The 57,671-nt window shown below is 73.1% G+C and carries 42 protein-coding genes and 1 pseudogene (1 of these 43 running past the window's edge); 22 read left to right on the top strand and 21 right to left on the bottom strand.

What is annotated here, in order from left to right:
- Nucleotides 1-524, top strand: partial view of a hypothetical protein gene (locus tag ACIQGV_RS32975; RefSeq protein ID WP_402501234.1) — the 3' portion only. The gene continues 370 nt to the left of window position 1, outside the view; the window shows 524 of its 894 coding nt (coding positions 371-894); its start codon lies off the left edge, out of view; the stop codon is at nt 522-524.
- 101 nt (nt 525-625) lie between these two features.
- Here the strand turns inward: ACIQGV_RS32975 and ACIQGV_RS32970 are convergent, their stop codons facing one another.
- A complete protein-coding gene (locus tag ACIQGV_RS32970; protein WP_402501231.1) occupies nt 626-958 on the bottom strand; it encodes a WhiB family transcriptional regulator in 333 nt (110 codons plus the stop codon).
- A gap of 226 nt (nt 959-1,184) precedes the next feature.
- Between ACIQGV_RS32970 and dps the strand changes: the two genes are divergently transcribed.
- Complete coding sequence (dps, locus tag ACIQGV_RS32965) at nt 1,185-1,742, top strand: DNA starvation/stationary phase protection protein Dps (RefSeq protein ID WP_402501228.1); 558 nt, start codon at nt 1,185-1,187, stop codon at nt 1,740-1,742.
- A gap of 72 nt (nt 1,743-1,814) precedes the next feature.
- On the opposite strand, the gene ACIQGV_RS32960 is transcribed toward dps, so the two are convergent.
- Together ACIQGV_RS32960 and deoC are read right to left on the bottom strand one after the other, a co-directional pair.
- On the bottom strand, nt 1,815-2,681 hold the full coding sequence (locus ACIQGV_RS32960; protein WP_402501226.1) for an effector binding domain-containing protein: 867 nt from the start codon (nt 2,679-2,681) through the stop codon (nt 1,815-1,817).
- Between the two features lie 116 nt (nt 2,682-2,797).
- Nucleotides 2,798-3,553: a deoxyribose-phosphate aldolase gene (deoC, locus tag ACIQGV_RS32955; protein WP_402501223.1), complete on the bottom strand. Its 756-nt coding sequence runs from the start codon at nt 3,551-3,553 to the stop codon at nt 2,798-2,800.
- A gap of 122 nt (nt 3,554-3,675) precedes the next feature.
- Between deoC and ACIQGV_RS32950 the strand changes: the two genes are divergently transcribed.
- Nucleotides 3,676-4,404 (top strand): GntR family transcriptional regulator, encoded by a 729-nt coding sequence (locus tag ACIQGV_RS32950; protein WP_402501220.1) that lies wholly within the window; start codon nt 3,676-3,678, stop codon nt 4,402-4,404.
- 60 nt (nt 4,405-4,464) lie between these two features.
- Here the strand turns inward: ACIQGV_RS32950 and ACIQGV_RS32945 are convergent, their stop codons facing one another.
- Nucleotides 4,465-5,349, bottom strand: a complete 885-nt coding sequence (locus tag ACIQGV_RS32945; RefSeq protein WP_402501217.1) for a YhjD/YihY/BrkB family envelope integrity protein — start codon at nt 5,347-5,349, stop codon at nt 4,465-4,467.
- 194 nt (nt 5,350-5,543) lie between these two features.
- Between ACIQGV_RS32945 and ACIQGV_RS32940 the strand changes: the two genes are divergently transcribed.
- The 3 genes from ACIQGV_RS32940 (at nt 5,544) to ACIQGV_RS32930 (ending at nt 8,598) form a co-directional block, all read left to right on the top strand.
- Entirely contained in the window at nt 5,544-6,206 is a 663-nt protein-coding gene (locus ACIQGV_RS32940) for a GAP family protein (RefSeq protein WP_402501214.1), read from the top strand.
- Nucleotides 6,207-6,430: 224 nt separating this feature from the next.
- Complete coding sequence (locus ACIQGV_RS32935; RefSeq protein ID WP_402501382.1) at nt 6,431-7,735, top strand: chloride channel protein; 1,305 nt, start codon at nt 6,431-6,433, stop codon at nt 7,733-7,735.
- Between the two features lie 80 nt (nt 7,736-7,815).
- Nucleotides 7,816-8,598: a restriction endonuclease gene (locus ACIQGV_RS32930; protein WP_402501211.1), complete on the top strand. Its 783-nt coding sequence runs from the start codon at nt 7,816-7,818 to the stop codon at nt 8,596-8,598.
- 70 nt (nt 8,599-8,668) lie between these two features.
- On the opposite strand, the gene ACIQGV_RS32925 is transcribed toward ACIQGV_RS32930, so the two are convergent.
- Both ACIQGV_RS32925 and ACIQGV_RS32920 read right to left on the bottom strand, forming a co-directional pair.
- Nucleotides 8,669-9,163 carry a MarR family winged helix-turn-helix transcriptional regulator gene (locus tag ACIQGV_RS32925; protein WP_402501208.1) on the bottom strand — a complete coding sequence of 165 codons (495 nt, stop codon included), beginning with the start codon at nt 9,161-9,163 and terminating at the stop codon, nt 8,669-8,671.
- Nucleotides 9,164-9,387: 224 nt separating this feature from the next.
- A complete protein-coding gene (locus ACIQGV_RS32920; RefSeq protein ID WP_402501204.1) occupies nt 9,388-10,335 on the bottom strand; it encodes a methionyl-tRNA formyltransferase in 948 nt (315 codons plus the stop codon).
- 254 nt (nt 10,336-10,589) lie between these two features.
- Here ACIQGV_RS32920 and ACIQGV_RS32915 point away from each other — a divergent pair, with 254 nt between their 5' ends.
- From ACIQGV_RS32915 to ACIQGV_RS32900, 4 genes are all read left to right on the top strand, one after another.
- On the top strand, nt 10,590-11,942 hold the full coding sequence (locus ACIQGV_RS32915; RefSeq protein ID WP_402501201.1) for a lysine N(6)-hydroxylase/L-ornithine N(5)-oxygenase family protein: 1,353 nt from the start codon (nt 10,590-10,592) through the stop codon (nt 11,940-11,942).
- 123 nt (nt 11,943-12,065) lie between these two features.
- Nucleotides 12,066-13,115: an iron-siderophore ABC transporter substrate-binding protein gene (locus ACIQGV_RS32910; RefSeq protein WP_402501198.1), complete on the top strand. Its 1,050-nt coding sequence runs from the start codon at nt 12,066-12,068 to the stop codon at nt 13,113-13,115.
- 202 nt (nt 13,116-13,317) lie between these two features.
- Complete coding sequence (locus tag ACIQGV_RS32905; RefSeq protein ID WP_402501195.1) at nt 13,318-27,726, top strand: amino acid adenylation domain-containing protein; 14,409 nt, start codon at nt 13,318-13,320, stop codon at nt 27,724-27,726.
- Complete coding sequence (locus ACIQGV_RS32900) at nt 27,723-27,932, top strand: MbtH family protein (protein ID WP_402501192.1); 210 nt, start codon at nt 27,723-27,725, stop codon at nt 27,930-27,932. Before ACIQGV_RS32905 ends, ACIQGV_RS32900 begins: the two co-directional genes overlap by 4 nt.
- A gap of 87 nt (nt 27,933-28,019) precedes the next feature.
- On the opposite strand, the gene ACIQGV_RS32895 is transcribed toward ACIQGV_RS32900, so the two are convergent.
- Together ACIQGV_RS32895 and ACIQGV_RS32890 are read right to left on the bottom strand one after the other, a co-directional pair.
- Nucleotides 28,020-30,110: an ABC transporter ATP-binding protein gene (locus tag ACIQGV_RS32895; RefSeq protein ID WP_402501189.1), complete on the bottom strand. Its 2,091-nt coding sequence runs from the start codon at nt 30,108-30,110 to the stop codon at nt 28,020-28,022.
- Nucleotides 30,107-31,816, bottom strand: a complete 1,710-nt coding sequence (locus tag ACIQGV_RS32890) for an ABC transporter ATP-binding protein (RefSeq protein WP_402501186.1) — start codon at nt 31,814-31,816, stop codon at nt 30,107-30,109. Before ACIQGV_RS32890 ends, ACIQGV_RS32895 begins: the two co-directional genes overlap by 4 nt.
- 266 nt (nt 31,817-32,082) lie before the next feature.
- Between ACIQGV_RS32890 and ACIQGV_RS32885 the strand changes: the two genes are divergently transcribed.
- Genes ACIQGV_RS32885 through ACIQGV_RS32860 form a run of 6 tightly spaced genes read left to right on the top strand, consistent with a single transcriptional unit; the run spans nt 32,083 to nt 37,733 of the window.
- Nucleotides 32,083-33,126 (top strand): FecCD family ABC transporter permease, encoded by a 1,044-nt coding sequence (locus ACIQGV_RS32885; protein WP_402501183.1) that lies wholly within the window; start codon nt 32,083-32,085, stop codon nt 33,124-33,126.
- Complete coding sequence (locus ACIQGV_RS32880; RefSeq protein WP_402501180.1) at nt 33,123-34,325, top strand: FecCD family ABC transporter permease; 1,203 nt, start codon at nt 33,123-33,125, stop codon at nt 34,323-34,325. The genes ACIQGV_RS32885 and ACIQGV_RS32880 overlap by 4 nt, the downstream gene beginning before the upstream one ends.
- On the top strand, nt 34,322-35,194 hold the full coding sequence (locus ACIQGV_RS32875; RefSeq protein ID WP_402501177.1) for an ABC transporter ATP-binding protein: 873 nt from the start codon (nt 34,322-34,324) through the stop codon (nt 35,192-35,194). The genes ACIQGV_RS32880 and ACIQGV_RS32875 overlap by 4 nt, the downstream gene beginning before the upstream one ends.
- 15 nt (nt 35,195-35,209) lie before the next feature.
- Nucleotides 35,210-36,790, top strand: coding sequence for an amidohydrolase (locus tag ACIQGV_RS32870; RefSeq protein ID WP_402501379.1), 1,581 nt, complete (start codon nt 35,210-35,212; stop codon nt 36,788-36,790).
- Nucleotides 36,778-37,014, top strand: a complete 237-nt coding sequence (locus ACIQGV_RS32865) for a hypothetical protein (protein WP_402501174.1) — start codon at nt 36,778-36,780, stop codon at nt 37,012-37,014. Before ACIQGV_RS32870 ends, ACIQGV_RS32865 begins: the two co-directional genes overlap by 13 nt.
- Nucleotides 37,011-37,733: a 4'-phosphopantetheinyl transferase family protein gene (locus ACIQGV_RS32860; protein ID WP_402501171.1), complete on the top strand. Its 723-nt coding sequence runs from the start codon at nt 37,011-37,013 to the stop codon at nt 37,731-37,733. Before ACIQGV_RS32865 ends, ACIQGV_RS32860 begins: the two co-directional genes overlap by 4 nt.
- 85 nt (nt 37,734-37,818) lie before the next feature.
- On the opposite strand, the gene ACIQGV_RS32855 is transcribed toward ACIQGV_RS32860, so the two are convergent.
- Both ACIQGV_RS32855 and ACIQGV_RS32850 read right to left on the bottom strand, forming a co-directional pair.
- Complete coding sequence (locus tag ACIQGV_RS32855; RefSeq protein ID WP_402501168.1) at nt 37,819-38,538, bottom strand: siderophore-interacting protein; 720 nt, start codon at nt 38,536-38,538, stop codon at nt 37,819-37,821.
- Between the two features lie 99 nt (nt 38,539-38,637).
- Nucleotides 38,638-39,354, bottom strand: coding sequence for a DUF2470 domain-containing protein (locus ACIQGV_RS32850; RefSeq protein WP_402501165.1), 717 nt, complete (start codon nt 39,352-39,354; stop codon nt 38,638-38,640).
- A gap of 329 nt (nt 39,355-39,683) precedes the next feature.
- Here ACIQGV_RS32850 and ACIQGV_RS32845 point away from each other — a divergent pair, with 329 nt between their 5' ends.
- The 3 genes from ACIQGV_RS32845 to ACIQGV_RS32835 all read left to right on the top strand — a co-directional run bounded on the left by ACIQGV_RS32845 (nt 39,684) and on the right by ACIQGV_RS32835 (nt 42,326).
- Nucleotides 39,684-40,487 carry a hypothetical protein gene (locus ACIQGV_RS32845; RefSeq protein ID WP_402501162.1) on the top strand — a complete coding sequence of 268 codons (804 nt, stop codon included), beginning with the start codon at nt 39,684-39,686 and terminating at the stop codon, nt 40,485-40,487.
- Entirely contained in the window at nt 40,418-41,170 is a 753-nt protein-coding gene (locus ACIQGV_RS32840) for a DUF1775 domain-containing protein (RefSeq protein ID WP_402501159.1), read from the top strand. The genes ACIQGV_RS32845 and ACIQGV_RS32840 overlap by 70 nt, the downstream gene beginning before the upstream one ends.
- Before the next feature lie 298 nt (nt 41,171-41,468).
- Nucleotides 41,469-42,326, top strand: a complete 858-nt coding sequence (locus tag ACIQGV_RS32835; protein ID WP_402501156.1) for an SDR family oxidoreductase — start codon at nt 41,469-41,471, stop codon at nt 42,324-42,326.
- Nucleotides 42,327-42,514: 188 nt separating this feature from the next.
- Here the strand turns inward: ACIQGV_RS32835 and ACIQGV_RS32830 are convergent, their stop codons facing one another.
- The 8 genes from ACIQGV_RS32830 to urtA all read right to left on the bottom strand — a co-directional run bounded on the left by ACIQGV_RS32830 (nt 42,515) and on the right by urtA (nt 49,847).
- A complete protein-coding gene (locus ACIQGV_RS32830) occupies nt 42,515-43,975 on the bottom strand; it encodes a DUF2079 domain-containing protein (protein WP_402501153.1) in 1,461 nt (486 codons plus the stop codon).
- Nucleotides 43,972-44,304: a hypothetical protein gene (locus tag ACIQGV_RS32825; RefSeq protein WP_402501150.1), complete on the bottom strand. Its 333-nt coding sequence runs from the start codon at nt 44,302-44,304 to the stop codon at nt 43,972-43,974. Before ACIQGV_RS32825 ends, ACIQGV_RS32830 begins: the two co-directional genes overlap by 4 nt.
- Nucleotides 44,297-44,797, bottom strand: coding sequence for a SigE family RNA polymerase sigma factor (locus ACIQGV_RS32820; RefSeq protein ID WP_402501147.1), 501 nt, complete (start codon nt 44,795-44,797; stop codon nt 44,297-44,299). The genes ACIQGV_RS32825 and ACIQGV_RS32820 overlap by 8 nt, the downstream gene beginning before the upstream one ends.
- 206 nt (nt 44,798-45,003) lie before the next feature.
- Nucleotides 45,004-45,702 carry an urea ABC transporter ATP-binding subunit UrtE gene (gene urtE / locus ACIQGV_RS32815; protein ID WP_402501144.1) on the bottom strand — a complete coding sequence of 233 codons (699 nt, stop codon included), beginning with the start codon at nt 45,700-45,702 and terminating at the stop codon, nt 45,004-45,006.
- Nucleotides 45,699-46,499 carry an urea ABC transporter ATP-binding protein UrtD gene (gene urtD / locus ACIQGV_RS32810; protein WP_402501141.1) on the bottom strand — a complete coding sequence of 267 codons (801 nt, stop codon included), beginning with the start codon at nt 46,497-46,499 and terminating at the stop codon, nt 45,699-45,701. Before urtD ends, urtE begins: the two co-directional genes overlap by 4 nt.
- A complete protein-coding gene (gene urtC, locus ACIQGV_RS32805; protein ID WP_402501138.1) occupies nt 46,496-47,614 on the bottom strand; it encodes an urea ABC transporter permease subunit UrtC in 1,119 nt (372 codons plus the stop codon). Before urtC ends, urtD begins: the two co-directional genes overlap by 4 nt.
- Complete coding sequence (gene urtB / locus ACIQGV_RS32800) at nt 47,611-48,495, bottom strand: urea ABC transporter permease subunit UrtB (RefSeq protein WP_402501135.1); 885 nt, start codon at nt 48,493-48,495, stop codon at nt 47,611-47,613. The genes urtC and urtB overlap by 4 nt, the downstream gene beginning before the upstream one ends.
- A gap of 98 nt (nt 48,496-48,593) precedes the next feature.
- Entirely contained in the window at nt 48,594-49,847 is a 1,254-nt protein-coding gene (gene urtA, locus ACIQGV_RS32795; RefSeq protein ID WP_402501132.1) for an urea ABC transporter substrate-binding protein, read from the bottom strand.
- Between the two features lie 402 nt (nt 49,848-50,249).
- Here urtA and ACIQGV_RS32790 point away from each other — a divergent pair, with 402 nt between their 5' ends.
- Nucleotides 50,250-50,741, top strand: a complete 492-nt coding sequence (locus ACIQGV_RS32790; protein WP_402501129.1) for a MarR family winged helix-turn-helix transcriptional regulator — start codon at nt 50,250-50,252, stop codon at nt 50,739-50,741.
- Here the strand turns inward: ACIQGV_RS32790 and ACIQGV_RS32785 are convergent.
- Nucleotides 50,698-51,817: pseudogene (locus ACIQGV_RS32785) on the bottom strand (substrate-binding domain-containing protein). The gene ACIQGV_RS32790 and the pseudogene ACIQGV_RS32785 overlap by 44 nt on opposite strands.
- 279 nt (nt 51,818-52,096) lie before the next feature.
- Nucleotides 52,097-54,286: a M4 family metallopeptidase gene (locus tag ACIQGV_RS32780; protein WP_402501126.1), complete on the bottom strand. Its 2,190-nt coding sequence runs from the start codon at nt 54,284-54,286 to the stop codon at nt 52,097-52,099.
- A gap of 134 nt (nt 54,287-54,420) precedes the next feature.
- Here ACIQGV_RS32780 and ACIQGV_RS32775 point away from each other — a divergent pair, with 134 nt between their 5' ends.
- Together ACIQGV_RS32775 and ACIQGV_RS32770 are read left to right on the top strand one after the other, a co-directional pair.
- Nucleotides 54,421-55,392, top strand: coding sequence for a LysR family transcriptional regulator (locus ACIQGV_RS32775; RefSeq protein WP_402501123.1), 972 nt, complete (start codon nt 54,421-54,423; stop codon nt 55,390-55,392).
- 238 nt (nt 55,393-55,630) lie between these two features.
- Nucleotides 55,631-56,476 carry a helix-turn-helix transcriptional regulator gene (locus ACIQGV_RS32770; protein WP_402501120.1) on the top strand — a complete coding sequence of 282 codons (846 nt, stop codon included), beginning with the start codon at nt 55,631-55,633 and terminating at the stop codon, nt 56,474-56,476.
- Between the two features lie 28 nt (nt 56,477-56,504).
- Here ACIQGV_RS32770 and ACIQGV_RS32765 read toward each other — a convergent pair whose 3' ends face one another.
- Nucleotides 56,505-57,203 (bottom strand): TetR/AcrR family transcriptional regulator, encoded by a 699-nt coding sequence (locus ACIQGV_RS32765; RefSeq protein ID WP_402501117.1) that lies wholly within the window; start codon nt 57,201-57,203, stop codon nt 56,505-56,507.
- Between the last annotated feature and the right edge of the window lie 468 nt (nt 57,204-57,671).

The following is a 57,671-nucleotide window of genomic DNA, read 5'->3' as shown; positions in this document are numbered from 1 at the left end:
TCACCACCGGTGACACCGTGCTGAGCGGGGGCCGTCTCGCGGCCTACCGGATCTCGGCCGACTACTTCCACGCCGGGGAGCGGTTCGCCGCGTGCACCCTGCGGGTCGCTCCCGGCCCCTGCGGCGGGGCGGGCGACGGGTGCGCGGCGCCGCCGCCCGGCCTCGTGCACCCGCCCGCGGCCGCGGTCGGAGCGGCCGCCGAGCTCGACGTCATGGTGGCGCGGGAGTCCCAGGGGCGGCTCGTGGTCGCACCGCGCGACCCCGGCCACCCCGTGATCCTGCCGGGCGGTCCGTCCCGGCTGCCCGCCCTTGCGCTTCTGGAGGCCGGCCGTCAGGCGGCCCTGCTGAGCTGCGGTGTGACGTCTGCCGCCGTGACGGGCCTGAGCGTGGACGTACAGGCGCCCGTGCACAGCGGCGGCTCCCGCATCGAGGTCGTCCGCGACCCGCTCGGCCTGCGCTTCGCCGTCCTGACCGGGGGCCGCGTCGACGCGACGGGGACGGTCGGCCTGGCGAGGCCGGCATGACCGTACGGAGCAGGAAGGGCCCGGCGTACGGCGAGCCCCTGCGGGGTGCGGCGAGTCCGTACGGGGCGCGGCGGGCCCGGCGTACGGCGGCGGGCCCGGACTCAGCGTGGCTGCCCCGCCGCCTCGGAGGCGGCACCGCCGCGCTCACCCCTCCCGCGGCGTGCCGGGCGGGGCTCGGTCGTCGCCCGCCGGACGGCGCGGCGCTGGGCCGCGGTGGTCGCACCCCAGATGCCGTCGTCCTCGCCGTGGTCGATCGCCCAGGTGCGGCAGGGGAGGAGGACACGGCACCGGCGGCACACCGCGCGGGCCCGCGCGACCTGCGCGTCGTCCGCGGCATCGGTCAACGGGAAGAAGAGCTCCGGGTCTTCTCCCAGGCAGGCGGCGCGGCTGCGCCAGTCGAGTTCCCCCGGGGGAAGGAGAGGCAGGTCGGTCATGGTGCACCTCTGGCGAGCCCGACCGGAACGGCCGGGGGCGACGGCATCGGCACGCGGCAGCGCCGCGGACCCGGCAGAGGTTCGGCCATGCTAGGCACTTCATGCCGATATGCGCCAGAAAGGGGGTGAATCTTCGCGCAAGGTGAACACCTATGTCTGGTACAGGCGAAACGGGGCAGCCGGGGTGGTGTGCCGGACGTGATCCGCCGAGAGACAGAGGAGAGCCATGACACAGGACCTGACCCCGAAGTACACCGTGCCCGGCATCGAGCGCGAGGCGGCCGGACAGCTGATCGGACTGCTGCGGCTGCGGCTGCACGCCCTCAACGATCTGCACCTGACGCTCAAGCACGTGCACTGGAACGTGGTCGGACCGCACTTCATCGCCGTGCACGAGATGATCGACCCGCAGGTGGACCGCGTCCGGGACATGGCCGACGACGTGGCGGAGCGGATCGCCGCTCTCGGCGGCGTCGCCCAGGGAACCCCGGGCGTGCTGGTCGGTGAGCGCACCTGGGACGACTACTCCATCGGCCGTGCCGACGCCATCGCCCATCTCGGAGCGCTCGACCTCGTGTACACGGGCGTGATCGAGTCGGTGCGCGCGGCGGTCAAGGAGGCCGGTGACATCGACCCGGCCACGGAGGACCTGCTCATCGAGCAGCTCCGTGACCTCGAACAGTTCCAGTGGTTCGTCCGCGCCCACCTGGAGAGCGCGGGCGGCGCCCTGGCCACCGCCAGGGCGCACACCGAGGAGGAGGCCGCGCGGGCCGGAGCCTCCTGAACCTCCGGCCTCGCACGACCGCCTCCCCGGTCCGTCCGCGCCCGGCGGCCGTCCTCGCCGCCGGTGCCGTGCTCAGCTCGGGTCCGGCTCCACCGGGAGCCACAGCTCGGCCTCGGCCTCGGCCCCGTCCGGCGACAGACGGGTGCGCAGGATCTCGGGGCCGGGCCTGCCGCGGTACGGCGTGGACGGGAACCACTGGGTGAACACGTCCCGCCACAGCTCCTGGATGGCCTCGGGTGCCGGTCCGGACGTGCTGAAGACCGCCCAGGTGCCGGCCGGCACGGACAGCACCGTGGTGCCCTCCGGAGCGGCCTGCGAGGTCACGACCCCTTGGTAGTAGTCGAGTTCGGTGCCTTCCGCGCGGCTCGGATCCAGATCGTCACAGACCGCGACGATGCCCCGCGGCTCCTGGTCCGACAGCTTCTCCAGCTGCTCCAGCCACGGCCGGTCGATCCCGCGGACGAAGTCGATGATCGCCTGGTTCGGCCCCGAATGCACCAGTGGTACCCGGGCCTTGAGCCCGACGACGCCGAAACCGGGCCGGTCGACGATGCGGTAGCGCATGCTGCTGTTCCCTTCGACGGTGAGCCGGAAGGACAACCGGGGCTGGGAGACGAGCGCCGCGCCGGTGCGGCGGGCGTCACCCGGCCCCGTGCCGTGCAGGGCGCGGAAGGCCCGCGCGAAAGCCTCGCCCGAGCCGTAGCCGTACCGCGTCGCGATGTCCAGCAGTGACTCCCGCCCCGCCAGCACCGCCGCGCCCGCGACGGTGAGCCGCCGGCGGCGGACGTACTCCGACAGCGGCATGCCCGCCAGCGCCGAGAACATCCGGCGCAGGTGATACTCCGAGGTGGCCGCGATGCGCGCCAGCTCCGTCACGTCGACCTGCTGGTCGAGACGGTGCTCGATGTGGTCCAGGGCCTTGTTGAGGCGATCCAGCACTTCTGTCGTCCTTCCCTTTCCTGGACCACCACGCTAGGAGGCGGACACCGCCGCCGACCCGACAATCCGTGCCGCGTCCGGTCGGGTCCGGCCGGTCCCCGCGTCCCGGGACGCGCTCAGTATCCGCCGGCCGGTCCGCCGGCCGGCAGGGGAGCCGCGCCCGTGAGGCGGCCGCGCAGGTCGTCCAGGATCGTTGCGGTGGCCGTCGCGCCGAAGCGGGTGGCGCCCAGACGGTGCAGACGGAGCAGGGCGTCGAGGGTGCGGACACCGCCGGCGGCCTTGACCCGGACGTGCGGCGAGACGGTCCGCCGCATCAGGGCGATGTCGTCGGGGGTCGCTCCGCCGGGGGCGAAGCCCGTGCTGGTCTTCACGAAGGCCGCCCCCGCCGCTTCGGCCGCCCGGTACCCGGCGACCTTGCGGGCGTCGTCCAGATACGCGTTCTCGAAGATCACCTTGACCGTGCGGCCCTGCGCGGCCTCCACGACCGCGGCGATCTCGTCCCGCGTGTACGCGGCGTCGCCCCCGCGCAGCCGGCCGATGTCGATGACCATGTCGATCTCCTGCGCCCCCAGGGCGACCAGCTCACGGGTCTCGAAGACCTTGGCCGCGGTGGTCGTGCCGCCGTGGGGGAAACCGACCACGGTCCCGACCGCGACCCCGCTGCCCGCGAGGGCCGTCACGGCCGTCGCCACGTCGGCGGGGCGCACGCAGGCCGAGGCGGTGCGGTACGCCAGCGCGGTCGCCAGTCCCTCGGAGACCTCGGCCGGGGTCAGCTCCGGCCGCAGCAGGGAGTGGTCGATCATCTTCGCCGCTTCTTCGACCGAGGGCAGCGGGCCCTTCCAGGGGTCGGCGGAGATCGAGGCGACGGACATGGTGGTTCCCTCCGGTCGTCCGTAAGCTGTCTATACAGCCTATACAGGTGAAGATGGTGATGTCGACGGGCCCTTCGACCGGCCCGCGACGGATCCCGCCGAACCGGAGGACGACGCCTGCCATGGCCGCACCGCAGCCCCTGTACGCACGTATCGAGAAGCAGCTGCGCCGCCGCCTGGCCGACGCCGCCGACGGCGACCCGTTCCCCTCGGAGCCACGGCTGGCCGAGGAGTTCGGCGTCTCGCGCATGACCGTGCGGGCGGCCCTGGCCGGACTGGAACGCGACGGCCTGCTGGAACGCGTGCCCGGCCGCGGCAGCTTCGTGCGCAGGACCGCCGCCGCCCGCCCCGTCGGCACCCTGCTCAGCTTCCACGACCAGGCCCGCGCGACCGGCAGGACGCCCCGCTCCCGCGTCCTGCGCGCCGGTCTGCGCCCCGCCACCGGACCCGAGGCCGCCGCGCTGTACCCGGACGCCGCCGGCGAGGACGCCGCCGTGGTCGCGATCAGCCGCGTCCGTCTCTTCGACGACGTGCCCGTCGCCGTCGAGCACGCCGCCTTCCCCGCGGCCCTCGAAGCCCTGCTCACCGCGGACCTGGAGACCGGCTCCCTCCACAACGCGCTGCGCCGTCTCGGCCTGCATCCGACCCTCGGCTCCTCCGTCCTGACCGCCCGCAGCGCCGGCGACGACGCACCCGGACTCGGCGTGGACGCCGCCACCCCGATGCTCGTCGAGACGCGCTCCATCACCGACCAGCACGGAGCACCGCTGGAGTACACGGTCAGCTCCTACGTGGCCCACCGCTACGCGCTCCACGTCGACTTCTCCGTCGCCCGCCACGACAGCCCCTAGCGCCCCGCCGAGGCCCGGTCCGGGACCCGTCGCTGCCGTGCCTGGGCGGTGACCCTGGTGTCAGGGCGGGCCGGGACCCGGTGGTTCGGGTGTGCCCAGGCGGCGGACCGCCCAGGGCTCCCGGGCGACGACCGCCCCGGCGGTGATGCACAGGGTCACCACCACGCACAGCGTGATGAGCCAGGACAGCAGGGTGAAGACCGCGCCCAGCGAGCCGTACTTCTCCAGGCTGTGGTCGAGCGCCTGGGACATGTACAGCGGCGCGGTGCAGGTGAGCACGCACAGGGCGGCGCCGGTCAGCAGCGCGCCCGGCAGCAGCGGCAGCCACGGCACGCGCGCGGCCAGCAGCAGATGCGGGGTCCACCACCACATGCCGATCTGCAGGAGCAGCAGCAACGGCACGCCCAGCCACAGACCGGCGCCGAAACCGTTGCGCAGGCTCCCCTGCACGGAGAGCACGACCAGCCACACCACGAGCCAGACGATCCAGCGCCAGGCGGCCGTCCGGGCGCTCGCCTTGGGCATGTGCCAGGCGCGCTGGCACAGCCGTTGCATGGCGCGGCTGCACGCGGTGGCCGAGATCAGCACCATCAGCCCGCTGACGACACTCGTGGTCTGCCGCAGCTCGTCGGAGGTGCTGTCCGCGCCGTGGAAGGCTTTCCGCAGCTCGGCGTCGGCGCTCCCGGACAGACCGAAGAGATCGTGCAGGGAGTGGACGAACTGATCACGCACCTCCTGCGGAGCGAGGGAGGCCACCAGGAACAGCAGCGGGACCGCGGTGAGGAACGTCTGCGCGGCCAGCCGCGTCGCCGAGTCGAACACGTTCACCGAGATCAGCCGCGCCATGAAATGCGTGATCAGCGGAAACCGGGTCTCGGTCCGGACCCGCAGCGCCAGCAGCCGCGCCGCCGCCGAGGGCTTCGGCTGCCGGCTGCGCTTCTGCATGCTGTCAGCCTGCCGCCCGTGTCACCGTACGGCTCGCGACGACGGCCGAACGGATGAAGCCGCGCGGATGAGGGCGAGAAGAGAGAGAAGAGGGCATCTGCATGGATTTGTGACGTCCTGACAGGGCGGCGAAGATGGGGGCATGAGCGAGAGCGGCCCGCCGGCCGGGCCCGCGGAGCCGTGCGGGGGCCGCGATGGTGCTTGACCTTGTGGTCATCGGATTGGCCATCGCCGTGTTCCCGCTGTCCGTGACCGCGTTCGTCCTGGTGCTCTCGGCCCGGAACGGCGCCTGGAAGGGTCTGGCCTTCATCCTCGCCTGGCTCGCCTGCTTCGTGGTGGTCCTGGTCGCCGTGCTGATCACCACCGGCGGGAAGCCTCCGCCGCCCAGGTCCCCGCCGTCCACCGCCTCGTCCGCCGTCAAGCTCGCCATCGGCGTCCTGCTCGTCGGGTACGCCTGGTACCGGCACAGGACGGGGCCGCGTCACCGGCACAAGTCCTCCGGCGAGTCCTCGGGCGGCATGATGGCGCGGCTCGACCGTTCCTCCGCGTGGACCGCGGCGGGCATGGGCCCGCTGCTCCAGCCGTGGGGGCTCGTGGCGGCGGGCGGGGCCACGGTGGTGGGGGCCGACCTGTCCGAGTCCTCCTCCTACCTGGTGCTGATCGCGTACTGCGTCCTGGCCACGAGCAGCCTGCTGGCGATGGAGATCTACATGGCGCTGGCCCCCGACGCGGCCCGGGTGCGCCTCGGGAGCCTCCGCACCTGGCTCCAGACGCACCAGAACCGGGCACTGGTCGGCGTGTCGCTGGTGGCGGGGGTGTTCCTGGTCGGCAGGAGCATCTACCAGCTGGCCTCCTGAACCTCCCCGCCGGCACGCGCCCACGGCGTGCGACGCTCCCTGTCCGGTGATCCAATGACCCCCAGGGCGCCGACGGGCGCCGCAGGACCGTCCCGCACACGGCCGGCCCCGGCCCGCCCCGTACCGCGCCGAGCAAGGAGGACCCCATCGCCGGAACCTCGTCGGAGAACCGCGCCGGGGCCGCGCCGGGCGGTCAGCCCCAGGAGGCCGACGTGCTGCGGACCATGCTGCGCCGGCCGGAGTACCGCAGGGCCCTGGTCTTCTGCGGGCTGATCGGTGTGCCGGTGGCGCTGATCGCGTTCTGGTTCCTCGTGGCGATCCACCAGATCCAGCGGTTCATCTGGACGGACTGGCCGAAGGACCTGGGCTGGAAACAGGCGCCCTGGTGGTGGGGGCTGCCGCTGATGGCGGTGGCGGGACTCGTCGTCGCCCTGGTGGTCACCCGTCTTCCCGGCCGGGGCGGGCACATCCCGGTCGCCGGGCTCCATTCGGGCGGGGTGACGAAGGAGGCGCTGCCGGGTGTCGTGATCGCCGCGATCGTCGGTCTGCCGCTCGGCGTCGTGCTGGGCCCCGAGGCGCCGCTGATCGCCCTGGGCGGCGGACTCGCGCTGCTCTTCGCGAGCCTGGCCCGGGCACCGCAGAACGAGAAGAGCACGGCACTGTTCGGCGCGGCCGGGGCGGCGGCGTCCATCTCCGCGCTGTTCGGCAATCCCGTGGTGGGCGCGGTGCTGCTGATGGAGGTCGCCGGCGTGGGCGGGCCGCAGCTGTTCGCGGTGATGCTGCCGGCGCTGCTCGCCAGCGGTGTCGGCGACCTGATCTTCACCGGGTTCGTGCACTGGACCGGTCTGGAGACGGGCAGCCTGGACATCGGCCTGCCCAAGCCGCCGCCGCTCGACTGGCCGGACGTGCTGTGGGTGCTGGTGCTGGCGCCGGTCATCGCGTTCGTCGTCCACTGGATCTTCGTGGGCGGGCGGTTCGCGGCCCGCTTCGTCGCGAACCACACGCTGCGGAACACCTTTCTGTGTGCGCTGGGTGCGGCGGTCTGCATCACGCTCTACGCCGTCTCCACCGGACGCTCGCCCGCCGAGGCCGCGCTGTCCGGGGAGTCCGCGCTGACCGAGCTGGCGCACGACCCGCACGCCTGGCCGGTGGGCGCGCTCGTCGCGGTGCTGGTGTTCAAGGGCCTGGCCTACATGCTGTGTCTGGGCAGCCTGCGCGGTGGCCCCGTCTTCCCCTCCCTGTTCCTGGGCGGGGCGGCCGGTGTCCTGCTGGCACCGCTGCCCGGTCTGGGGCTGGTTCCGGCGATGGCGGCCGGGATGGCCGCGTCGGTGACCGCGGCCCTGCGGGTGCCGGTGAGCAGTGTGGTGCTGGTCGTGCTCCTGCTGGGCAACGTGGACACGGTGGCGCTCGTGGTCCTGGCCGCCGTCATCGCCTTCGTCGTCACGGAACTGCTGCCGCAGGGGCCGGACATCCCTCCGTTCGCCCGGCGGGCGTCGTCCGCAGGCGCCGCGGCGGACGTGAGGCGGTGAGGAGCGCGGGGTGAGCGGGCGAGTCCCGGGCACAAGGTCTCAGTGATCGGCGTACCGACCGGAAAGAGGCCCCCGACACCGTGACGACACCCGCACGCCGCGTACGACGCACCGGCCGCCGTCGCTTCGACCTGCGTGCCACCGCCGTGTACTTCGGTCTTCTCGCCCTCGTCGTGTGCGCCACGGGGCTCGCCGTGCGCACCGCGATCGCGGCCGTCGAGCGGCGGCCCGTGTGGCAGGCGGCCCTGTGCCTGGTCGCGGTCTCCTCCGCGCTGGTGCTGCGCCGCAGGCGCCGGAGTCTCTCCGCCGCCCGTGCCGCGCGGCGGGCCGCCGCGGCGCTGGAGGCGGCGACACGGACCACGCTGGAGGCGCTGGAGACACCGGCCGCGCAGCCGCCGCCCCCGTCCGTGCCCCGGCAGGCCGTGCCCCGGGACGACACCGTCGAGGCCGGGGAGGGGGCGGTCGGCTACGACGCCCTCGACGCCGACGAGTTCGAGCAGGCCGTGGCCGCCCTGTGCGCGCGGGACGGCTGCACCGGGGTCGACGTCGTCGGCGGCGCGGGTGATCTGGGAGCGGACGTCCTGGCCGTCACCCCCGACGGCCGCCGGCTGGTCGTCCAGTGCAAGCGCTACAGCGAGGACAACCGGGTCGGCTCCCAGGACCTGCAGCGCTTCGGCGGTACGTGCTGGACGGTGCACGAGGCCGATGTCGCCGTCCTCGTGACCACGAGCGACTTCACGGCACCGGCCGCCGAGTACGCCGAACAGTGCGGAATACGGTGCCTGGACCGGGCGGCGCTGGAGGCATGGAGCGACGGCACCGGCCCGGCCCCCTGGACACCGGCGGGCGACGGCACGCACTGAGCGCCGCCGGGAAGGGACCGGCGGCGACGCCGCCGGGCGGCCGCCCCGTGGACGCGAACGGGTGACACGGTCAGTGCTGCGGCCGGGCGGCCTCCGGGTGCCGGGGGGCCGTGTCGTGGGCCGGGCGGGTGCGGACCACGCCCGCCGGGGCCGGTTCGAGGTGCCGGTGGACCCGGCGGAGCAGGGAGGAGAGCACCTCGCGTTCGCGCTCGTCCAGCGGGGCCAGCACCTCGTCGTCCGCCGACGCGATGTCCGCGTCGAGGAGCTCCAGGAACGACCGGCCCTCGGGCGTGAGACGGACGAGGACCCGGCGCCGGTCGGCCTCGTCCCGGAGGCACTCGGCCCGGCCGGTCCTGACCAGATCGTCGACGATCTTCACCAGGTCGCTGGGGTTCATGTCGAGCCGGGTGGCGAGGGCGGTCTTCATCTGCGGGCCCAGATCGGCCACCAGAGCCATCACCATCAGATGCCATAACCGCAGGTTGTGCGCGGTCAGCCGCTCGGTGAGCCTGCGGCGTGCGGCCTTGCCGGTCGCGTACATCAGATAGGCGTTGAGGTGCAGCACGCTGGGGGGTGTCGTACGCGGACGCGGTCGACCCGGGGTGTTCCGGTGCGGTGCCGGGGGCGGGGCGGCGCGCGGGGGGCTGCCGATCGTCAGGTCGGTGTGCGTCATTCCGTCGATGTCCCTCGTTCTCCTCGCGGGCCGGGTGTGCCCGACGTACTCGTGTCGCAGCGGGGCCGGCGCCCCCGGGACCGTCCGGGGGCGCCGGGGTTCGGAGGGGGCGGCCCTCAGGGGTGGCGGGTGAGGTATCCGCCCATGGAGGTGAAGTACTCGGTCGCGGGCAGCTCCCGGCCGTCCTCCGTGCGCACGCGTGTGACGGCCAGACCGTGGTTGAGGCCGGTGCGGGCGTCGGCACCCGCGACGACGACGACACCGTCGCCCTCGCGGTAGAAGATGCGGCCTGGGGTGCCGCCGTAGCGGCCCTCGGAGACGGCGGCGGCCAGGATCTCCAGGCGCCTGCCCCGGTGGAAGGTGAACGCGCTCGGGTACGGCGCCGACTGGGCGCGGACCAGGCGCTCCAGGACGTCGGCCGGCCAGCCCCAGTCGATCCGGATGTCCTCCTCGGCCCGCTTGTGGAAGAACGTCGCCCTGGAGCGGTCCTGCGGGGTGAACTCGGTCTCCCCGGCGGCGATCCGGGCGAGGGCGCCGACGGTGACCGGGGCGATGAGGTCGACGGTCTTGTGGAACAGGTCGGTGGCCGTGTCGGTGGGCCCGACCGTGACCGCGCGCTGGTCCACGATGTCGCCGGCGTCGAGCACCTCGTCCATCATGTGGGCCGTGACGCCCACTTCGCTCTCGCCGTTGACGAGGGCCCAGATGAGGGGTGAGAAGCCGGCGTACTTCGGCAGGAGCGAGTCATGGACGTTCAGCGTGCCGTGGCGGGGCAGCGAGTAGATGCGCGGCGGGATCCACGTGCGCCAGTTGTTGGCCACGATGATGTCCGGGTCGGCCCCCTTGAGGAGGTCGAACAGTTCCTCGTCGTCGGGCCGGCTGCGGATGACGACGGGGACGCCGTGCTCCTCGGCGAGTTCGGCGACCGAGTCGTTCCAGATCTTCTCGTAGGCGTGCTCGCTCTTGGGGTGTGTCACGACCATCACGACATCGTGCTCGGACTCCAGGAGTGCTTTGAGGGTGCGGTGCCCCCAGGTCTGGTAACCGAACATGACCACCCGCATGGGCTTCCTCCTCGGACGAGCGAACAACACGGCGCCAAGTAAAGCAAGCCTTACCTAAGAGCACAACAAGCGCTTCTTTCAGGCCACTTGAGAGCTGATCGTTTGTCAGCTGTCCGGTTTGTCCTGTCGACAGCTTGACGCAGGTGAGGTTAGCTTTACCTAAGTTGTGCCTGACAGGCGGCGACACCGCGTCCGGTGTCGCGTTCTTTTCGTCCCACGCCTGACAGGCGGTGGTTCCGCACGATGGGAGTGACATGTCTCAGGGTCTTCCTGGCGACGCCCCTCTGGTCCACGACCTCATTGGCATCGGTTTCGGACCGTCCAATGTGGCCATGGCGATAGCGCTGAGCGAGCACAACACCCGCGTCGGAAGGCAGGAGGCCGTCACCGCTCACTTCTTCGAGCGGCAGCCGAGTTTCGGCTGGCACCGCGGCATGCTGATCGACGACGCGACCATGCAGGTGTCCTTCCTCAAGGACCTGGTGACGCTGCGGAATCCGTCCAGTGACTACAGCTTCCTGTGCTACCTGCAGAGCAGGGGCCGGCTGATCGACTTCGTCAACCACAAGAACCTCTTCCCGCTCCGCGTCGAGTTCCACGACTACTTCGAGTGGGCCGCGGCCAAGGTCGACGACATGGTCTCCTACGGCCACGAGGTCGTCGCCGTCGAACCCGTCCTGCGGGACGGCGTCGTCGAGTACCTGGACGTGACGGCCCGGTCCGGCACCGAGACGGTGGTCCACCGGGCCCGGAACCTGGTCATCGGCACGGGACTCCGCCCGATCATGCCCGACGGCGTCCAGCGGTCGGCGCGTGTGTGGCACAACTCCGAACTGCTCGCGAAGGTCGAGAGCCTGGACGGGATCGACCCCACCCGCTTCGTCGTCGTCGGCGCCGGACAGAGCGCGGCCGAGAACGTCGCCTATCTGCACCGCCGCTTCCCCGAGGCCGAGGTGTGCGCCGTCTTCTCCCGCTACGGCTACAGCCCCGCCGACGACAGCAGTTTCGCCAACCGCATCTTCGACCCCTCCGCCGTCGACGAGTACTTCACGGCTCCCACCGACGTGAAGCGCAAGCTGATGGCCTACCACGGCAACACCAACTACTCGGTGGTGGACATCGACCTGATCGACGACCTCTACCGGCAGGCGTACCAGGAGAAGGTCCTCGGCACGGAGCGTCTGCGCTTCCTCAACGTCTCCCGCCTCACCGGGGTCGAGGACCGGGGCGACCGGGTCAGCGCCTTCGTCACCTCCCTGGTCACGGGGGAGGAGACGACCCTCGACGCCGATGTCGTCGTCTACGCCACCGGCTACAGCCCCGCCGACCCCGCCGGGCTCCTCGGCCCGGTCGCCGAGCACTGCCACCGGGACGAGGAGGGACGCGTCCGCGTCGAGCGGGACTACCGTGTCACGACCGACCCCGAACTGCGCTGCGGCATCTACCTCCAGGGCGGCACCGAACACACCCACGGCATCACGTCGTCGCTCCTTTCCAACACCGCGATCCGGGTGGGCGAGATCCTGGACTCCATCCTCGGCAGGCGGCCGGCGCCCGAGCACGGCGCCCCCAGGCCGATCGCCGACGGCATCGGCTCCGTCCGCTAGGGAGCCCTCTGTCCCCAGGACTCCGTCCTGGCCGAGCCCCCCACACGCCTCGCCCGCCGGGTTGCGCCGTCGCACCCGGCGGGCGCGGCACGCACTGATGAGATCCCCGTGAAAGGAACACCCGTGTTCACTGGTACGCGCTCCGCTCCGACCCGCACCGCACGACATCTCCCACGCGTGGCCGCCGCCGTCGTCGCCGCGCTCGCCCTGGCCGCCTGTGGGGGCGGCTCCGACGAGACGGACTCCCCGTCCGACGCGTCGGACGGCGCCGGGAAGCCGTCCGGCGCCTTCCCCGTGACGGTGGAGCACAAGTACGGCAGCACGACGATCGACAAGGAGCCGAAGCGGGTCGTCACCCTGGGCCTGTCGGACCAGGACGCCGTGCTGGCGCTCGGGGTCGAGCCGGTCGGGGCGGTGGACTGGTTCAAGGAGCAGCCGTACGGCAAGTGGCCGTGGACGAAGGACAAGTGGGGGTCCACGAAGCCGCAGATCGTCGGTGAGCGCGACGAGTACAACATCGAGAAGATCGCGGCACTCAAGCCCGACCTGGTGATCGCGCAGTACTCCGGCATGAAGAAGGAGCAGTTCGACACGCTCTCGAAGTTCACCAAGGTGGTCGCCCAGCCCAAGGGGCTGCCCGACTACGGCGCGTCCTGGCAGGTGATGACCCGCCAGATCGGCAAGTCCCTCGGCAAGGAGACCGAGACCGAGAAGCTGATCTCCGACATCGACGACCGCTTCGAGGCGGTCCGCGGCGAGCACCCCGAGTTCGCCGAGAACACCCTCGCCGTCGCGGACAGCTTCGAGGCGGGCAAGTACTCGGCGTTCACGAAGACCGACCCCAAGTCGATCTTCTTCCAGGAGCTCGGATTCAAGCTGAAGCCGGAGATCGACTCGCTCGCCAAGCCGGGCTGGAACGTCGCCGAGCTGAGCGCCGAGAAGCTGAACGTGCTCGACGTCGACCGGCTCGTGTGGGTCACCTCCAGCACCGACGCCAACGACCGCATCAAGGCCGAGCCCCTCTACAAGAAGCTGAAGGTCAGCCAGGAGAAGCGGGACCTGTTCGTGCCGTACCAGGACCCGGACATCGGCGCCGCGTTCTCCTTCAACACGGTCCTGTCGATCCCGTACGCGATCGACGAGATCGAGCCCTTGCTGACGGCTGTCAAGTGATCCGCTGATCCGTCAGATGATCCGTCGAGCGGCGTCCCGCCGCTGACGCGGAGCGGGGGAGGGCGGCGCCGTCCGGTGGCGGGACGGCCGTCCCGGCGTGCCTGGCGCCTCTCGCCTCGCGCCTCTCGCCGAGGAGCCTCCCCCGCGCCCGGTCGTCCGTCACCCCCACCGCCGTACCTCCAGGGAAAGGCCATCGCGCACGATGTTTGACGTCGAGTCGGAACGGACATCCGCACCCGGAATTCCCTTGACCGGTGGGCAATCCGGAATCTGGCTGGCCCAGCAGATCGAGCCGGACAGCTCCGCCTACAACATCGTCTTCGCCCTCGACCTGCGCGGTGACATCGACCTCGACCGCCTCGGCGCCGCGGTACGGCAGACCGTCACAGAGGCCGAGTGCCTCCATGTGCGGGTGACGCAGGGGGAGCACGGCCCCCGCCAGACACCCGTCGCCGCCGTCGTCGACGTGCCGGTCGTCGACCTGCGCGGGTCGGCCGACGCGGAGGAGGCCGCCGGCGGCTGGATCGCCGCCGAGCGGGACCGTCCGGCCGACCCGGCCCGCGGACCGCTGTTCGCCCAGGCCCTGCTCCGGCTCGCCGACGACCGGGTCTGGTGGTACCAGCGGTACCACCACCTCGCCGTCGACGGCACGGGCGTGGCGCTGATCACCCGCCGGGCCGGCGACCTCTACACCCTGGGGGAGCAGGCTCCCGCGCGCCCCGGCTGGTCCCTGTCACGGCTGGTGGACGCCGACCTCGGCCACCGGGCCTCCCCGCGGTACGCGCAGGACCGCGCCTGGTGGCAGGAGCGCATGGCGGACCGCTCCGAGCCCGTACGCCTGGCCGGACGCGCGCCCTCGCTCACGGCCCGGCGCCTGAGGCGGTCCGTGGAACTCTCCGCCGACGTGACACGCCGGCTGCACACGGCCGCCGGCCGCGCGGGCACCCGGTCCTCCCGGGTGCTGCTCGCCGCCGTCGCCGCGTATCTGCACCGCGTCACCGGCGAGCAGGACCTGGTCCTCGGCCTGCCCGTCGCGGCCCGCCGGGACGCCGTGTCGGCCGTCGTGCCCGGCATGGTCTCCAACGTCGTCCCGCTGCGGCTGACCGTCCGTCCCGCCACCCTCGTGTCCGACCTGGTGACGCAGGTCCGCGACGCCGTCGCCGAGGCGGTCGAGCACAGCCGCCACCGCGCCGAGGACCTGGCGAAGGACCTCGGACTCGTCGGCGGTGTCGCGGAACTCGTCGGCCCCACCGTCAACATCCTGCCCCGCTCCGACGGCCTGCGCTTCACCGGCTGCACGGCCGAACTCCGCCCGGAATGGCTCGGCCCCGTCAGCGACCTCGCCTTCACGTTCGCCGGGACGGCGGACACGGGCGGCCTGCGCCTGCACCTCGACGCCGACGCGGCCGTCTGCGACGAGGCGACCCTGCGCGACCACGAGCGGCGCTTCCTCGCCCTCCTCCACGCCCTCACCACGGAGCCGGACCGCCCGATCGGCCGGCTCGGCCTTGTCACCGACGCCGAACGCGCCCTGCTGCTCGACGCGTTCGGCACCTCGCCGCGCGAGGTGACCGACCTGTCCTGGCCCGCCGCCTTCGAGGCACAGGTGCGCCGCTCGCCGGACGCCGTCGCGCTCGTGTGCGAGGAGCGCGAGCTGACGTACACGGAGCTGAACGCCGCCGCGAACCGGCTCGCCCGTCTCCTCGTCTCCCGCGGGACCCGCGCCGAGGACATCGTCGCCGTCGCCCTGCCGCGTTCCCCGGAACTCGTCGTGGCCCTGCTCGCCGTGATGAAGGCCGGAGCCGCCTACCTGCCCCTGGACGCCGACCACCCCCGGGACCGGCTCGCCCACATGCTGTCCGACGCCGGGGCCCGGACCGTGATCACCGTCCGGGAACTCGCGGGCACACTGCCCCCGGCACCGGGCCTCACCCCTCTCGTGCTCGACGATCCGGCCACCGCGGACGCCTCCGCCGCGTTCGACGGCACCGACCTCGGCGTGCCCGTCGCCCTGCACCAGGCGGCGTACGTCATCTACACCTCCGGCTCGACGGGCCGCCCCAAGGGCGTCGTCGTCCCGCACGACGGCGTCGGCAGCCTGATCGCCACCGCGACCGACCGCATCGGCGTCACCGCCGGCAGCCGTGTCGTCCAGTTCGCCTCCGTGGGCTTCGACGTGACCGTGTGGGACCTGATCATGTCGCTGTGCGTCGGCGGCCGGATCGTCGTCGTCCCCGCAGAACGGCGCGTCGCCGGACCGGCCCTGACCGAATACATCGCACGGCACCGGGCCACCCATATGATCCTGCCGCCGTCGCTGGTCTCGGCACTGCCGCAGGAGTGCGAACTGCCCGACGGCGCCGTCCTGGTCGTCGGCACCGAGGCGGTGCCCGGAGAACTCGTCGCCCGCTGGGCGGGACGGGTCCGGGTCGTCGTCGCCTACGGGCTCACCGAGGCCAGCGTCAACTCCACGCTGTGGCACGCCGACCCCGGGCGCCCGGGCCCGGCACCGATCGGCCGGCCCGACCCCAACACCCGTGCCTACGTCCTCGACGCCGCCCTGTGCCCCGTACCCGCCGGGGCCGAGGGCGAGCTGTACATCGCCGGACGCGGCCTCGCCCGGGGCTACCACGGCCGGGCGGCCCTGACGGCAGAACGGTTCGTCGCCGACCCGTACGGCGAGCCGGGCAGCCGCATGTACCGCACCGGGGACCGGGTCCGCTGGGGAGCCGACGGCAACCTGGAGTTCCTCGGCCGCGCCGACGGCCAGATCAAGATCCGCGGTCACCGGATCGAGCCCGGGGAGATCGAGAGCGCCTTCATGGCCTGCCCGGGCATCGCCCAGACCGCCGTCCTCGCCCGGGAGGACCACCGGGGCGTCAAGCGCCTCGTCGCCTACCTCGTCCCCGGGACAGGCACGGACGGGGACACCGCGGACCCCGGCGCCGCCGTCTCCGCCGCCCGCGCCCGTGCGGCGGACACCCTGCCGGACCACATGGTGCCGTCCGCCGTCGTCGTCCTCGACCGGCCGCTGCCGCTGACCCCCAACGGCAAGCTCGACAGCCGCGCCCTGCCCGAGCCCCGCTGGACCGCCATGAGCGGCGCCGACCTGCCCGCGACGCCGGCCGAGACCACGCTCGCCGGGCTGTTCGCGGACGTCCTCGGCCTGCCCTCGGTCGGCGTCCACGACAGTTTCTTCGAGCTGGGCGGAGACAGCATCGTCGCCGTCCAGCTGGTGAACCGCGCCCGTGAGGCCGGGCTGGCCGTCAGCCCGCGCGAGGTGTTCCGGCTCCGCACCGTGGCCGCGCTCGCCCGCGCCGCCGCCGAGACCCGTGACGTTCCCGCGCGGGAGCCCGCCGGGTTCGACGAGGACGCCGCTCCGGTCTCCCCGCTCCAGGAGGGCTTCTTCTTCCACGCCGCGTTCGACGCGCAGGCACCCGACCTGTACGTCGTCCAGGAACTGCTCACCCTCGACGGCGACATCGACCCCGGCCGGCTGCGCGGCGCCCTCCAGCTCCTGCTGGACCGGCACCCTCTGCTGCGGGCCTCCTTCCGCCAGCTGCCCGGCGGCGAGGTCGTCCAGCGGCTGGAGGGCCACGCCACGCTTCCCTGGCGGCAGGCCGACACCTCCGTCACCGGGCTCGACGAACTGCTCGCCGCCGACCGCGCCGAGGGCTTCGACCTGGCGCGGCCCCCGCTGCTGCGGGCCACCCTCGTCCGGGACGGCCGCCGTCACCGGCTCCTGCTCACCCTGCACCACATCGTCGCCGACGGCTGGTCCGTCGCCGTCCTGCTGCGCGAACTGACCGCCGCCTGCCGGGGCGACGCCCTGCCCGAACCGGCCGACCCCCGCCCGTATCTGTCGTGGCTGGCCGGACGGGACCAGGACGCCGCCCGCGAGGCGTGGCGCGAGGCCCTGGCGGGCCTGGAGGAGCCGACCCGGCTGGCCGCGCTCTTCCCGGCCGGGGACGGCGAGCGGGGCCCGGCCCGTCCGGAGCACGTCGACACCCGGCTGCCCGAGGACTTCACCGCCGGACTGACCGCCTTCGCACGGGCGCACGGCCTGACCCTCGGCACCGTCGTCCACGGTGCCTGGGCCCTGCTCCTCGGCGCGCTCACCGGAAGCCGGGACGTCGTGTTCGGCACCACCGTGTCCGGGCGGACGACCGAGGTCGCCGGACTGGACTCCGCCGTCGGCCTGTTCATCAACACCGTCCCCACACGGGTCACCCTGCGCCCCGACGAGCCGCTCGGCGACCTGCTGCGCCGCGTCCAGGACGAGCACGCGGCGCTCCTGGACCACCAGCACCTCGGCCTCGCCGACATCCAGCGGATCGCGGGCGGCGGCGAACTCTTCGACACACTCGTGGTGTTCGAGAACCACCCGGCGGCCGACGCCCCCGCGGCCGACGCCCGGACCGCCGCCGGGCAGGAAGCACTGCGCGTCACGGACACCGAGGTGCTCGACGCCGTGCACTACCCGCTCGCGCTGATCGTCGAACCCGGCGACCCCGGCGGACCGTACGGTGCGGGCCTGCGGCTGCGGTTCAAGCACGACGCGGCCCGCCTCGACCGGCTGACGGTGGCGGTCCTCGCCCACCGGTTCACCGGCCTGCTGCGCACCCTGGCCGCCGAGCCCGGACGCACGGTGGCCCGTACCGGGCTGCTCACCGACCGGGAGCACGGGCACCTGGCCGGACTGAACGCCACCGCGCACGACGTGCCCGAGGCCACGCTCGCCTCGCTGCTCGCCGCGCAGACGGCCCGGACCCCGGACGCCACCGCCGTCGTCTTCGAGGACACGACCCTCACCTACGCCGAACTGGACCGGCGTGCCGAGGCCCTGGCCGGGCGGCTGCGGGCGCGCGGGGCCGGACCCGAGCAGTACGTCGCCGTCGCGGTGCCCCGCTCGGCCGAGCTGATGGTCGCGCTCCTCGCGGTCCTCAAGTCGGGTGCCGCCTACCTGCCCGTCGACCTGGACTACCCGGCCGAGCGCGTGGCGTTCATGCTCGCGGACTCGGGCGCCCGCACCGTCGTGACGACGCAGGACGCGGCCGGCCGGCTGCCCGGGGCGGAGGACCTGGACCTGCTCGTGCTCGGCCGGCAGGACCAGGAGGCTCAGGAGGACCGGCAGGACCGGCAGGACCGGCAGGACCGGGAGGACCGGGAGGACCGGCAGGGCCGGCAGGGCCGGGAGGACCGGGAGGACCGGCAGGGCCGGGAGGCCGAGGTGGCCGAGGCGGCCGCCCCCGGCCGTTCCGCCGGTCCCGACCACCCGGCGTACCTGATCTACACCTCCGGCTCCACCGGCCGCCCCAAGGGCGTCGCTGTCACCCACCGGGCCGTCGTCAACCGGCTCGCCTGGATGCAGGGCGAGTACGGGCTCACCGCCGACGACCGCGTGCTCCAGAAGACACCCTCCAGCTTCGACGTGTCCGTGTGGGAGTTCTTCTGGGCGCTGGCCGAAGGCGCGACCGTGGTCCTCGCCCGCCCCGACGGCCACCGCGACCCGGCCTATCTGGCCGGTCTGATCCGCTCGCGGCGGATCACGACGCTGCACTTCGTCCCGTCGATGCTGGCCGCGTTCACCCAGGCCCTGGAGAGCCTCGGCGGCCCTCCCGGCTGGGCGGCGAGCCTGCGGCGCGTGTTCTGCAGCGGCGAGGCGCTGACCGGCGCACAGGCCCGGCGCTGGGAGGACCTGGCCTCCGGCTCCGTGCCGCTGCACAACCTCTACGGCCCCACCGAGGCGGCCGTCGACGTCACGTACTTCCCCTACGACGGGGGCACCGAGCTCGCCGTGCCCATCGGACGGCCCGTCTGGAACACCCGGCTGCACGTCCTCGACCCCTTCCTGCGCCAGGTGCCGGACGGCGTTCCCGGCGAGCTGTATCTCGCCGGGGTCCAGCTGGCCCGCGGCTACCACGGCCGGCCCGGTCTGACCGCCGAACGGTTCGTCGCCGACCCGTTCGGCGGGCCCGGCGAGCGGATGTACCGCACCGGTGACCTGGTGCGCCGCCGCCCCGACGGCACCGTCGAGTACCTGGGCCGCACCGACCGCCAGGTCAAGATCCGCGGCAACCGCGTCGAACTCGGCGAGATCGAGGCCGCGTCGGCCGCGCTGCCGGGCGTCGCCCGTGCGGCCGTGACCGTCCGCGACGGCGCCCTCGTCGCCTACGTCGTCCCGGCCGTCGGCACCCTGGACACCGGCGCCCTGCTCGCCGCGCTGGCGCGGGCGCTGCCCGCGGCCATGGTCCCCGGCGCCGTGGTGGCGCTGGAGGAACTGCCGCTGACCCCCAGCGGCAAGCTCGACCAGCGCGCCCTTCCGGCGCCCGGGACCGTCACCGGGTCCGGCGGACGCGCGCCCGCCGACGAGCGCGAGAGCGCCCTGTGCCGCATCTTCGCCGAGGTGCTCGGTGCCGAAGGGGTCGGCGTCGACGACGACTTCTTCATGCTCGGCGGCGACAGCCTGACCTCCATCGCCGTCGTCACCCGGGCCCGGGAGCGGGGGATGACCGTCAGCCCGCGTGACGTGTTCGCACACCGGACCCCCGCCGCACTCGCACGCAGCGCACTCGCACAGAGCGCGGCCGCACAGGACGCGGCCGCGAAGAACACGGCACCGGAGCCCGGGCCTTCCGCGCCCGCGGACGCCGTGACGGTCTCCGCGGCGGACGCCGGACCGGCGGCGGCCGCCCTCCAGGAGATGCTCGACCGGCAGGCGAGCTCCGGCACGGCCGTCGACCCCGCCCTGCGCGCCCTCCTGGACCGGTTGACCGCCGCGGCGGCCCCCCGGGAGGAGCCCGAGGCACCCCGCCCGCTGGGCGGCCTCGTGCTCACCCCGCAGGAGACCGCCCGCGTCGAGGCCGCCGCCGGACTCCCGGTCGCGGACGTCTGGCCGCTCTCCCCGCTCCAGGAGGGCATGTACTTCCACGCCACCTACGACGCGGGCGACGCCCTCGACGTCTATCTCTCCCAGGAGACGCTCGACCTCGACCACCGGGTCGACACCGGCCGGCTGCGCGCCGCCTGCCGCACCCTGCTGGAGCGCAACACCAGCCTGCGCGCGGGATTCCTCAGCGACGGACTGCCCGGCCCGGTGCAGTTCGTCGTGGACGGCGCCGAGATCCCGCTCGTCGAGGCGGACCTGTCCGGCCTGCCCGCCGACGAGCAGCGCGCGCGGACCGAGGAGCTGCTCGCGGCGGACCGGCGCCGCCGCTTCGACCTGTCCTCGGCCCCGCTGTGCCGGCTGCTGCTGATCCGCCTCGGCGACGGCCGGGACCGGCTCGTGGTCACCCACCACCTCATCGTCTGGGACGGCTGGTCCGCGTGGCTGTTCCTGGAGGAGCTGTTCACCCTGTACGACAGGTCCGGCGACGCCGGCGGACTGCCCGCCCCCGGCTCGTACCGCGACTATCTGGCCTGGCTGGACGAGCAGGACGGCGAGGCCGCCCTCGGCGCCTGGCGGCGGGCGCTGTCCGGCTTCGACGAGCCGACCCTCGTCGCCCCGTCCGGCCGGGACGGCGGCCCGGTGATCCCGGCCGACTTCGACGCCGTGCTCACCCGGGAGAGCAGCGACCGCCTGCGCGCCCTCGCGCGCCGCCACGGCCTCACCCTGAACACGGTGCTGAACGCGGCCTGGGGCCTGGTCCTCTCGGCGACGACGGGCCGCGCCGACGTGGCCTTCGGCACGGCCGTCGCCGGACGGCCCGCCGACGTGCCCGGGGTGTCCGCCATCATCGGCATGTTCCTCAACACCGTCCCCGCCCGGATCGCGTTCGCCCCGGACGAGCCCCTGCTCGACCTGCTGAGGCGCATCCAGGCCGAGCGCGCCGCCGTCATGCCGTACGAGCACGTCGGCCTCGGCACCCTCCAGCAGGAGACCGGACACCGCAGGCTGTTCGACACCCTTTTCGTGCTCCGCTCCGCCGACGGCGAGGACCGCGCCGCCGAGCTGCGGCGACGGCACGGCATCACCGGCATGTCCAACGTGGACGGCACGCACTTCCCGCTCACGCTGATCGTCACCCCGGGCACCCGGCTGCGCGTCACGCTCGCCGCCAGGCCGGACCTGTTCGACGCCGAGGAGGCGACCAGGGTCCTCGCCCGGTTCACGGCCGTCCTCGACCGCTTCGGCGAAGCCCTCACCGGCGCCGTCGGCCCGGCCCGGACCGCCGACGTCGACCTGCTGCTGCCGGGCGAGCGGATCGCGCTGCACACCGCGTGGACGGCCGGCCGTGAACCGGTGCCCGACGAGACCGTCGCCGACATGCTCGCCGCCCAGGTCGCCCGCACTCCTCACGCCGTGGCCCTGGTCTTCGGCGAACGCGCCCTCACCTACGCCGAACTCGACGCGCACATCAACCGGATCGCCCGGCTGCTGCTCGCCCGGGGCGCCGGGCCCGAGAAGGTCGTCGCGCTCGCGCTGCCCCGCTCCATCGACATGGTCGCCGCGCTGTTCGCGGTCCTGCGCACCGGCGCCGCCTATCTGCCGCTGGATCTCGACCACCCCGCCGACCGGCTGCGGCTGATGGTGGAGGACACCGGCCCCCTGTGCCTGGTGTCCACCGCCGCGGTCGCCCCTGCCCTGCGCGGCGGGAGGGGACCCGCGGCGCCCGAACTCCTCCTGGACGAACCGGCCGTCGCCGCCGCACTCGCCGGGCTGCCGGGCGGGGAGATCACCGACGCCGAGCGGCCCGCCTTCGCCCACGGCGTGCCCGGCCGCCTGGAGCACCCTGCGTACGTCATCTACACCTCCGGCTCCACCGGCCGGCCCAAGGGCGTCGTCACCCCCTACCGGGGCCTGACGAACATGCAGCTCAACCATCAGAAGGAGATCTTCGACCCGGCCATCGCCTCCGTGGGCGGACGGCGGCTGCGCATCGCGCACACCGTCTCCTTCGCGTTCGACATGTCCTGGGAGGAGCTGCTCTGGCTGGTCGAGGGCCACGAGGTCCACGTCTGCGACGAGGAACTGCGGCGCGACGCGGAGGCGCTGGTCGCCTACTGCGACACCCACCGTGTCGACGTCGTCAACGTGACACCCACCTACGCCCAGCTCCTCATCGAGCAGGGCCTGCTCGACCAGGACGACGCCACGGGCAGGCACCGGCCCGCGCTGGTCCTGCTGGGCGGCGAGGCCGTCCCCGACAGCGTGTGGGCGCGGCTGCGCCGCACCGAGGGCACCTACGGCTACAACCTGTACGGGCCGACCGAGTACACGATCAACACACTCGGCGGCTCCACCACCGACAGCGCCACCTCCACCGTGGGCGTGCCGATCCGCAACACCCGCGCCCACGTCCTGGACACCATGCTCCGGCCGGTCCCTCCGGGCTGCCCCGGCGAGCTGTACATCGCCGGCACCGGCCTGGCCCGCGGCTACCACGCCCGGCCCGGCCTGACCGCCGAACGTTTCGTCGCCGACCCGTTCGGTGAACCCGGCGAGCGGATGTACCGCACCGGCGACCTCGTGCGGCAGCGCCCCGACGGGCTGCTCGACTTCCTGGGCCGCACCGACGACCAGGTCAAGGTCCGCGGTTACCGCATCGAGCTGGGCGAGATCGCGGGCGTGCTGTCCGCGCACCCGGCGGTCGCGCACGCCGCCGTCGTCGTCGACGAGACCACCGGCACCAAGCGTCTCGCCGGCTACGTCGTCCCCGAGGACGGCGCCGCGCGCGGCGAGGAACTGACCCGGGAACTGCGCGACCACCTGAGGACCGGACTGCCCGACTACATGGTCCCGTCCGCGCTCGTCACCGTCGCCACTCTGCCCCTGACGGTCAACGGCAAGCTCGACGTCAAGGCGCTGCCCGCCCCCGACTTCACGGGCACGGGCATCAGCCGCGCGCCCCGCACCCCGCGCGAGGAGACCCTGTGCGCCCTGTTCGCCGAGGTGCTGGGTCTGCCCGAGGGCGGCGTCGGCATCGACGGCGACTTCTTCGAACTGGGCGGGCACTCCCTGCTCGCCACCCGGCTGATCAGCCGGGCCCGTACCGCGCTCGGCGCGGAGCTGGCGATCCGTGATCTGTTCGAGGCGCCCACCGTCGCCGAGCTGGTGGAGCGCGCCGACCGCGGCGGCGCCGCCGCCCGCCCCGCGCTGACCGCCGGCGAGCGCCCCGGCGAACTGCCGCTGTCCCACGCCCAGCAGCGGCTGTGGGTGATCCAGCAGATCGAGTGCACCTCGGCCGCGTACAACTTCCCGCTCGTCATGCGGATGCGCGGCACGCTCGACACCGAGGCGTGGAGCGCCGCCCTCATCGATGTGACGCACCGTCATGAAGCCCTGCGGACCGTCTTCCTCACGGAGCCCGACGGCCGGACGTTCCAGCGTGTCCTGCCCGCCGGGCAGGCGCGGCCCGTCGTGGAGCGGATCCGCGCCACGGAGGACGAACTGCCCGGCATCGTCGACGCGGCCGTCGGCCGGCCGTTCGACCTCGCCGCCGAACTCCCGCTGCGGGCCACGATCGTGGAGCTCGCCCCGGACGACCACGCGCTCGTGCTGCTGCTGCACCACATCACCACCGACGAGTGGTCGGACCGGCCCTTCCTGCGGGACCTCGCCACCGCCTACGAGGCCCGCCGCGGCGGCACCGCACCCGACTGGACCCCGCTGCCCGTGCAGTACGCCGACTACGCGCTCTGGCAGCGGCGTCTGCTCGGCGACCCCGCGGACCCGGACAGCCTCGCCGCACGCCAGCTGGACCACTGGCGCTCGGCGCTGGCCGGCGCTCCCGAGGAGCTCGAACTGCCCGCCGACCGGCCCCGGCCCGCCCGTCCGGCGTTCACCGGAGCCGAGCTGCACCTCCCCTTCGACACCGCGACGCACGAGGGCCTGAGGCGGCTCGCCCGGGAGACGGGCGCCAGCATGTTCATGGTGGTCCACGCCGCCGTCGCCGCCCTGCTGCACCGCATGGGCGCGGGCGACGACATCCCCCTCGGCTCGCCCATCGCCGGACGCGGCGACGAGGCCCTGGACGACCTGGTCGGCTTCTTCGTCAACACTCTGGTCCTGCGCACCGACGTCAGCGGCGACCCCGGCTTCACCGAGCTGCTCGCCCGGGTCCGCGAGACCGACCTGGCCGCCTTCTCCCACGCGGACGTGCCGTTCGAGTCGGTCGTCGAGACGCTCAACCCGACCCGTTCCCTCTCCCGCAACCCGCTCTTCCAGGTGATGGTCGGCTACCACGCCCGCACCACCGACGACCTGCGACTGCCGGGCCTCACCGCCGAGTACGTGCCGTTCCGGATCAGCTCGGCCAAGTTCGACCTCGTGTTCAGCTTCACCGAGCACACCCCGGCCGACGGCGGCACCGGCTCGCTGGACTGCCGCCTCGAATACGCCACCGAGCTGTTCGACCCGCAGACCGCCCAGGAACTCGGCGACCGTCTCCGCCGGCTCGTCGCGGCGCTCGTCGCGGCTCCCGGGCAGCCCCTGTCCCGCGCGCAGATCCTCACCGACGACGAACGGCGGCTCGTCCTGGAGGACTTCAACGGTCCGCCGCGCACCGTCGACGAGGAGTCCTTCCCGGACCTGTTCGCCCGCCGTCTCGCCGAGCGGCCCGACGCCGTCGCCGTCGTCGACCGGGCCCTCTCGGTCACCTACGCGCAGCTCGACGCCCGCGCCAACCGGGTGGCACGGCTGCTCGCCGCCCACGGCGTCGGCACCGAGAGCGTCGTCGGCGTGGCCGTGCCCCGCTCGGTGGACCTGATCGCCACGGTGCTCGCGGCGCTGAAGCTGGGCGCCGCCTTCCTGCCGCTCGACCTGGTCCACCCGGCCGACCGCCTCGCCTACATGATCGAGGACTCGGGGGCCGCCCTGGTGGTGGGCACCGAACCCGTCGCCGGGAAGGTCCCCGGGGTGCCCGGCGTGCCGGTGGTGCTGCTCGACGCCCCCGGCACGGCGAGCGAGCTGGACGCGCTGTCCGACGCCGCCGTGGAGAGCGGCCCGATCGCCCTGGACCGGGCCGCGTACGTGATCTACACCTCCGGCTCCACCGGCCGTCCCAAGGGCGTCGTCGTCCCGCACGAGGGCATCTCCAGCCTGGTCGCCACCGCCGTCGACCGGATGGGGCTGCTCCCCGGCAGCCGTGTGCTCCAGTTCGCCTCGATCGGCTTCGACGTCTTCGCGTTCGAACTGGCGATGGCGCTGTGCCACGGCGGAAGCCTCGTCCTGATCACCGACGAGGCGCGGGTCGCCGGCCCGGCGCTCACCGACTTCCTCGCGGACCGGCGGATCACGCACATGATCCTGCCGCCGTCCCTGATGTCGGCGCTGCCGCCCGGCTGCACCCTGCCCGAGGGGTCGACCGTGCTGGTCGGCACCGAGACCGTGCCGCCGGACCTCTTCGAACGGTTCGGCGCCGCCGCCCACCTGATCTGTGCCTACGGACTCACCGAGGCGACGGTCAACTCCACGCTGTGGCCCGCCCGCGAGCACGGCACCGCTCCGGCCGGCCGGGTCCCGATCGGCCGCCCCGACCCCAACACGCGCGCCTACGTCCTCGACGAGCATCTGCGGCCGGTGCCGCCCGGCGTGACCGGCGAGCTGTACATCGCGGGGCGCGGTCTGGCCCGCGGCTACCTGGGCCGGCCGGGGCTGACCTCCGAGCGGTTCGTCGCCGACCCCTACGGGGCGCCCGGCAGCCGCATGTACCGCACCGGCGACCGGGCCCGGTGGCGCCGTGACGGCAACCTCGACTTCCTCGGCCGGGTCGACACCCAGGTCAAGGTGCGGGGCTTCCGCATCGAACTGGGCGAGATCGAGGCGGCCCTCGCCGGGCACCCCTCGGTCGCCCAGGCCGCCGTCGTGCCCGACCGGGACGGCGACATCGTCCGTCTGATCGGCTACGCGGTGCCGGAGGCGGGGGAGCCGGACCCGCAGGAGCTGCGCGCCCATGTCGCCGCGCTGCTGCCCGAGTACATGGTCCCCGCGCTCGTGGTGCCCCTGGACGGCCCGCTCCCGCTGACCCCCAACGGAAAGCTGGACCGCAAGGCGCTGCCCGCGCCCGACTGGTCGGCGATGACCGGCGACGCCCGGCCCGCCACCGGGACGCAGGCCCGTCTCGCCGCGCTGTTCTGCGAGATCCTCAAGCTGGACAGTGTCGGTGTGCACGACAACTTCTTCGCGCTCGGCGGCCACTCGATGGCGTCGATGCGGCTGCTCGGCCGGATCCGCACGGAGTTCGGGGTCGACCTCGGCATCAGGGACGTCTTCGACGCGCTGACCGTCGCCGGCATCGCGGGCAAGCTCGACGGGGCCGCGGCCGCCCGGCCGGCGCTGCGGGCCGCCGGCCGGCACGAGGGGGCGCTGCCGCTCGCACCGGGCCAGCGCGCCCAGTGGGAGGCGTACCGGCGCGGTCCCGGCTTCGACCACGCGCTGGCCCTGCGCGCCGCCGACGGCTTCGACACGGAGGCGCTCGCCGCCGCGCTGGCCGACGTGGTGAGCCGTCACGAGCCGCTGCGCACCGCGTTCACCGACCGTGCGGGCACCGTGCACCAGCGGCCCGCCGACGCCCCGGTCCTCGTCGAGGAGCGCTGCGCCGGCCTGGACGCCCGCCTGCGCGAACTCGCCGCCCGGGCTCCCGACCCGGAGCGGGAGGCGCCGCTGCGGGCCCATCTGCTCACCGGCCCGGACGGCGGCCAGGCCCTGCTGCTCGCCCTGCACTATCTCGTGGTGGACGAGTGGTCGGTCGTCCCGCTGTTCCGCGACCTCACCACCGCCTACGCGGCACGCCGCGCGGGCCGGGCGCCCGGCTGGGAGCCGCTGCCGGTGACGTACACCGACTACACCCTCTGGGCCCACGAGGTCCTGGGCGACCTCGGCGACCCCGACAGCCGCGGCGGGCGGCAGCTCGCCCAGTGGCGCCGGATCCTCGGTGACGCGCCGGCCCGGCTGGCGCTGCCGGCCGAGGGGCCCCGCCCCGCCGTCGCGGACGCCTCCCGGCGGCCCGCGGACCATGTCGGATTCCTGCTGGACGAGGAGCTGCACGCGGCCGTCGACCGGCTCGCCCGCGCCACCGGCACCAGCATGTTCATGGTGCTGCACTCCGCGCTCGCGGCTCTGCTCACCGCCCACGGCGCGGGCACCGACCTGCCCATCGGCACGATGGTCGCCGGCCGCACCGACGACCGGCTCGCCGACCTCGTCGGCAGCTTCCTCAACACGGTCGTGCTGCGCACCGACACCGGGGGAGACCCGACGTTCGAGGAGCTGCTGGCCCGGGTGCGGGAGACCACGCTCGGCGCCCTGGACCGGCAGGAGGTCCCCTACCACGAGGTCGCCCGGGCCACGGGTCTGCCGGTCGAGGGGCCGCAGGTCATGGTGGTCCACCACGAACAGGCCGACCTGGCACGGCTGGAGGGCGGCGCGGGCTCGCTGGAGGCCGTGCCGACCGGCTCGTCCCGGGCGGAGCTGACCCTGAGCTTCCACGAGCCGCGCGGCGACGGCCCCGTGCACTGCGCGCTGATCCACGCCACCGACCTGCTCGGTCCCGCCAAGGCGCGACGGCTCGCCGACGAACTCCAGGAGCTGCTGCGCACCGTGGCGGCCCGTCCGCAGGCACCGCTGTCCGAGCTGTTCACCGTACCGTCCCCGAGGAGTGACACCGTATGAGCACCAACCCGTTCGAGGACCCGCAGGGCACGTTCCTGGTCCTGGTCAACGACGAGAACCAGCACTCGCTGTGGCCGTCCTTCGCCGAGGTGCCGGCCGGGTGGCGGACCGTCGTCGGCCCGGACACCCGTGAGGCGTGCCTCGGCCATGTCGAGGAGCACTGGAGCGATCTGCGTCCCGCGAGCCTCGTCGCCCGCCAGGGCTGACCGCGCCGTCACGGCTGCACGGCAGACGCCGCCGCCCGCGGAGGAGCTTCCTCCGCGGGCGGCGGCGTCACTGCGGGGCGACGGTCCTCACCCCAGGGCGGGACCGGGGGCCGAGGCGAGGCCGGGGTCCGGACCGGAGGCCGGGCCGGGGCCCGGACCGAGGTCCGACTCCGACTCCGACTCCGACTCCGACTCTGACTCCGAGTCCGAGTCCGAGTCCGAGTCCGAGGCCGACTCCGAGTCCGAGTCCGAGTCCGAGGCCGACTCCGAGGCCGACTCCGACTCCGAGGCCGACTCCGAGTCCGAGTCCGACGGCTTCCCCGCTGCCGCGGTCTCCCTCCGGCTGTCCGACCACGCCGCCCACAGCGCCGCGTACCGTCCGCCGGCCGCGACGAGTTCGGCGTGCGTGCCCGTCTCGACGACCCGGCCCTCGTCGAGGACGACGACCCGGTCCGCGGCCGCGGCCTGCGGCAGCCGGTGCGCGACCAGCAGACCCGTACGGCCCTCCAGCGCCCGCAGCGCGGCCTCCTCCAGCACCCGCGCACCGGCGCTGCCCGCGTCGGCGGTCGCCTCGTCCAGGACGGCGACGGGCGGATCGGCGAGGACCAGCCGGGCCAGGGCGAGATGCTGGGCCTGGGCGACCGTCAGCCGGTGCCCGCCCTCGCCGACCACGGTGGCCAGGCCCTCCGGCAGCGCCTGCGCCCACTCCAGGGCCCCCACCTTCGCCAGCGCGTCGCGCAGCTCGTCGTCCGTGGCGCCCGGCCGTGCCAGACGAAGGTCCTCGGCCAGCGGCCCGGCGAACACGTGCACCTCCTGGCTGATCAGTGTGACGGTGCGCCGGACGCCCGCCGCACCCAGTTCACGGATGTCGACGCCGCCGAGGGAGACCGACCCGCTGCCCGGCGTGTGGACGCCGGCGACGACCTTGGCCAGGGTGGTCTTGCCGGCACCGCTCGCGCCCACCAGCGCCACCCGCTCCCCGCTGCGCACCTCCAGGTCCACGTCGGACAGCACGGGACGGCCGTCGCCGTACGCGTGGCACAGGCCCGTCACCTTCACCGCGCCGTCGACCGGCACGCCCCCGCCCTCGGCGGCACGCTCGGCGGGCAGGTTCGCGACCCCGACCAGGCGGGCGAAGCCGGCGCCCGCCGACTGGGCGTCGTCGATGAGGAAGAGCGCGGCGTTGACGGGGTTGAAGAGGCTGTGGAAGTACAGCGCGGCGGCGGTGGCCGTGCCGATGCTCACGGAGCCCGCGTCGACCAGCACGAATCCGGTGCCGAGCACGGCGGCCAGACCGATGAACTCGGCGAGGTTCAGCCGCGAGAAGAACCCGGTCACGATGTGGAGTCCGCGGACCGCCAGATCGCGTGCGGCGCCCGACCGGTCCTCCAGCAGCGCGGTGTGCGCGCCGTTCAGCCGGAAGGCGCGCACGGTGCGCACCCCGCCGATGCTGTCGAGCAGCTGGTGCTGGAGCGCGCCGGTGGCCACGCGGTGGCCGGCGTAGACGGGCGCGGCCCGGCGCAGGTACCAGCGCACGGACAGCACCTGCACGGGCACGGCGAACAGCGCCGCCAGGCCGAACCGCCAGTCCAGGACGGCGAGTCCCACCGTGGTCAGCACGATCGTGAGGGCGGAACGGCTGAACTCCGGCAGCGCCTGGCGCACCGATCTGGCGACCACGGACACGTCGCTGGTGACCCGGGAGACGAGGTCGCCCGACCCCGCCGCCTCGACGCGTTCGAGGGGCAGCGAGAGCGCCCGCTCGACGAACCGCTCGCGCACCCCGGCGAGCACGGTCTCGCCCAGCCGCGCCACCAGGGCGCCGCCGGCCGCGGCGGCGGCTCCACGGGTCAGCGCCACCACGACGAGCAGGACCAGCGGCAGGGTCAGGGCCCGGGTGCCCCGCCGGTCCACCACCAGGTCGACGATGTGCCCCAGCAGGGGTGCGGTCAGCAGCCCGACGCCCGTCCCGACGACCAGGACGAGCACGGACGCCAGCGCCAGGGCCCGGTGGCCGCGCAGCATCTCCCGGAGCGCCGCGAGGCTCTCCCCGCCGCTCGCGGTGGGCAGGAGCGTGCGCTGCGCGTGCCCGGTGCCGGTTGTGCTCATGGCCTCTTCCGTCCCTTCGGTCGTGCGGGCGCCGGCCGTCGTCGTGCGGTGGTCCTGCGCGGCGGTCATGCCAGCACCGCCGCGCGGTACGTCTCGTGGGCGGCGACGAGTTCGGTGTGCGGGCCCTCGGCGGTCACGGTGCCGCCGTCGAGGACCACCACCCGGTCCGTCACCGCGAGCAGGGCCGGGCTGGTCGTGATCAGGACGGTCGTACGTCCCGCGCGCGCCTCGCGCAGACGGGCGGCGATCCGGGACTCGGTGACCGTGTCCACGGCGGTCGTCGGATCGTGCAGGACGAGCACCGCACGGTCCGCGGCGAGCGCCCGGGCGAGGGCGACCCGCTGGCGCTGACCGCCCGACAGGGACCGGCCGCGTTCGGCGAGCACCGTGCCGGATCCGTCGGGCAGGAGCCGGGCCACCTCGTCGGCGGCGGAGGCGGACAGGGCCTCGTCGACCGCCGCCGGGCCGGTGTCCCCGGCGCCCGCGCGTACGTTGTCCAGCAGGCTGCTCTCGAACAGGTCGGCGTCGTGGTGGGCGACGAGGACCGTACGGCGCAGTCCGTCCGGGTCGAGGTCGGTGAGCGGGACGCCGTCGAGTTCGACCCGGCCCTCGGACGGGTCGGCCTCCCGGGCGAGGCAGCGCAGCAGATCGTCGGCGACGGCCGGATCGCGGGCGACGACGCCGGTGAGACTGCCGGCGGGGAGGTCGAGGTCCACCCCGCGCAGGGCGCCCAGCCGCACCCCGTGCAGCCGGATGTGCCCGTTCCCCGTACCGGACGGCGTCCGCCGCCCGCCCTCCACCGCGCCGGGGGAGGCCAGCACCTCGGCGATCCGCCGCGCGGAGGCCCGCCCCTGGGCGAACTCGGCGTTGACGTAGGCGAGCAGCTGGAACGGGCCGAGGAGGAACTGCGCGAGGCCCACCGCCGCGACCAGGTCTCCGACGCTGATGCGCCCGTCCATGGCGAGACAGGCACCGGCGATGCCGATGGCCGCGATGAAGACACCGGTCAGGGCGAGCAGCGCGCCCTCGTGCCCGGCGCGGCTGCGGGCCGCCCGCAGTGCCGCGGCGAGGGAGTCCTGGCTGGTGGTGCGGTAGCGGGCCACGGCCGCCGGCTCGGCGCCCATGCCCTTGAGGACCCGCAGGCCCGAGACCAGGTCGGCCGCGACGCCGGAGGCGTGCGCGGCGGTCTCCTGCTCGGTCTCGCTGCGCCGCTCCAGCGGCCCGCTGATGCGATGCCCGAGCCACAGCAGCGGCGGGATGCCGAGCAGGACGAGCAGTCCGAGCGGCACCGAGATCCTCAGCAGCGCCACCGCGCTGACGGCCAGCGCGGCGACGGCCGCGCAGCCGTACGCCAGCATGGTGACGACCGATCCCACACGGCGGGCGTCGTCGGTGGCGATGCTGGTCAGCGCGCCGGGCAGCCGGTTCACGTCGGCTCCGCCGCGCGGGTCGAGCACCCGGGTGCCCAGTTCGATCCGGAGCCGGTGTGCGGCGTGCTCGCCCGCGCCCTCGCCGATCCTGGCGCCGATCCGGTAGCAGGTGGACAGGACGAGGAAGAGGACGCCGAGCACGAGCAGCCATCGCAGCAGCGACCCCGAGGAGCCGGTGGCGACCGCGCCGTCGATGGCCGCGCCGATGACCACGGGCACCAGTGCCTCGCACGCCTGATGGGTCATGCCGAGCAGGGAAGCGGTGACCAGCCGTCCGCGTTGTGCCCTGATCGCACCCCGCAGGACCTGGCCTCCGGTCGGTCCGGTCGGTGCTCCGACTGGCATGTGGCCCTCCGTCCGAAGATCCGGAAAAGTTAGGTAAGGCTACTCTAAGTAAATGGCAGATTCGTGCGGGGGTCGAACATGCTCTCGCATGGGCCCGTGCGCCCCATCTCGCCCTGCGTACAGGCGCGTTGACCCACTGTCTCACGTTCGGTTAGCCTCGCCTAAGTTGCAAGCCTCGTTCGTCGAGTCGCTCAGCCCGCACAGCGTTCGCGGTACACCTGAACCACCGTCAGGGGGAACTGTCTTTGCCGGTCGAAACCCGGACGGTGTCCGAGAAGGGGACCGCGGCCTCCGCCCCCGGGACGGGCGGCGCCGTCACGGCCCTGCGCGGCGCGGGTCTGCTCGCCGTGCTCGCCGCCCTCGTCCTGGTGGGTCTGCTCAGCGTCTGGGTGGGCACCCGGGGGATCCCGTTCACCGCCACCTGGCACGTGCTGTGGAATCCCGACGGCTCCGAGACGTCGGTCATCATCCATGACTACCGCATCCCGAGAACCCTCCTCGGACTGCTCGTCGGCGCGGCCCTCGGCCTGTCCGGCGCGCTCATGCAGGCACTGACCCGCAACCCGCTCGCCGAGCCGGGACTGCTCGGCATCAGCCTCGGCTCCTCCGCCGGGGTCGTCGTGGCCATCGCCTTCCTGGGCGTGGGATCCGTCCTCGGCTACCTGTGGTTCGCCTTCGCCGGAGCGGCCGTGGCCTCGGCCGCCGTCTATCTGCTGGGCTCCTCGGGACGCAAACTGGCCACGCCCGACCGCCTCGTCGTCGCCGGTGCCGCCGTCACAGCCGTCCTGTACGCCTTCAACTCGGCCGTCCTGCTGCTCAACCCGCGGGCCTTCGACCAGTTCCGCTTCTGGACCGTCGGCTCGCTCTCGGGCCGCTACCTCGACGTCCTGTACGTCGTCCTGCCGTTCATCGCCGTCGGTCTGCTGATCGCCCTGGGGCTGGGCCCCTCGCTCAACGCCCTCGCGCTCGGCGACCAGACCGGCCGGGCGCTCGGTGTGAACGTCACCCGGACCCGGCTGCTCGGGGCCGTCGGCGTCATGCTGCTGTGCGGCGCCGCGACCGCCGCCGCCGGACCGATCGCCTTCGTCGGCCTCGTGGTCCCGCACATCGCCCGGTTCGCCGCCGGACCCGACCAGCGCTGGGTCATGGCGTACTCGATGCTGCTCGCGCCCGTCCTGCTCCTCGGCGCCGACGTCCTCGGCCGTGTGATCGGAGCGCCGGGCGAGGTCCAGGTGGGCATCGTCACCGCGTTCATCGGCGCGCCGGTGTTCATCGCCCTGTGCCGACGCCGAAAGCTGGTCATGCTGTGAGCGACGTACGAGCGACGGGACCAGCCGCAGGCGAGGACGCGGCGCAGCCGGCCACGGCCGGGGACACCGCGGCCCCCGTACCCGGGCAGGACGCGGGGGAGTCCGCCGCCGTCACGAACTCCCGGCGTACTGCCCGCGGGTTCGCCCACCGGTCCCGCGTCGTGACCGGCACCGTGCTCCGCTCCGGGGCCGGGGGACTGTCCGTGAGGGTCCGGGGCCGGGCCCTGGCGGTGACGGCCGCGATCGCCGTCGCCCTCGTCGCCGTCATGCTCGTCTCGCTCACCACCGGCGACTACCCGCTGAGCGTCGGCGAGGTCCTGCGGGCGCTCGCCGGCAAGGACTCCGGCGGCGCCGACTTCATCGTCAACACCCTGCGCATGCCCCGTCTGCTGACCGCGATCGCCGTGGGCGCCGCACTCGCCGTCAGCGGTGCCGTACTGACGAGCCTGACCGGCAACGCCCTCGGCAGCCCGGACGTCATCGGGTTCACCAACGGCTCGGCGGTCGGGGCGCTCACCGTCATCATCGTCCTGCACGGCAGCATGACCCAGATCGCGCTCGGCGCGCTGGCCGGCGGTCTGGCCACCGCGGCCGCCGTGTACCTCCTCCTGCTCGGCCGCGGCCTCCAGGGGTTCCGGCTGGTGGTCATCGGCATCGGCGTCAGCTCCTTGCTTCTCGCCGTCAACTCGTACCTGATCACCCGCGCGACCTGGCAGGAGGCGCTGGAGGCGCAGGCATGGCTGATCGGAAGCCTGAGCAACCGGGGCTGGACGCACGCGAACGCCATCCTCGTCGCGGTCGCCGTCCTCCTGCCCCCCGCCCTCTTCCTCTCCCGCCGTCTCTCCATGGTGGAGATGGGCGACATCACCGCCATGGCCCTCGGCGTGAACGTGGCCCGCACCCGCGCGCTGCTGCTCCTGATCAGCGTCGCCCTGGCGGCCTTCGCCACCGCCGTGACCGGCCCCATCTGGTTCGTCGCGCTGGCCGCGCCGCAGCTGGCCCGGCGGCTCACCCGCACCGCCGGACCCGCGCTGCTGCCCGCCGCCCTCATGGGCGCCCTGCTGCTGACCGTCAGCGACCTCGCGGCCCAGCGCCTGTTCGCCCCCTCGCTCCTCCCGGTGGGCACCGCGACCGGCACCATCGGCGGGTTCTACCTCATCTGGCTGCTGATCACCGAGTCGCGAAAGAGCCGCGCATGACTGCAACGAACGCACCGGCACCCCGTCTGCGGGCCGAGGACCTCACGCTCTCCTACGACCGGCGGACGGTGGCCACCCACCTCGGCGTCGACATCCCCGACCGCTCCTTCACCGTGATCATCGGGCCGAACGCCTGCGGCAAGTCCACCCTCCTCAAGGCCCTCGCCCGGATGCTCAAGCCCCGTCACGGACAGGTCTACCTCGACGGCGCGGCCATCGCCTCCTACCGCTCCCGCGAAGTGGCCCGCAGACTGGGACTGCTGCCGCAGTCCTCCACGGCGCCCGGCGGCATCACCGTCGGCGACCTCGTGGCCCGCGGCCGCTACCCCCACCAGGGGATACTGAAGCAGTGGTCCGCCGAGGACGAGACCGCCGTCGTCGAGGCGATGCGCCAGACCGGCGTCCTGGACCTCGCCGACCGGCCCGTCGACGACCTCTCTGGCGGCCAGCGCCAGCGCGTCTGGCTCTCCATGGTGCTCGCCCAGCAGACCTCCCTGCTGCTCCTGGACGAGCCCACCACCTTCCTCGACATCGCCCACCAGGTCGAAGTGCTCGACCTGTGCGCCGAGTTGCACGCCCGCAGGGGACACACGGTCGTGGCGGTCCTGCACGACCTCAACCAGGCGTGCCGCTACGCCACCCACCTCGTCGTGATGCGCCCCGGCGGCACCGTCGCGGCCGAGGGCGACCCCGCCGCCGTCATGACCGCCGAACTGGTCGAGGACGTGTTCGGGCTGCCCTGCCGCATCATCGACGACCCCGAGACCGGCACACCCCTGATGGTGCCCGCCGCGCCCCGGCGGTTCGAACCGCAGGACACCGAGGGCGGCACCCGGACCGCCGGCACCGTGATGGCCGAACCCCGTTAGGACGGACCGCCCATGATGCTCTGTACGCGGCTGACGAACGCGAACATCCTCACCATGGACCCGGATCACCCGGTCGCCCACGACCTCGGCATCTGGCACGGGCGTGTCGCCGGACTGGACGAGGCCGTCACCTCGCTGCCCGCCCGCGAGGTCGTCGACCTCCAGGGGGCCACCGTGCTGCCCGGGTTCATCGACAGCCATGTCCATCTGGCGTGGGCGGGGCTGAAGGCGCGCACTCCCGCCATCACCGGACTCACCCGGATCGAGGACGTCCTCGCCGTCGTGGAGGAGGCCGTCTCCCGCGCCTCCTCCCACGACGCCTGGGTGAGCATCGGCGGCTACGACCAGCGGGCCCTCGGCCGGCATCTCACCGCCACGGACCTCGACCGCGTCGGCCACGGCCGCAAGGTGTTCCTGATGCACGACTCCGGCCACGCCTGCGTGGTCAGCAGCGCCGTGCTCGACCTGCTCCCGGCCCATGTGCCGCACGAGGACGGCCTCCTGGTGGAGAGCGCCATGGGCGCCGTACGGCGTCTGCGGCTGCCCTACGCACAGGACGAACTCGCCGACGCCGTCGAGCACGCGGGCCGCGCCTGCCTCGCGGAGGGCATCACGGCGTGCGCCGAGGCCGGTATCGGCGGCGGTCTGCTCGGCCACAGCCCCGTGGAGCTCGGCGTCTACCAACTCCTGCGCGACGAGGGCAGACTGCCGCTGCGGGTCCAGCTCATGCCCGGCGCCGACACCCTCGGCCCCGTCCATGCCCATGAGCGCGACGGCATCCCGCGCGCGCTCGACCTCGGACTGCGCACGGGTTTCGGTGACGACTGGCTCTCCGTGGGCGCCCTGAAGATCTACACCGACGGCGGCATGATGGCGCGGACGGCCGCCCTCACGGAGCCCTACGAGGGGACGGACCGCACCGGTCAGCTCCAGGACGACCCCGAGCGCCTGACCGCCCTCATCGTGGACGGGCACCTCGGCGGCTGGCAGCTCGCCGTGCACGCCATCGGCGACCGCGCCGCCGACCTCGCGCTCGACGGGCTGGAGCGCGCGCAGCGGCTGCGGCCCCGCCCCCGTGCCCGCCACCGCATCGAGCACGCCGGACTGATCCGTCCGGACCAGCTCCCGCGCTTCGCGCGGCTCGGGGTCAGCGCGGTGGTCCAGCCCAACTTCCTGCGCTGCTTCGGCGACGACTACGCCACCGTCATGGGGGAGCGCCGAGCCCCCTGGATGTACCGGGGCCGGGCCTTCCTCGACCACGGCGTGACGCTCGTCGGCAGCTCCGACCGGCCCGTCACCGACGGCTCCCCGCTGCGCGCGATCCAGTTCATGGTCGAACGCGCCTCCACGTCGGGCCGGCTGATCGGCCCCGGCGAGGCCGTCACCGTCGACGAGGCCCTGCACGCCTACACCGTCGCCGGCGCCCACGCCTGCCGGTGGGAGGACAGCGCCGGCAGCCTCACCCCGGGCAAGCGGGCCGACCTGGTGGTCCTCGGCGACGACCCGCACGCGGTCGCACCCTCCCGGATCGGCGGCATCGAGGTCGTCACCACACTGGTGGACGGCCGCGACACGAAGGAGCTGTGGACGAAGTGACCGAGCGCCAGGACAGTCTGGAACCGTGGGCGCACCTGTGGCAGCCGCCCGGCCTCCCGCCGCGCTGGGTCCTGTGGAACGCGCAGCCGGACACCATGGTGTTCGACATGGAACTCAACATCCCTGCCTGCGTGGACGACACGCTGCGGCCCGAGGTGCTGCGCAGGATGCGCGCGGCCGGTGTGCCCGAGACCGACGACTATCCGGGCCGCCGGTGCTCGTGACGGCACACCCGGCGGTCGTCGGTGTCGACCCCCTGCCGGAGCCCTGGGTGCCGGGCTCCGGCCCGAAGCTGTGGATCGCGGGTGTGGAGGCGTACGCGCCGCGCGCCGCCGCTCTGCGTGAACTGCTGGACGACGACGAGTTGAAGCGCTACCGGACCTTCCGCACCGAGGCCGCCCGGGTCCGTCATCTGGTCGCGCACGTGGCGCTCCGCCGGCTCCTGGGCGCCTACCTGGACCGCGACCCCGCGGCCGTGTCCTTCCTCCGGGAACCGTGCCCCGGCTGCGCGGCGCCGCACGGCCGTCCGGCGCTGCGGGGGCAGGGGCCGCACTTCTCCCTCTCCCACGCGGGGGACCTCGTCCTCCTCGGCTTCGCGGACACCCCTGTCGGCGTGGACGTCGAGGCCCTCCTCGAACCGGGGCTGGAGTCCGATCTGAGGAGGGCGCTCCACCCGGCGGAGAGCGACGAGCTGTCACGGCTGCCCCTGCGGGCCCGCCCCGCCGCCCTGGGCCGTTGCTGGGTGCGCAAGGAGGCATACCTCAAGGGCATCGGCATCGGTCTCGGCGGCAACCCCGCCGCCTGCTACGTCGGGACCGGAGAGGCACCGGCCGATCTGCCCGGCTGGCGGCTCGCCGACATCCCGGTGAGGCAGGGCTACACGGCGGCCTGCGCCGTCCGGACCGCCGACCCGCGCGGGCACGCCGCATCGGCCTCCGCCTGACGGCGGAGAGCTCCGCCGCCCCGGCCGCCGGACACCCCCTGCGCCCGGGGGAAGGGGCGGCCCCCTGCCGGCCGGCCCGGTCCGGTCAGGCCGCGCGCCAGTAGCCGAGGGCGTTCAACCGCTCCTTGGGCAGGGAGAGCTGCCTGCGGGCGAAGCCGGCCAGGGCGCGGGTGGTCGCGGTGTCGCAGGCGATCCAGAGGTAGGTGTCCTCGTCCACGAGGTCCGGCAGCGCCTGCCGTACGGTCTCCACCAGACGGGCCCCGTCGTCCTGCCGCGGCACCCGGATGACGTCGTGGTGCGCGGCGCCGTGCCCGGGCAGATGATCGCCGTCGAGGGGGTGCGACGTCTCGAACCACACGGTCGCGGGGATCGACGGCATCGACTCCAGCAGCGAGTCGATGGCGGGCCGGGAAGCAGGGTCGCCCACGACGAGAAGGCGCGACGGCGGCGGAGCGGGCACGGTGAACTCCGAGCCCTGGACGGTGGCTTCGACGGTGTCGCCGGGCTCGGCGGCCCGGGCCCAGTCGCTGGCGCGGCCCGGGTGCAGAGCGAAGTCGATGTCGAACGTGCCGGCGGCCGGGTCCGGGTTCAGCAGGGTGTACCCGCGCTGATGAGGCCGTCCGTCGTTGTCGAACCAGAGCCGCACCCACATGGTGGGATGGGTTCCGGTGGCCTCCAGCATGCCGCCGTCCGTGAAGGACAGGCGGTGCAGCCGGTCGGAGATGCGCTCGTTGTGCCGGACGGTGAACGTGAAGTCCTTGCCGCGCATGAGCTTGAGAACGGCACCCTGCCAGCCGTGTCCCATGTGATTGCTCCCGTGTGTTCCGGAGTGGATGTGTGGTGCCGGGCGGTGAGGTAACAGCCCGTGGATCAGGTCCCCGTCGGACGGCCGCGGCCGGCGGTCTCAGGGGCGTTCGGACGAGTGATGCGGACAGGCGCACCTCCCCGGCGGGGCGAGCATCTGCCGGATCCGCTCACCGGCCTCGGCACCGTCGCGCGCGGGCTCGGGGAACATCAGCCGCAGGTCGCAGTGGCCGTAGGCGTACTCGCAGCGCAGTGTGACGGAACGGCTGTCGAGGGCGTACGGCACGGCGCGGACGACGCCCCGGGGGAGCCGCGGCCCGGCGAGCGCGACCAGGCCCCTCGTCAACTCCTCGTGCGCGTCGGCCATATGGGTCAGCATGGCGGCCTCCTCGACGGCGAGGGGGTCGGCGCCGGCCAGCGCGATCTCGTCCAGGCCGACGTCCACCGTGTCCGCGGGGGTGCGCAGCCACACGCGGGCGGTGTCGAGCCGCAGGTCGCCACCGTCCGTGGGAGCCAGCCACCCGGACACCGTCACCCTGGCCCGTACCCGGTCACGGGCGGCCGTCGGAGCGATGTCGGTGAACTCCAGCAGCCCGGCCAGACTGCCGTGCGCCGCCTCGGCGGCCTGTCGCGCGAGCGGGCTGCCCGCCGGAGGGTGGAGCGTGATCCGGCCTCCGGCGTCCACGGAGTGCATGCCGATCAGGTCGTGGTCCTGGCCCGCGGTGGTGAGGGACAGCGAGACGGCGCGCGCCAGCACGGTGCGCACGCGCTCCGCCGCCGTGGGCTCGGGCAGCGTGATGGCGGTGTCAGTGCTCAAGGGGACTCCACACGGTACGCCTGCGAATTCAGGTAAGGCTAACCTTACTTAATGCTGGCGGTGTGCCCAGCCGGCAGGGGTGAAGGGTGACCCACGTCACTTCGCGCGCCGACGCCGCCGCTGCGCCCGCACGGGCGGAGCACCGGCCCGGGCCGCGGTACGTGCGACGGCGTCCGAGGTGAACGCCTGCGCACCCGCCGCCGTATACGGGAAGGTGATCACGACCGGCGCTTCTCCTTCCCCGCGCATGGCGCATCCGCGCTCCCGCGAGATGCCGTGCGGCTGCGATTCCCTGACATCGGCCGGGCGGGGGAGGAAGATGGGCGACCGTGTCGGATGACCGCACGACGGCGGACCGCGGTCCGGGCATCCGCCCGCGGCCGCGGTCCGCCGGGTGGGTACGGGCCGGGCTGTTCGCCCTGCTCGGCAGTGTGCTCGCCGCGCTCGGCCACCACACGGTCGCCGAGGGGCCGGTGCCCTGGCGGCTCGTGGCCGCCCTGGGTGCCGCCCAGTTCGCGCTGGTCCTGCCGTTCGCCCGCCGCCGGCTCCCGCTGTGGCCGGTCGTCAGCTGCACCCTTGCGGCGCAGGGGGCCCAGCACCTCGTGCTGAGCCGGGTCGGCGGCCACGGGACGGGTCCCGGCCGGACGGGCCACGCCGGACACCCCGGTCATGCCGTCCCGGCGGCGGGGGACGGACACGCCTGGCACCACGCGGGGACGGCCATGACCGTCACCCATGTGCTGGCCGCCGTCGCGGTGGCCTGGCTGCTGCACCGCGCCGACTCGGCCGTCACCCTGGCCCTGGCCGCCGCCCGGGCCGGACGCGGCGTCGCGGCGGCACTCCTGGCCCGGCTGCGGACGCCGCGGCCGGCCGTCGCCGGCGGCCGGCCGCGGTCCGCACGGCCCGTCGGCCGCTTCGAGGGCCCCGCCCCGCCGACGGCGTACCTCTTGGACCACGCGCTGGTGCGCAGGGGACCTCCGGGACGGACGCGTGTCCCGGACGGTCCCTCACCCGGGCGAGGCTTCGGCCTGCCCGGTTTCTGCATCGGCAAGGAGTCCTCACTGTGTCCACGTCCACGCACGTCCTCGGCCGCACCACGCGCAGGCTGGGTGCCGCCGCCGCTCTCGCGCTGACGGCCGGCCTCGCCCTGGCCGGGCCGGCCGCCGCCCACGCGGAGGTCGAGGCCGACAGGGCCCAGGCCCTGGCCGAGAACGTCGTCCTCGGCTTCGTCTCCGAGGCCGAGTCCGACAGCGCCGGCTTCACCGAGATGCGGGTCGTCCTTCCCCGGGGCATCGCGCCGGGCGACGTCACGCTCGTCGAGGCGCCCGAGGGCTGGAAGTTCACGGCCACGGGCGACGGATACACCGTCGGCGGCCCGAAGCTCCCCGTCGGGACGGACGCCGAGTACAAGATCAAGGTCCGGCAGCTGCCGGACGCGAAGGAGGTCGCCTTCAAGACCGTCGAGACCTACAGCGACGGCGAGATCTCCCGCTGGATCGAACTGCCCGGCGACGGCGGCTCCGAGCAGCCCGCGCCGCTGCTGGAGCTGAAGCCCGCCGCGCCGGGTGCCACCCCCGTCGCCCCCAGCCCGACGGCGAGCAGGACGGCGTCCTCCGCCGTGCCGTCGGTGACGGCCTCCACCCCCGCCACGGCCCCCTCGGACACGGCCACGGCCACGACCACCGCCGAGAAGGCCGAGGACGAGGACGGCGGCGGCTCGACGGGCCTGGTCGTCGGTGCGGTGCTCGCGGCACTCGCGCTCGCGGGCGGCGCCTGGTGGCTGGTCAGGCGGCGCGGCGCGGCCTCCGGCAGCTGACGGCGGAACGGCGGTGATCCCGCGAGGCGCGACCGCGCGGCCTCGCGGGATCACCGAGGCCCCACGGGATCACCGTCCGGCCTCCCGGACGGCCCGTCATTCATATGTCTGATCACATCTCTCCGTGGGTGCATCCGGAGATCATCGAACGGCCATGGCTCCCTGAGCTGCGACAACTTGATCGATCCCATCGGTCGAGTCCCCGGGGCGGCAAGGTGAAGGGTTCTCAAGCGGTCAGTCAAGGTGTTATATCAAATAAACCTAGTCCGGCCTGAGCCGATCATCTGGAGAGCTCGTCATGATCCTTGTCACCGCAGCAAGCGGCCGCACCGGCCGCAGTCTGATCCGCGCACTGACCCGTGAGGGCAAGGAGGTCCGGGCCGCGGACATCGCCCCGTCGGTCCATGAGACCCGTGACCTCGGCGCGGCCGAGACCGTCGTGGCCGACCTCCTGGAGCCGGCCGAGCTGCGCAAGGCGATGGAGGGGGTGGAGTCGGTCGTCCACATCGGCCCGCTGTTCCACCACCGTGAGGCCGACATCGGCCGCGCCGTCGTCGCGGAGGCGCGGCGTCACGACGTGCGGCACTTCGTGCAGTTCTCCGTGGTCCACCCGCAGATCGAACAGCTGCTGAACCACCAGGCGAAGCTCGCGGTCGAGCGCGCCGTCATCGAGTCACCGATCCCGTTCACGATCCTGCAGCCCATGCACTACCTGCAGAACATCGACGTCGCCGGCACCGTCGCCTCCGGCGTCTACGCCAAGCCGCACTCGGCCGACTCCCGCCTCGCGCACGTCGACATCGAGGACGTCACCGAGGTGGCGGCGCGTGTGGCCGGCGACCCGCACCACCACTACGCGACCTACGAACTGTCGGGCAGCGACTACGTCACGGGCCACGAGATCGCCGACGTCCTCGCCGAACTGTCGGGCCGGCCGGTCGTCGCCGAGGTCCAGGAACTCAGCGACCTCGTGAGTCCCGAGCGCCGACGACTCGCCGAGGCCGAGTTCCCCTACGACATCATGTACCGCCTCTTCGGGCACTACAGCCGCTACGGCATCACGGGCAACCCCAATGTGCTGACCTGGCTGCTCGGCCGCCCGCCGACGACGCTGCGCGAGTACGTGCGGCGCGAGCTCGACGCCGTGAAGGTCTGACCCCGGTCACGGACGCGGCGCGGTGCAGGCACATCTGCCGGCCCTGCCCGGCGAACCGGGCGTGCACCCCGCACTCGACGCGTTCGTCGTGCGTGTACGCCCGGTCACCTGAGCGCGCCCCGCCGAGGGCGTTCACGGCTCCCGGCGGACTCCGCCGGGCCGGTGCCCCACCTCTGGCGCAGCCCCCGTCAGCGGGACACGCGACGCAGGACCCAGTAGCCGGATGCGCCGGCCGCGACGGTGTAGCGGGCGCCGGGATGGAGCTCCTTCGCGTACGCGAGCACGGCCGCGCTGTCGCGGGCGGGATCGTGGAGGGCGATGTAGTCGGGGACGATGCCGCGGGTGTTGCCCACCCAGAACAGACGGCAGCGGTCTGCGAGATGGGCACTGGGGACGATGTCGGCCTCGACGCTCGCGCCGTCCGGGACGACGGCCAGGACCCGGCGGCCGGCGGCGGCGTGCGCGCCCGTGCGGTAGGTGTCGGGTTCGGTGAGTGCGGCGAACGGCAGCGAGGTGCCCAGCGCGAGGGCGGCGGCCGCCGCGGCGGCGGGCAGGTGACGGGCGTAGGCGCGGACGACCGGACGGCGGGCCGCGCGCAGCCGGGGCAGGGCGTCGACGAGGGCGAGCGTCGTCACGGGCATCAGGACGGCGCTGTAGTGCCAGTCCGTGCTCCAGTAGTGCTCGTCGTGGGAGAGCATCCGCCAGGCCAGCGTGGGCAGCGCGGCCACGAGGAGAGGTGAGCGCAGGGCGACGAGCCCGGTGGTGGGCACCAGCGTCCACAGCAGCGTCCGCAGCTTCTCCTCGCCCCCGTCGAGGAGGACGTCGCTCAGCGGCCCCGACCCGGTGCCGATCTTGCTCCAGTAGTCGTAGCCCTGCGGGTTGACGGCGGGGATGACGACGGTCATGACGACCAGGCAGAAGAGGACTCCCGCGCACGCCGCCGCGACCGCCGGCAGCACATGGCGCGGGCTGTCGCGGCGGCAGCGCCAGGCGACCACCGCGGCGACGGCGGCGCACGTCAGCCCGAGGTCCTCCTTGACGAGGACGAGCGGCAGCGCCCACAGCAGCGCGGCCCGCCAGCGCCCGGTCACGGTGGCGGCGAGGGAGGCGGCGAGGAGGGGCACGGCGAAGGCGATCTCGTGGAAGTCGAAGTCGGCTGCCTTCTGCAGGCCCCAGGACATGCCGTAGGCGGTTCCGATCAGCAGACCGGTGCGCCTGCCGAGGAGGCGTGCGGCGGCACTGGTGACGGGGTGCACGGACCAGCCCAGCAGGGCCGACTGGGCGATCAGCAGCGTCGCCGGGCCGGGCCACAGCCGGTAGAACGGTGCGAGCAGCGCGAGGACGGGGCTGAAATGGTCGCCGAGGATGTCGAAGCCCGGTCCCTTGAGGTCCGCCTCGGGTGCCCGCACCTGGGCGTAGGAGTCGACGACCTGCACGAAGATTCCCAGGTCCCAGGACATCGTCTCGTAGCGCGCCCACCTCGACACCGCGAGGACCGCGTACAGCACGGCGAAGACGGCGGCGAGCACGGCGCCGTCGGCGCGCCCCGGCCGGTGACGTGAGCGCGTCGCCGGGGACGTCGGGGACGCGGGCTCCGCCGGGGAAGGACCGCGGACGGTGCGGTGGGTGCGCAGGTCGGCTGTCGTCATGGGCTGATCCCGGAGTCGGCGGTCGAGGGGAACTGGGACGAGGGGGGTGCCGTCGTCGGGGTGGGGGAGACATGGCCGGGCGGGGCGGCCGGCGGGGCGGAGGACGGGGCGGAGACCGCGGCGGCCACCGCTCCGGCGGTGACGAGCACCGCTCCGGCGGCCCACGCGGCCAGCCGGCGGCGGCGCCGTGCCGCCCCCAGCACACCGATGCGCGCGCCGCCGGGCGGGAGCGCGGCCCGCGCCGCGGCGGCCGCGGCCGTGTCGAAGATCCGGCGCAGCTCCGCGTCGGGGCCCGGTGCGGACGGGGAGTCCGGCGAACGGTCAGGCATCGTGTACGCCCTCCTCGACGTCGTGCAGCAGCCCGGCCATCGCGGCGCGGCCTCTGGACAGATGGGTCTTGACGGTGCCCGCGCTCAGGCCGGCCTCCGCGGCGATCTGCTCCACCGTCATGTCGCAGAGGTAGAACATGACCATGGCCAGACGCTGCCGCCGGGGAAGCCGCTTCAGCGCCTGCGCCAGGGCCATGCTCTGCTCGTCGGGCCCGGCCACCTCGGTGGGCCGGCCCGCGCTCTCACGCCGCCATGCCTCCCGGCCGCGGCGTGTGCGCCGGAACCGGCTGACGGCGAGCCGGAAGGCGACGGTGCGCACCCATGCCTCGGGTGCGCCGTCCATGTCGATGGAGCGTCTCCGCGTCCAGCAGCGGACGAAGGCGTCCTGGACGACGTCCTCCGCTTCCGGCAGGTCCCCGGTCAGCAGGTACACCTGTCCGATCAGGCGCCTGCCGCAGGACACGTAGAACTCCGCGTACTCCTCGTCGGTCAACCGTGCATCTCCTCGGGCTGTGCTGTCACCTTCCGTACGCACAGCGGGCCGGGGCCGGTTGACACGTTCCGTGAAGAATCACCGTGTGTGGTCGGGGAGACGCTCGCGGTCGCGCCGGGATCCGGCGCGCGCATGCCGGGGCGGACGTCCGGCGGAGACCGGGGTCTCGCTGCCGGACGTCCGCCCCGGCGGGGCCGGGAACCCGCTCACACGCTGAGTGCCGCCCGCACGGTCTGCTCGGCGCCTGCGCCGCCCTCGCCGGAGGAGGTCACCCGGCCCGCCTCCAGGACGCTGTAGCGCCGGGCGGCCCGCATGGCGAAGCCGACGTGCTGTTCGACGAGGAGGACGGACAGTCCGTCACGACGGGTCAGGGCGAGGATCGTCCGCTCGATCTCGGCGACGACGGAGGGCTGGATGCCTTCGGTGGGTTCGTCGAGGAGCAGGAGCCTCGGCCGGGTGACCAGCGCGCGGGCGATCGCGAGTTGCTGACGCTGACCGCCCGAGAGCAGACCGGCACGGCGGCCGGACAGCTCGCGCAGGACCGGGAAGAGGTCCAGGGCCTCGGCGGCGGCCTCCTTGCCGCCGGCGCGGCCGTCCGCGACGAGCCGGAGGTTCTCGGCCGTGGTCAGGTGCGGGAAGCACTGCTGGCCCTGGGGGACGTAGGCCATGCCGCGGGCCACTCGCCGGTGCGGTGCGAGGCGGGTGATGTCCTCGCCGCCGAGCAGGACGGTGCCGGTCCTCGGTCTGATCAGGCCCATGGCGACGCGCAGCAGGGTGCTCTTGCCGGCGCCGTTGTGGCCGAGAACGGCCGTGACACCGTCCTTAGGCACCGAGACCGACACACCGTGCAGCACCGTGGTGAGGTCGTAACCGGCATGGACGGAATCCATCTCCAGCATGGTCATGCCTCCTCGGCGACGGCCACGGGTGCTGCGGCGGGGGCGGAAGCAGGGTCCTCGGTCCTCGGCCCGGAGGCACCGCCGAGGTAGACCTCCTGGACCCGGGCGTCCGCCTGGACCTCGGTGACCGTGCCTTCGCTGAGGACCTTGCCGGCGTGCAGGACGCTCACACTGCGGGCGTAGGAGCGCATGAAGTCCATGTCGTGCTCGATGACGACGACCGTGCGGTCCTGGCTGACGTGCCGCAGGAGTTCGCCGGTCGCCTCGCGTTCCTCGTGGCTCATGCCCGCCACGGGTTCGTCGAGCAGCAGCAGCCTGACGTCCTGGACCAGCAGCATGCCGATCTCCAGCCACTGCTTCTGGCCGTGGGCGAGCGTTCCGGCGGGGCGGTCGCGCAGGCCGGTCAGCGCCGTCGTCTCCAGCGCGTCGGAGACCTTGTCGGGTATGCCCTTGCGGCGGCGCAGCATGGTCCACACGCCGCGTCCGGCGCCCGCGGCGATGTCCAGGTTCTGCAGGACGGTCAGTTCCTCGAAGACCGTGGCCGTCTGGAACGTCCGGCCGATCCCCAGGCGGGCGATCTTCTGCACGGGCTTGCCCAGCAGGTCCTGGTCGCCGAACCGGACCGAGCCGGTGGCCTTGACGAGGCCGGTGACGGCGTCGACCAGGGTGGTCTTGCCGGCACCGTTCGGGCCGATGAGGAAGCGCAGGTCGCCGGGGTGGATGTCGAGGTTCACACCGTCGACCGCGGTGAACCCGTCGAAGACGACCCTGAGATCGCGGACCGTCAGCCGCTCGCCGCTCATGCGGTCTCTCCCGTCGTACGAAGGGCGGCCCGGCGTCTGCGCAGCACGGCGCCCACCGAGGCGAGACCGCCGGGCAGGAAACCGACCGCGAGGACGAACAGCAGGCCCTGGAGATACGTCCATGCGGCCGGGAAGGCGTCGGACAGCTCGCTCTGGGTCCAGGCCACCAGGACCGCCCCGAGCACCGCTCCGACGAGTGAGGAACGTCCGCCGACGGCCGCGCCGATGACGAAGCCGATGGACGGGACGATCCCGATCAGCGCGGGGGAGATGATCCCCACGGCCGGCACGAAGAGCGCGCCCGCCAGTCCGGCCGTGCCCGCCGCGACGACGTACGCCACGAGTTTGACGTCGGCGGGGTTGTAACCGAGGAAGCGCACCCGTTCCTCGGAGTCCCGCACCGCGACGAGGAGTTCGCCGTAGCGGCTGACGAACAGCTGGCGGACCAGGACCATCAGGAGGAGCAGGGCGGCGGCGATGACGAAGTACACCATGCGCAGGTTGACCGGGTCGTCGAGCGAGTAGCCGAAGAAGCCCTGGATGTCGGTGAGTCCGTTCGTGCCGCCCGTGGTGGCCTGCTGGCCGATCAGCCAGATGGACAGAGCTGCCGCCAGTGCCTGGCTGAGGATGGCGAAGTACGCGCCCTTCACACGGCGCCGGAAGACGAGGAACCCGAGCAGCGCGGCGACCGCCATCGGCAGCACCACGGTCATGACGAGCGCGAACACCGGGTTCGCGAACGGCCTCCACCACCAGGGCAGCCCGCCTCCGCTGCCGTAGAGCAGCATGAAGTCGGGCAGTGTCTCTCCGGCCGCGGCCGCGTCGGCGAGCTTGAGATGCATGGCCATGGCGTAGCCGCCGAGACCGAAGAACACGCCCTGGCCGAGGACCATGAGCCCGCCCCGGCCCCAGGCCAGGCTGACGCCGACCGCGACGACGGCGTAGCACAGGTACTTGGCGAGGAGACCGAGACGGAAGTCGGTCAACGTGAGCGGGGCGACGCCGAACAGGAGGACGGCGCCGAGCGCGAAGCCCGCGGGGACGCGGAACCGCTCCAGTGGGGACCGGTGCCGCGGTGCGGTCACCGCGGGGGCGGGTGTGGCCGTCGTCGTCATGCCAGGCTCCGGGTGCGCAGTGTGTACAGGCCCTGGGGTCGCCACTGGAGGAAGGCGACGATCGCCACGAGAATGACGACCTTGGCGACACTGACCGTCGTCGAGTATTCGAGGACGGACTGGAGCAGGCCGAGCGCGAAAGCGGTGATGACGCTGCCCCTGAGACGGCCGATGCCGCCCACGACGACGACCAGGAAGGCGTCGACGATGTAGTTGGTGCCCATCGTCGGGCCGATCGGGCCCACCAGGGTGAGTGCGACCCCGGCGACGCCCGCGAGACCCGAGCCGATGAAGAAGGTGACCCGGTCGACCCGGCCGGTCGCGATCCCGGACACCTCCGCGAGGTCACGGTTCTGCACCACGGCGCGGACACGGCGGCCCAGCGGGGTGAGCCGCAGGATCAGCGCGAGCCCGAGGACGCACAGCAGGGCGAGGCCGAGGATGGACAGCCGGCTGCTGGCGAAGGTGACGCCGCCCAGGGAGACGTTGCCGGTGAGCAGGCCGGGGGCGTCGGTCTGTACGTTGGGGGCGCCGAAGATGTCACGGGCGAGCTGCTGGAGCATCAGGGAGATTCCCCAGGTGACCAGCAGGGTGTCCAGCGGGCGCGTGTACAGGCGTCGGATCAGCAGTATCTCGAGCAGCGCACCCAGTGCGCCGGCGACCAGGAACGCCAGCGGCAGCGCGACGAGCAGGGAGATGCCGGCGTTGCTGATGGAGTCCTGCAGGACGTACGTCGTGTAGGCGCCGGCCATGATGAACTCGCCGTGCGCCATGTTGATCACCCCCATCTGGCCGAAGGTCAGGGTCAGGCCGAGGGCGATGAGCAGCAGGACGGCACCGATGCTGATGCCGGTGAAGGACTGGTTGAGGATGACCGTCATGAAGCGGCTCCGGTTCGGGGGACGGGCGTGCGGGCTTTCCGCGGCCCCGCGCCGCCCCGGCCCCGGTGACGAGGCCGGGCAGCGGGCGGGAGCCGGGCTCAGGAGAGACCGGAGGCCCAGGAGTAGCCCTTGAGATACGGGTCCGGCTTGATCGGCCCGCCCGAGTTCCAGACCTCCTCGATGAGGCCGTCGGCCCCGACCTTCCCGATGCGGGCCGTCTTGTAGACGTGCTGGGAGGCCCCGTCGACGGTCACCTTGCCTTCGGGGGCGATCAGTTCGATGCCGTCCGAGGCCGCCTTGACCTTCTCGATGTCGAACGATCCGGCCTTCTCGACCATCTTTTTCCAGAGGTGGAGCGAGATGTACGCGGCCTCCATCGGGTCGCTGGTCGGTTTGTTCCTGCCGTACGCGGCCTGGTACGCCCGGACGAACTCGGTGTTCGCCGTGCCCGGTGTGGTCTGGTAGTAGTTCCAGGCCGTCAGCTGGCCCTCCAGGTACTGCGTGCCGATGCTCTTGACCTCCTCCTCGGCGATCGACACGGACAGCACCGGCAGGCTCTTCGCGGTGAGGCCCGCGGACTTGTACTCCTTGAAGAAGGCCACGTTGCTGTCACCGTTGAGGGTGTTGAACACGGCGTCCGCACCGGCGTCCTTGACCTTGTTCACGATGGTGCTGAACTCGGTGGAGCCGAGTGGCGCGTAGTCCTCGCCCTTGATCTGCATGCCGTGGGCCCGGGCGTACGCCTTGATGATCTTGTTGGCGGTGCGGGGGAACACATAGTCGCTGCCGACCAGGCAGAGCTTGGTCAGGCCCTGCTTCCTGAGGTAGTCCAGGGCGGGCACGATCTGCTGGTTGGTGGTGGCGCCGACGTAGAAGATGTAGGGCGACTCCTCCAGACCCTCGTACTGCACGGGGTAGAAGAGCGGCGACCGGTACCTCTCGAAGACCGGCTTGACGGCCTTGCGGCTGGCGGAGGTCCAGCAGCCGAAGGTGGCGACGACCTTGTCGTCCGTGATCAGGGCCTCGGCCTTCTCGGCGAAGGTCGGCCAGTCGGAGGCGCCGTCCTGGCTGACGGGCCGGAGCTTCTTGCCCAGCACACCACCGGCCGCGTTGATCTCCTTCACCGCGAGCAGCAGCGCGTTGTGGACCGTGACCTCGCTGATGGCCATGGTGCCCGAGAGAGAGTTCAGCAGACCGACCTTGACGGTGTCGCCCGAGGTGTCCGCCTCGGCTCCGGGCGCGGACGACGTCCCGCTGCCTGTCTTGGCGCCGCAGGCGCTGAGCGCGGCGGACGCGCCGGCGGCCGATACGCCGGCCAGAAGACCACGCCTGCTGATACTGAGCCCGGACATGCAACCTCCTTGCCCCGAAGGGCGTATGTGAAAAGAGCGGAAGGTGCTGGGATGAGCTGACGGAGGGAATGAATGTGATGCGCCTCAGGCGCGGCGGATTCGACGCACGGTTTCCCCGGCCGTTCCGGGGGTGGCGTCCGGGCCGGCCACTGAAGTGCGACCACAGCCTGCGAGGAAACTGTTTCCTCCGTGTTGCGCCGCAATTGAAGAACAGTTTCCAGCGGAAGTAAAAAATGCGGGCGACAAGGCAGAACTCGTCACTGCTGATGCAGGACTGACGACAGTGCAGAAAAGGAGACCGATGCTTCCTGTCGAAAGGATCGTTTTCCCCGGATCCATGGGTGGGCGCCGGACGGTCGAAGGTAGGCTCGACGCGGTCGAGGGCAGGAACGGAGGAGCGCGATGGCGAGACGGCCCCAGGAACTGCTCCACCTGCTGACGCGGGCCGAGCGCCTCGTCGCCCGCCGAGTGCAGTCCGTGCTCGACGAGTTCGACTGCTCCGTCGAGGCATGGCGGGTGCTCGATCTGCTGTCCGACGGGCAGGGGCACAACATGACGGCCCTCGCCGAGCACGCCTTCCTGCCGGCACCCAGCCTGACCAAGCTCGTCGACCAGCTCGTCGACCAGAATCTGCTGTTCCGCCGGGTCGACCCCGCCGACCGGCGCCGGGTGCTGGCCCATCTCACCCCGCGCGGAATGCAGCGCTGGCAGTTGCTGGCGCGCGAAGTGCGCGCGGACTGGGCCGCCCTGGAGAGCCCTCTCGCGAACGAGGACACGCAACGGCTCGCCGATCTGCTGGAACGGATGGCCGACGCCTTCGGGAGCAGTGGAACGGCGGACCGGAGCCGCGTCACAAGGTGTCGTGGGGACCGCGCAGTCGGGCGAGAACACTGAAGTCGAGACCGTCCGCCTGCGCGAGGTAGATGCGCTGGCGCACATGCCGGTCGCGGAGACGGATCAGCCCGCGCGGCCCCTCGTAGGAGACGTTCTCCGCGGTGGCCGAGATCGCGGAGACGTCCAGGGACCGGGCCCGCTCGACGAGTGACGCGAGCAGCAGCACCCCCTCGTAGCAGGATTCGGCGAAGCTTCCCGGGGCGGGGGCCTCGAAGCCGAAGCGATCGGCGTACCGTCCGTGGAAGTCCAGGGTGTCCTGGTTGGCCAACGAGGCGAAGAACCCGGCCGTGCTGAAGAGATCGCCGGTTGCCTCCGGTCCACTGGCCAGCAGCATGGTCTCGTCCATCAGCGTGCTCAGCCGCAGGCAGCGACGGCCGAGACCCGACGCGGCGAAGGCTCGGTTGAAGCGGACCGCGTCGCTGCCGACGAGCAGCATCAGGACACCGTCCGCGTCCGCGCGCTCGATACGCCGCAGCACCCCGCGGAAGTCATGGGTGCCGAGCGGCAGGTATGCCTCACCACACACCCGTCCGCCCCGGCTCGCGCCGGCGTAGCGTCGGGCGGCCCGCGCCGTGCGACGCGGCCATACGTAGTCGTTCCCCACGGTGAACCACCGCCGCACGTGCCGTGTCTCGGCCAGCAGCCGCATCGCGGGCAGGAGCTGCCGGTCGGGGGTCTCGCTGGTGAGGAAGACGCCGTCGGTGTGCTCACCGCCTTCGTACAGGGCGGTGTAGACGTACGGCACCCGGTGCGCGATCCGGGGGGGCGACGGCCTGCCGGACCGAGGAGAGGTGCCAGCCGGTGACACCGTGCACCGCACCGGTCGCCACCAGGGCCTCGATCTCGTCGGCCACGGTCCGCGGGTCGGCTCCGCCGTCGACCTCCAGGAGCCGTAGTTCCCTGCCCAGCACACCGCCGGATCTGTTGATCTCCTCGGACGCCAGCCGCGCGCAGGCATCACAGGCAGGGCCGACGATCCCGGCAGGTCCCTGCATCGGGTAGACGAGTGCGACGTTCAGGACCGAGTCGTCGGCCGTGAACCGGGCGGGAGCGTGGAGGCGGAACGGCCGGTGCATGCCGACATGATGGCCGGACGGCCACCGGCGCCCGAGCGATGGCCGGGATCGAGACCGATTCGTAGGGACGCGACGGAGGGTCCGCCGGCCGCTGACGGCAGGGTGCTCGCCTCGGCCGGGCACCGGCCCGGGAGACCGGGGAAGGACCAGGGGCCGGGCCGCCGAAGGGTGTTCGGCGGTCCGGCCCCCGGGGCCGCGCGACGGCTCCCCTCGTCCGCGCGCGGCACTCGCCCTCACGGACGGGTGGCAGGTTCCCGTCCTCGGGCGCTCAACCCCCTGTCAGGGGGCGCTCAGGCCCAGCGTGTAGGCGCCGGAGCCGCTGTAGGCGTGGACGACATAGCGGTAGTAGCCCGCGGTGCCGTTGTAGCGGATGTCCTCCTCCGAGGTGGCGTCACCGTCCACGGCCACGTCCACCCAGCCCGCCCCGTTCCACTTCTGCAGGTAGAGGTCGAAGTCGGTGCCGGCCGGACCGCGCAGACAGCCCGCGTGGGTGCCGGAGGTCGCCGAGTAGTAGTACGAGCCGTCGGGCTGGACGCCCCGCTGTCCGGAGGACAGCGTGCCCTCATAGGTGTGCTCGGAGTCCGCGCAGCCGGTCGGCGGGGTGGAGGTGCCGACCGTCAGCTGGTAGGTGACCGTGTGCGTGGCGGAGCCCGTACCGGTGACGGTGACCGGGTACGTGCCCTCGGCGGTGCCCGGGGCGACCTGGACGGTCATCGTGGAGGAGCTGCCGGAGGTCACCGACGAGGGGCTGAAGGAGACCGTCACACCGCTCGGGGCGCCGCTCGCGGAGAGCTGGACGGTCTGCGCGCCGCCGCCGGTGGTGGCGGTGTTCACGGTGGCGGTGACGGAGGCGCCCGGCTGGGCCGAACCCGAGGAGGGGTTCAGGGCGAGCGAGAAGTCCGGGGTGGTGGTCCCCCCGCAGTCGGTCTCACCGGACTGGGCGGGGACGCCGATCGCGTTCCAGGCCGCCTTCACCGCGTTGCACTCGGCGCTGCCGTAGGTGTTCTTGGCGCTGGTCAGGGTCGCCCTGCGGGCGGCGAGGTGGTTCCAGGAGGAGGTCTTCATCAGCAGGGCGCCCATGAAGATCTTGCCGGCCTTCTGGACGCCGATGCCGGTGACGGACGCCGGACCGCCGGAACATATGGGGCTGGCGGGCTTGCCGCCGCCCGGGCTGGAGCCCTCGGCGAGCAGGTAGAACCAGTGGTTCTGCGGACCGGCCGCGGCATGCACCTCGGTGTTCGAGGTCAACTGGGTGTAGCAGTTGGGGTCGTTGTTGCGCAGCGACGGGTTGTACATGTACCGGATGGGCCTGTTGTCGCCGAGGAAGTTCAGCTTCTCGCCGACGGTGTAGTCCGGGGTGTCGTTCGGGTTGTTGGCGTAGTGCTCGGTGAGCGCGCCGAAGATGTCCCCGGTGGACTCGTTCATGCCGCCGTTCTCGTTGGACGAGCCCGTGCCGCCCGGAGTCCGGTCGAATATCTCGTGGCCGTACTCATGGGCCACGACGTCGATGCCGGTGAGCTGGTTGGTGCCGTTCTGGTTGCGGCCGTACGTGGTCTTCGTGCCGTCGTAGTACGCGTTGACCTCGGAGAGTCCGGCGCGGGCCGGGACCATGCCGCCCTGGCCGTTGATGCCGTTGTAGCCGAACCACGACTTCAGCATGTCGGACTCGCGCTGGGCGGCGTACATGATGTCGACGCAGGCGGTGACGAGGTCGTTGGCGCCGCCGTTGCCCCATGGGGAGGAGCCTGTGTAGGCGCTGCCGTTCTGGCCGCCGCAGCGGAAGCCGGAGCGGTTCGGATCGGTCATCGAGGACGCGGCGGTGTCGATGGTGACCGTGCCGTTGTGGTAGCCGCGGCCGTCGGCGTGCCGGACCTTCTCGGTGGCCCGGGTGACACGGCCGGTGCGCGCGTCGACGTAGGTGTCGAGCGAGCTGGGCGCGTTCTTCGCGGTGCGGCCGACGACCAGGGTGCGCCAGGCGAGGACCGGCTTGCCCGCCTTGAGGAGCACGGTCAGTTCGGGGGTGCTCGCGGACTCCACGGACTTGAGCTGCGCCCGCGCGGTGGCGAGTGCCGCCCGTGCGCCGACCCTGGCCTTCGTGGAGAGCCTGAGGACCGGGGCGGGGGCACCGGTGACCTCACGGACCTTGCCGGCGGAGTCGCTCAGCACGACGGCGTCGCCGCCGACGACCGGAACGCCCTTGTACGTGCGCTCGTACGAGGAGAAGTACAGCCCGTTCGACCAGGGGGTGACAGACGTGCGGACGAGGTTCTCGTCGGCGCCGTGGCGCAGCTCGTCGAGACCGCTGTCCGCGGCGTCGTCGGCGGCGGCGAGCGCGAGGGACCTGCCGTTGCCGGGCGGCGGTACGGGCCGGTCCTGCGGGGCCGCGTCGGCGGACCCGGCGAGGGCGGCCGCGAGGCTCGCCGAGAGCGCCAGGGCAGCCACGGCGGCAGTGACTCTGGTGGGGTGCAACGTCTGCTCCGTTCAGGGTGGGGAGGCGGATCGTTGCGGCGAGTATGGGCGTGGACATGGCCAGTTCGGGACATGCGAGGGTGCATAGCACCGGAGTTATGGTGCGGCCGCGCGGGGGTGCGTACTCTGCGCCAATGAACCTGGAGTTGAGGCATCTGGAGGCCGTGTGCCGGATCGCCGAGGCGGGCAGTCTGAGCAGGGCCGCAAGGCGCCTCGGGATCTCCCAGCCGGCGCTCTCGGCCCAGTTGCGCCGCATCGAACGGGCCGCGGGAGGGGAGCTGTTCCTGCGCAGCCGGCACGGTGTGGAGCCCACCCCGCTGGGGGAGTTCGTCCTGCGCAAGGCCCGTCTGGTGCTCGGCGAGATGGACGCCCTGGCCGCCGGGGCCCGGGCCGTCGCCCCGCATCCGACCCTGCGGCTGGGCTGCATCCTGCTGGTCCTCGTCGACCGGCTGCTGGGCGAACTGGAGGGGGTACTGGCGGGCCAGGAGCTCCATGTGACGGTGGAGCACTCGGCGACCACGCTGACCAGACAGCTCGGCGCGGGACGGTACGACGCCGTGCTGTACGGCGAAGTCAACGACTACGAGGTGCCGTTGCCCCAGGGCATCACGGCCCGCACCCTGATCCCCAAGGAACCCTTCTGCGTACGGCTCTCGGCCACGCACCCGATGGCGGGCCGTGAGCGGATCGCGCTGGCGGAGCTGGCCGGGGAGTCCTGGATGATGCTGGTGGAGGACGACGACGGCGGCCCGGAGGCCCTGGTCGCCGCCTGCGCGAAGGCGGGCTTCACCCCTCTGCTGCGGCACCGGGTGACGGACCGGAAGATGCAGTACGACCTGATCGCCGCGGGCCGGGCGATATCGCTGAGCCAGCCGACCGCCCCGGCCACCGAGGGGACGGTGCTGCGCCCTCTGGTGGGCGACCCGGTCACCGGCCGCATCCGTGTCGCGTGGAACCGTGCGGCGGTCTCCGCCCGGCAGGCGGAACTGCTGTACCGGGCGGCCGCCCGTGCCTATCTGGCGAACGTGGACAACAACGCCTTCCACCGGGAATGGTGGGACGCCCGCCCCGAGCTGCAGCCGACGCTCGACGACCCGGGCACCTGAACCACGACCGGTCCCGGACAGGAGGTGGCACCGCACGCGTTTCCCCCGTGCGGCCCCGGCCGGCGAGGCCGGGGACGTCCGCCGCCTTCGGAGCGGTCCCGGCCTTCCCGGGCCGATCGACGTCCACACCCACGTGCACACGGCGGGACCGGCCGGGCCGCCGGGAGGACGATCACGGTCCCGAGGCTGGTAACGGCAGTACCAGGCTGTGGCCCCGGGATGCTGCGACGATGGGCGTATGAGTGCATCCGGTGAGCTCGCGACCGTGCTGCGGGCATGGCGGGAGCGGCTGACCCCCCAGGCGGTGGGCCTGCCGGCGGGTACCGCGCGGCGCACCTCCGGCCTGCGGCGTGAGGAGCTGGCCGTCCTGGCGGAGGTGTCGGCGGACTACATCGTGCGGCTGGAGCAGGGGCGGGCCTCGGCGCCCTCGGCGCAGGTGTGCGCCGCGCTGTCCCGTGCCCTCCAGCTCAGTGACGCCGAGCAGGACCATCTGTTCCGGCTCGCCGGGCACGCCACCGGCGGCGGCCGGATCAGCCGCATCGTGCCCGCAAGCCTGCGCCGCCTGGTGGAACGCACGGGCGACCGGCCCATGGCCGTCTTCGACGCGATGTGGGACCTGCTGCTCTGGAACCGGATGTGGGCGGCCCTGATGGGCGACCCCTCCGAGCTGCGGGAGGACGAGCGCAACGTGCTGTGGCTGCACTTCACCCGCGTCGCCGACTGCAACATCCACGACCCCGGCATCAGGGACGCCTTCGGTGTCTCCATGGCCGCTGACCTGCGCCGCAGCATCGGCCGCTACCCGGACGACCCCGCACTGCTCAGGCTCGTCGAACGGCTCAGCGAGCGAAGCGGCCGCTTCCGCGATCTCTGGCAGCGACACGAGATCGCCGAGCACGACGCGGCCACGAAGAGGATCAACCACCCCGAGGTCGGGTCCCTGGAGCTGGACTGCGACATCCTGAGCACTCAGCGAGGCGACCTGCGCATCGTCATGTACAGCGCAGCGCCCGGCAGCGAGTCCGACGGCAAGCTCGCCCTGCTGGCCGCCATCGGGACCCAGCGGATGCGCGTCGGGCCCTGACGGCCCCGGGCGGCCGGGCCGGCTCCCGTCACGGGCCGGTACCGCCCTGGAGCAGACGCCGCAGTGACGGCAGCAGCGCGTCGATGTCCGTGCCGCTGCGCAGCACGACCACCGTGGTGCCGTCCGCGTCCGTCCCCGCGGGGGGCACGGAGGAGGCGGCCGGGACCGGGAACAGGGCGAGCACCTCGCGCATCGCGTCGTCGACCTCCGCGACGGGATCCGTCGACTCACCCCTCAGCCAGCGCCGCAGCACATGGTTGTGGGCGGCGACCACGTTCGCCGCCATGAGTTCCGCCCGCAGCGGCGCCGAGGTGCCGGTGTCGCCCATCCAGTCCGAGATGAACTCGCGGAACAGCCGCTGGTAGCGGGCCACGCTGACGATCTCCCGCTCGCGCAGGGCGGGCACCTTGCTGGTCAGGGCATACCGGCGCAGGGCCAGGTCGCCCTCGTCGAGGTAGTGCATCAGGACGATCCGTACCGCGTCGGAGACGGCGACCAGGGCGGTGGCGTGCGTGGATCCGGCCAGCCGGTCCCTGATGGTCGCGAGCAGACGGTCGTGGTCCGGGAAGATGACCTCTTCCTTGGACCGGTAGTGGCGGAAGAACGTGGTGCGCCCCACGCCGGCGCGCTCGGCGACGTCGTCGATGGTCGTCTGCTCGTACCCGCGTTCGTCGAAGAGGGCGAACGCGGCCTGAGTGAGCCGCTCCCTGGTGGATCCCTTGGTCATGCGGCCTCATCCTGCCCTGCTCGTACGTCCATGGGCCACTTGCCTCCGGGTGCGGTACTGAGTACCGTGATAACAGAATCCAGTACCGCAGTGTAGAGGAGTCCGGCGTGGAAGACGTCGCACGCAACGAGTCGGGACTGCGGTCGCGTGCCACCGGGGGCGAGGTCGCGCACGCCCCGCGGGAGGTGCGGGGCGCCCACACCCCGCACGACGCCTTCTGAGAATCCTCCCGCCGGACGCCACCCGCCCGACCCGCGCCCGGCGAAAGCACCCCTCGACGTCCCGTCCCGCCGCCCGCCACGGCGACGGGACGGGCGCACCGAACAGAACGGAAGCGAACGATGACGGTCGAGCCGCCGCGGACGAATGACCGCGACATCCACACCACCGCGGGCAAGCTCGCGGATCTCCAGCGCCGGATCGAGGAGGCGACCCATGCCGGTTCCGCGCGCGCGGTGGAGAAGCAGC

The organism is Streptomyces sp. NPDC093094 (genome assembly GCF_044754345.1).
GTDB lineage: Bacteria > Actinomycetota > Actinomycetes > Streptomycetales > Streptomycetaceae > Streptomyces.
The sequence above is the reverse complement of the archived record's forward strand: the minus strand, read 5'-3'. Positions and strand labels throughout refer to the sequence as shown.

What these genes read in the sequence shown, in the direction of transcription:
- ACIQGV_RS32970 (WP_402501231.1), bottom strand. Translation starts at nt 958, where the DNA reads ATGACCGACCTGCCTCTCCTTCCCCCGGGGGAACTCGACTGGCGCAGC.
- dps (WP_402501228.1), top strand. Translation starts at nt 1,185, where the DNA reads ATGACACAGGACCTGACCCCGAAGTACACCGTGCCCGGCATCGAGCGC.
- deoC (WP_402501223.1), bottom strand. Translation starts at nt 3,553, where the DNA reads ATGTCCGTCGCCTCGATCTCCGCCGACCCCTGGAAGGGCCCGCTGCCC.
- ACIQGV_RS32950 (WP_402501220.1), top strand. Translation starts at nt 3,676, where the DNA reads ATGGCCGCACCGCAGCCCCTGTACGCACGTATCGAGAAGCAGCTGCGC.
- ACIQGV_RS32945 (WP_402501217.1), bottom strand. Translation starts at nt 5,349, where the DNA reads ATGCAGAAGCGCAGCCGGCAGCCGAAGCCCTCGGCGGCGGCGCGGCTG.
- ACIQGV_RS32940 (WP_402501214.1), top strand. Translation starts at nt 5,544, where the DNA reads ATGGTGCTTGACCTTGTGGTCATCGGATTGGCCATCGCCGTGTTCCCG.
- ACIQGV_RS32935 (WP_402501382.1), top strand. Translation starts at nt 6,431, where the DNA reads ATGCTGCGCCGGCCGGAGTACCGCAGGGCCCTGGTCTTCTGCGGGCTG.
- ACIQGV_RS32920 (WP_402501204.1), bottom strand. Translation starts at nt 10,335, where the DNA reads ATGCGGGTGGTCATGTTCGGTTACCAGACCTGGGGGCACCGCACCCTC.
- ACIQGV_RS32915 (WP_402501201.1), top strand. Translation starts at nt 10,590, where the DNA reads ATGTCTCAGGGTCTTCCTGGCGACGCCCCTCTGGTCCACGACCTCATT.
- ACIQGV_RS32905 (WP_402501195.1), top strand. Translation starts at nt 13,318, where the DNA reads ATGTTTGACGTCGAGTCGGAACGGACATCCGCACCCGGAATTCCCTTG.
- ACIQGV_RS32900 (WP_402501192.1), top strand. Translation starts at nt 27,723, where the DNA reads ATGAGCACCAACCCGTTCGAGGACCCGCAGGGCACGTTCCTGGTCCTG.
- ACIQGV_RS32895 (WP_402501189.1), bottom strand. Translation starts at nt 30,110, where the DNA reads ATGACCGCCGCGCAGGACCACCGCACGACGACGGCCGGCGCCCGCACG.
- ACIQGV_RS32890 (WP_402501186.1), bottom strand. Translation starts at nt 31,816, where the DNA reads ATGCCAGTCGGAGCACCGACCGGACCGACCGGAGGCCAGGTCCTGCGG.
- ACIQGV_RS32875 (WP_402501177.1), top strand. Translation starts at nt 34,322, where the DNA reads ATGACTGCAACGAACGCACCGGCACCCCGTCTGCGGGCCGAGGACCTC.
- ACIQGV_RS32870 (WP_402501379.1), top strand. Translation starts at nt 35,210, where the DNA reads ATGCTCTGTACGCGGCTGACGAACGCGAACATCCTCACCATGGACCCG.
- ACIQGV_RS32855 (WP_402501168.1), bottom strand. Translation starts at nt 38,538, where the DNA reads ATGGGACACGGCTGGCAGGGTGCCGTTCTCAAGCTCATGCGCGGCAAG.
- ACIQGV_RS32835 (WP_402501156.1), top strand. Translation starts at nt 41,469, where the DNA reads ATGATCCTTGTCACCGCAGCAAGCGGCCGCACCGGCCGCAGTCTGATC.
- ACIQGV_RS32830 (WP_402501153.1), bottom strand. Translation starts at nt 43,975, where the DNA reads ATGACGACAGCCGACCTGCGCACCCACCGCACCGTCCGCGGTCCTTCC.
- ACIQGV_RS32825 (WP_402501150.1), bottom strand. Translation starts at nt 44,304, where the DNA reads ATGCCTGACCGTTCGCCGGACTCCCCGTCCGCACCGGGCCCCGACGCG.
- urtE (WP_402501144.1), bottom strand. Translation starts at nt 45,702, where the DNA reads ATGACCATGCTGGAGATGGATTCCGTCCATGCCGGTTACGACCTCACC.
- urtD (WP_402501141.1), bottom strand. Translation starts at nt 46,499, where the DNA reads ATGAGCGGCGAGCGGCTGACGGTCCGCGATCTCAGGGTCGTCTTCGAC.
- urtC (WP_402501138.1), bottom strand. Translation starts at nt 47,614, where the DNA reads ATGACGACGACGGCCACACCCGCCCCCGCGGTGACCGCACCGCGGCAC.
- urtB (WP_402501135.1), bottom strand. Translation starts at nt 48,495, where the DNA reads ATGACGGTCATCCTCAACCAGTCCTTCACCGGCATCAGCATCGGTGCC.
- urtA (WP_402501132.1), bottom strand. Translation starts at nt 49,847, where the DNA reads ATGTCCGGGCTCAGTATCAGCAGGCGTGGTCTTCTGGCCGGCGTATCG.
- ACIQGV_RS32790 (WP_402501129.1), top strand. Translation starts at nt 50,250, where the DNA reads ATGGCGAGACGGCCCCAGGAACTGCTCCACCTGCTGACGCGGGCCGAG.
- ACIQGV_RS32775 (WP_402501123.1), top strand. Translation starts at nt 54,421, where the DNA reads ATGAACCTGGAGTTGAGGCATCTGGAGGCCGTGTGCCGGATCGCCGAG.
- ACIQGV_RS32770 (WP_402501120.1), top strand. Translation starts at nt 55,631, where the DNA reads ATGAGTGCATCCGGTGAGCTCGCGACCGTGCTGCGGGCATGGCGGGAG.
- ACIQGV_RS32765 (WP_402501117.1), bottom strand. Translation starts at nt 57,203, where the DNA reads ATGACCAAGGGATCCACCAGGGAGCGGCTCACTCAGGCCGCGTTCGCC.